The following is a 56,336-nucleotide window of genomic DNA, read 5'->3' on the forward strand; positions in this document are numbered from 1 at the left end:
TATCAGTCCGTACTCACAAGCACCCACACGAATTGCTTGATTCGATTTGTTAAAGAGCGTTTGGTTAAGAGCTTTTCGTCTCAACCGAGGCGCGCATTCTACGCTTTCCTCTGAGCCTGTCAAGCGTTTATTTTGAAGTTTTTCGCGAGAAACTCGTTTAGCTTCAAACACTTGGCTCGCTGCGATCACTCGCAGCGGGAGGCGAATCATACAGCGTTTAGAAGCGCTGTCAACCACCAATTCAACCGCTTGCGATCAATTGATCGTAGCCCTTTCAGCATCACCTTAACTACTTAACTCTTTGAATTTCAAGGAGTTTGTCGTTCCGATGTCGCTGGAAGTGGGGCGCATTATAAGGGGATTCGAAAGGGCGTCAACCTTTAATTTCAAGAATCCCAAATATCGCTAAAAGCAAAGCGGGGAGGCCTGACGGCCTCCCCGCTTTACAGGAAAACCGACTACCACTAAACCACACCAGCACCGCGCAGACGCTGCACCTCGCCAGCATCAAGGCCCAACACCTCCTCCAGCACGAGCTCAGTATGCTCGCCCAGCAGCGGGGGCGCCCGACGATACTCCACCGGCGTTTCCGACAGCCGTATCGGGCTTGCCACCTGCGGCACGCTACCCGCCAACGGGTGCGCAATGTTCACCGCCAACCCACGCGCCAGCACCTGAGGGTCCTGGAACATCTGCGCCAGATCATTGATAGGCCCACACGGTACCCCAGCAGCTTCCAGCCGGCTCACCCACTCAGCCGTGGTCTTGAATACCGTAGCCTGACGAATCAATGGAATCAGCTCAGCCCGGTTGGCCACCCGCAGCTTATTAGTAACGAAGCGCGGATCGTCTGCCCATTGCGGCTGCCCAGCCACCTCGGCGAACTTGCGGAACTGGCTGTCATTACCCACGGTAAGAATGAAGTCGCCATCGGCAGTCGGGAAATCCTGGTACGGCACTATATTAGGGTGCGCGTTACCCAGCCGACGGGGAGGGGTGCCCGTAGTCAGGTAGTTCATTGCCTGGTTCGCCAGGCACGCCACCTGAACATCGAGCAGCGCCATGTCGATATGCTGGCCGACCCCGGCCTGATCCCGGTGGGCCAGGGCGGCGAGCATGGCAACCGTGGAGTACAACCCAGTCAGAATATCCGTAAGCGCCACACCCACCTTGACCGGCCCTGCGCCTTCCTCGCCCTCCGGGCGACCGGTCAGGCTCATCAGCCCACCCAACCCCTGGATCATGAAGTCATATCCAGCGCGCTTGGCGTATGGCCCGGTCTGGCCGAAACCGGTAATGGAGCAGTAGATAAGCTGCGGGTTGACCGCCTTCAGGCTCTGGTAGTCCAGGCCATAGGCAGCCAGCCCACCTACTTTGAAGTTCTCGATGACGATATCGCACTTCGCCGCCAGCTCCCGCACCAGGCGTTGCCCCTCGGGCTGGGTAAAGTCGATGGTCACCGAGCGCTTGTTGCGGTTGGCAGACAGGTAGTAGGCCGCCTCACTGGTGTTCTCACCTTCGGCGTCCCTGAGGAAGGGTGGCCCCCATGAACGGGTATCGTCGCCACTGCCGGGGCGCTCGACCTTGATCACGTCAGCGCCAAGGTCAGCGAGGATCTGGCCAGACCACGGGCCGGCCAACACGCGCGAAAGGTCTAGCACCCGCAGATGTGATAGCGCGCCCATGGGCTGCTCCTTATCAATAGAAGGCCTGGATACCCGTTTGCGCACGCCCCAGGATCAATGCATGCACGTCATGGGTACCTTCATAGGTGTTGACCACCTCCAGGTTGACCAAGTGACGGGCCACACCGAACTCGTCGGAGATACCGTTGCCGCCCAGCATGTCACGCGCCATGCGGGCGATATCCAGGGCCTTGCCGCAGGAGTTGCGCTTCATGATCGAAGTGATCTCCACCGCAGCCGTACCTTCGTCCTTCATGCGCCCCAGGCGCAGGCAACCCTGCAGAGCCAGAGTGATTTCCGTCTGCATGTCGGCCAATTTCTTCTGGATCAGCTGGTTGGCAGCCAGTGGGCGACCGAACTGCTGACGGTCCAGGGTGTACTGGCGAGCGGTGTGCCAGCAGGCTTCAGCGGCACCCAGCGCACCCCAGGAAATACCATAGCGAGCCGAGTTCAGGCAGGTAAACGGGCCCTTGAGGCCACGCACGTCAGGGAAGATGTTCTCTTCCGGCACGAACACATTGTCCATGACAATTTCGCCAGTGATCGAGGCGCGCAGGCCGACCTTGCCATGAATCGCCGGGGCGCTGAGGCCTTGCCAGCCTTTCTCCAGCACGAAGCCACGAATATCGCCCGCATCATCCTTGGCCCAGACCACGAAGACGTCGGCGATGGGGCTGTTGGTGATCCACATCTTGCTGCCAGTCAGGCGATAGCCTCCATCGACCTTCCTGGCCCGGGTAATCATCGACCCCGGGTCGGAGCCATGGTTTGGCTCAGTCAGGCCGAAGCAACCGATCCACTCGCCACTGGCCAGTTTGGGCAGGTACTTCTGTTTTTGTGCTTCGGTGCCAAACTCGTTGATTGGCACCATCACCAGCGACGACTGCACACTCATCATCGAGCGGTAACCCGAGTCGATACGCTCCACTTCGCGGGCAATCAGGCCATAGCACACATAGTTCAGACCACTGCCGCCGTACTGCTCGGGAATGGTTGCACCCAGCAGGCCGATTTCACCCATCTCGCGGAAGATCGCCGGGTCGGTCTGCTCATGACGGAAGGCCTCCAGCACACGCGGGTCCAGCTTGTCCTGGGCGAACTGATAAGCGCTGTCACGCACCATGCGCTCTTCTTCAGTGAGCTGCTGATCCAGCAGCAGCGGGTCGATCCAGTTGAAGCTTGCTTTACCGGCCATGAGCGAAATCCTCGAAATAGGGGGCAGTTTCTTGTGCCTTTGAGCCTAGGCCTGATCGGCCGCCGGGACAAACGAGGATTGCGCACCAATTAGTGATAATTTGTCACTTCGTAAATCGGCAAAACGCCATATTGACAGCCTTACAAGTGAGGTTGACGTACATGCGCCGCAAGATCCCCAGTACCGCCGCCCTGGTTTGCTTCGAGGCGGCGGCCCGCAACGAAAGCTTTACCAAGGCCGCCCAGGAACTTGCCCTGACCCAGGGTGCCGTCTGTCGGCAGATCGGTGGGCTGGAGGCCTTTCTAAATGTGGAACTGTTCCGCCGCTCGCGCCGTGGCGTGAAGTTGACCGAAGCCGGCCTGTCCTACAGCCGCCAAGTGGCCGCCCAACTGGATGCCGTAGAGCGCGATACCCTGTCGGTGATGCGCCAGCAGGGCGCCAATGTGATCGAATTGGCTGTGGTGCCGACGTTTGGCACGCAATGGCTGCTACCACGGCTGAAGGACTTCCAGCAGCGCCACCCGGAGGTCACGGTCAACCTCACCAACCGCACCCGGCCATTCCTGTTTGCCGACACCACATTCGATGCCGCCATCTATTTTGGCGATGCCGACTGGTCAGGGACCCAGTCGCACCGGTTGATGGGGGAAAACCCGGTACCGGTGTGCAGCCCGGCGCTGCTGGGCGGGCAGGGCATGCTCGAGGCACGCCACATCGCGCAACTTCCCCTGTTGCAGCAAAGCACGCGCCCCTATGCCTGGCGGCAATGGTTCGGCAGCGTGAGCATGAATGTGGAGCGCGACATGACAGGCCCCCGCTATGAACTATTCTCGATGCTCGCCCAGGCGGCCATGCACGAAATGGGCATTGCCCTGATACCGCCGTTCCTGATTCAACGCGAATTGGAGGAGGGTAGGCTGGTGGTCGCTAACAGGCATGCCCTGAGCAGCGACAAGGCCTACTATTTGATGATTCCCGAGCGCAAAGTGGAGTCGGCTTCGCTACGCGCGTTTCGCGACTGGCTTGTGACCCAGGCCCAGGCATACACAGCCAAGGCAAAGACAAGTGCGACAAATTGACCCTGTAGTCAATTATTTTAAACACCTACAGATATATGTATTTGTCGCATATGTGAAAACTGTATTGCAAGCATGAAAATACCCTTTAACCCTGCTTAACACGCGGCTTTGCGGGTTATTTTGCGACACTCACCCACTCGTAAGCGAAGTAACCGCAATTTTTTTGATTTTTTCTCCTAATCTGCCAATAGCCCATGTTTGACGGGCTGCAGCCTTATCGCTGCGACAAGCGGTCACAGGGTGACTTGTAGTTTTAACTTCGTTTCGCTCCAGAACCGGTTGAAGGCCTCAGGGTTCGTCTGCAAAATGCTTCGCCCGCCCGGGATCCGGCGGGTTGGCGCTCCACAGCCGCCCCAGCGCACCATCCGAAGTGTGCTGGCTTTTACAAAGACAAAAGGTCACCGCAGGAGAAATAGTCGTGCACATTGGTGTTCCTCTCGAGACGCAGACCGGTGAGACAAGGGTCGCTGCGACCCCCGAAACCATCAAGAAACTGATTGGCCAGGGCCATCAGGTCACCGTCCAACGGGGGGCAGGGCTCAATGCCGCCATTCCGGACAGTGCCTATGAGGCCGTGGGTGCTTCCCTGGGGAGCGCAGCCGATGCCTACGGCGCCCAGTTGGTACTCAAAGTGGTCGCTCCCAACGACCAGGAACTGACACTGATCAACAGTGGCAGCCTCCTGGTGGGCATGCTCAACCCCTTCAACAGTGAACTGATCGGCAAGATGGCCGAGCGCGGCATCACCGCCTTCGCCCTGGAGGCCGCACCGCGCACCTCGCGGGCGCAGAGCCTGGACGTGCTGTCGTCGCAAGCCAACATCGCCGGTTACAAAGCCGTGTTGCTGGCAGCCCATCACTACCCACGCTTCATGCCTATGTTGATGACCGCCGCCGGCACCGTTAAGGCGGCACGCGTGTTGATCCTGGGCGCAGGCGTTGCCGGCCTGCAGGCCATCGCCACGGCCAAGCGCCTGGGTGCGGTGATCGAAGCCTCCGACGTACGCCCAGCCGTGAAGGAGCAGATCGAGTCGCTGGGCGCCAAGTTCATCGACGTGCCCTACGAGACCGATGAGGAACGCGAGTGCGCCGAAGGCGTAGGCGGCTATGCCCGCCCCATGCCGGCCAGCTGGATGCAACGCCAGGCCCAGGCCGTGCACGAACGCGCCAAGCAGGCCGATATCGTCATCACCACCGCACTGATCCCCGGCCGCAAGGCACCTACCTTGCTCAGCGCCGAAACCGTTGCGCAAATGAAACCCGGCTCGGTGGTCATCGACCTCGCTGCAGCGCAGGGCGGCAACTGCCCGCTGACCGTCGCTGACCAGGTGGTGCAGGAAAACGGCGTGACCATCGTCGGCCCGACCAACCTGCCGGCGCAGGTGGGTGCCGACGCCTCGGCGCTGTACGCACGCAACCTGCTGGACTTCATGAAGCTGCTGTTCGACAAGGACGGCGCGCTGGTCATCAACCTCGAAGACGACATCGTCGCGGCCTGCCTGATGTGCCGTGATGGTCAGGTCGTCCGCAAGAACGGCTAAGGAGCACGACAATGGAAGACATGCTGATTTCCCACGGCATCTACAACCTGATCATTTTCGTGCTGGCCATCTATGTGGGCTACCACGTGGTGTGGAACGTCACCCCGGCGCTGCACACCCCGCTGATGGCGGTTACCAACGCCATTTCGGCGATCGTCATCGTCGGTGCCATGCTGGCTGCCGCACTGACCGTGACCCCAGCTGGCAAGTTGATGGGCACCCTTGCCGTGGCCCTGGCTGCGGTCAACGTGTTCGGTGGCTTCCTGGTCACCCGACGCATGCTTGAGATGTTCAAGAAGAAAGCCAAGAACGAGGGGCAGAAGTAAGCATGAGCATGAATCTGGTAACACTTCTGTACCTGGTCGCATCGATCTGCTTCATCCAGGCGCTCAAGGGCCTGTCGCACCCGACCACCTCGCGGCGCGGCAACCTGTTCGGCATGATCGGCATGGGGATCGCCATCCTCACCACGGTCGGCCTCATTTATAAGCTCGGGGCTGAACTCGCCACCGCCGGCATCGGCTACGTCATCGTCGGCCTGCTGGTCGGCGGCACCGCCGGTTCGATCATGGCCAAGCGCGTCGAGATGACCAAAATGCCGGAGCTGGTCGCTTTCATGCACAGCATGATCGGCCTGGCGGCAGTGTTCATCGCCATCGCCGCCGTGCTGGAGCCGCAGTCGATGGGCATCGTAGCCGCCATCAGCGACCCGATCCCTACCGGTAACCGCCTGGAGCTGTTCCTCGGTGCGGCCATCGGTGCCATCACCTTCTCGGGTTCGGTGATTGCCTTCGGCAAGCTGTCGGGCAAGTACAAGTTCCGCCTGTTCCAAGGCGCACCGGTACAGTTCGCAGGCCAGCACAAGCTGAACCTGATCCTCGGCCTGACCACCATCGCCCTGGGCCTGCTGTTCACCTTCACCGGCCATTACAGTGCCTTCACCCTGATGCTGGTCCTGGCCTTCATCATGGGTGTGCTGATCATTATTCCGATCGGCGGCGCCGACATGCCGGTGGTGGTCTCGATGCTCAACAGCTATTCGGGCTGGGCAGCGGCCGGCATCGGCTTCTCGCTGAACAACTCGATGCTGATCATCGCCGGCTCCCTGGTGGGTTCGTCCGGTGCCATCCTCTCGTACATCATGTGCAAGGCGATGAACCGTTCGTTCTTCAACGTCATCCTCGGCGGCTTCGGGGGCGATACCGACACTGGCGCGGCGCAAGGTTCGCAAGAACAGCGGCCGGTAAAATCCGGTTCGGCTGACGATGCCACCTTCCTGCTCAGCAATGCCGACAGCGTGATCATCGTCCCAGGCTACGGCCTGGCGGTGGCCCGTGCCCAGCACGCGTTGAAGGAACTGACCGAGAAGCTGACCCACAACGGCGTGACCGTGAAGTATGCGATTCACCCAGTGGCGGGCCGCATGCCCGGGCATATGAACGTCCTGCTGGCCGAGGCCGAAGTGCCATACGACCAGGTGTTCGAGATGGAAGACATCAACGCCGAATTCGGCCAGGCCGACGTGGTGCTGGTGCTGGGCGCCAACGATGTGGTCAACCCGGCGGCGAAGAATGACCCCAAGTCGCCCATCGCCGGCATGCCGATTCTCGAAGCGTTCAAGGCCAAGACCATCATCGTCAACAAGCGCTCCATGGCCAGCGGCTATGCTGGCCTGGACAACGAACTGTTCTACCTGGACAAGACCATGATGGTGTTCGGTGACGCCAAGAAGGTCATCGAGGACATGGTCAAAGCGGTGGAGTGACAACGGCCGCTGCAAACCAGCTGATATAAAGGAAGCCCCGGTCAGAATCTGCCGGGGCTTTCCTTTTATTGATCCGGATCAACGGCTCTACTTCAAGGCTTCTCATACGACCATGGTCGTGGGACGGCAATGGGCGAAATCTCTAGACTGCGCTGCAGTAGTTTCAGTAGCCCGAGATAACAATCCATGTACCGTGATCGTATCCGCTTGTCCTCCCTGCACAGCAAGGTAATGAGTGCGGCTGATGCCGCTGGTCTGATCGAGGACGGCATGACCGTCGGTATGAGCGGTTTCACCCGCGCCGGCGAAGCCAAGGCCGTACCGCATGCACTGGCCGAACGTGCCAAGCAGTCGCCACTGAAAATCAGCCTGATGACCGGCGCCAGCCTGGGCAACGACCTGGACAAGCAACTGACCGAGGCCGGCGTGCTGGCTCGCCGCATGCCATTCCAGGTCGACAGCACCCTGCGCAAGGCCATCAACGACGGGCAGGTGATGTTCATCGACCAGCACCTGTCGGAAACCGTCGAGCAATTGCGCAACCAGCAGCTGAAGCTGCCGGACATCGCCGTCATCGAAGCCGTGGCCATCACCGAGCAAGGCCACATCGTGCCAACCACTTCGGTCGGCAACTCGGCCAGCTTCGCGATCTTCGCCAAGCAGGTGATCGTCGAGATCAACCTCTCGCACAACACCAACCTCGAAGGCCTGCACGACATCTATATCCCGACCTACCGCCCGACCCGCACGCCAATCCCGCTGGTCAAGGTCGACGACCGTATCGGCAGCACCGCCATCCCGATCGACCCGGCCAAGATCGTCGGTATCGTCATCAGCGATCAGCCGGACTCGCCGTCCACTGTGCTGCCGCCAGATGATGAAACCCAGGGCATCGCCGACCACCTGATCAACTTCCTCAAGAAAGAAGTGGACGCTGGCCGCATGACCAACAAGCTCGGCCCGCTGCAAGCCGGCATCGGCAGCATCGCCAACGCGGTGATGTGCGGCCTGATCGACTCGCCGTTCGAAGACCTGACCATGTACTCCGAAGTACTGCAGGACTCCACCTTCGACCTGATCGACGCCGGCAAGCTGAGCTTCGCCTCGGGCAGCTCGATCACCTTGTCCACCCGCCGCAATGCCGATGTGTTCGGCAACCTGGAGCGCTACAAGGACAAGCTGGTGCTGCGCCCGCAAGAAATCTCCAACCACCCGGAGGTGGTGCGTCGCCTGGGCATTATCGGTATCAACACCGCACTGGAGTTCGATATCTACGGCAACGTCAACTCCACCCACGTATGCGGCACCCGGATGATGAACGGCATCGGTGGCTCGGGCGACTTCGCCCGTAACGCCCACCTGGCCGTGTTCGTCACCAAGTCGATTGCCAAAGGTGGCGCGATTTCCAGCGTGGTGCCGATGGTCAGCCATGTCGACCACACCGAGCACGATGTGGACATCCTGGTCACCGAGCAAGGCCTGGCCGACCTGCGTGGCCTGGCGCCGCGCGAGCGGGCACGGGCGATCATCGACAACTGTGTGCACCCAGACTACCGCGCTGCGCTGAACGATTACTTCGATCGCGCCTGCCAGCGTGGCGGCCATACCCCGCACATCCTGCGGGAAGCGCTGAGCTGGCACGAAAACCTGGAAGAAACCGGGCGCATGCTGGCTAGCTGATCCACATGAGGGACGGAACGGCGGCCCTGCTTCCGCTGTTCCGGCCTCTTCGCGGGCACGCCCGCTCCCACCGGTATTGTGCAGCTGTAAAACAGCACTTTCCCTGTGGGAGCGGGCGTGCCCGCGAAAGGGCCTTAACAATCAAATCGTTTTGCCCAAACACTTCACCGCAAACACCATAAAAACTGTACTACTGTACCGCTAATTCTGATCGCCTTTACCTAAAAATTCTCTTTTCTTATGCAGAGACGCACCATATCAGTGCGGACCAGTACAGTTACGCCTATTTCGAGTGCAACAGTAGGGTTACACAGTTAACTGAGCCATCGTCTTTCAGTAGAACTGTATCTACTGTTATGGACGACAGAGGAGGATCATTGGCATCAGTTAAATCACTACCTAATCCCGCCATAAGCGGAAGGATGAAGCATCATGGAACGTACCCTCAGTTCCGGTCTGGTTTTTGAAAGCAACGCCCAGCAATCCAACGCCTCGATGCCGCTGCGCGCATTGTCCACCCTGCTGCTGTGGCAGCGCCGTATGGCCAGCCGCCGTCAACTGGCTCGCCTGGACGCCCGCCTGCTGGCCGACGCTGGTATCAGCGAGTCGCAGCGTTACGAAGAGCTGAGCAAGCCTTTCTGGCGCTAAGCTCCCGGCTTGCCGGCTTCGCCGGCACCGCGAATTCCCAAACCCGTTGCAGGTGACTGCAGCGGGTTTTTTATTGCCCGAAAGGCGCGTCGCAGAGCACTCAAGTTCGAAACAAGTACAGTTTTAGATAAACCAAAATGTACCAGAACAGTTTCTAGGTGCAGTACTCGTTAACATCCCAACGCAGCAGCACGTGATACGCTTGGCTTAACCGTCTGCTAGAACCAATTGTTGAAAACGTACCGTGACGAGCCCTGCAAACGTCCGATAGAGCAGAACCAACCTGACCCTACCCAGGAGTCCACGATCATGTCCCGTAAACACCTGCTTGGCGCCGCCCTGTTACTTGGCCTGGCTGGCACTGCCCACGCCACCAGCTTCGTTGTTACCACCGATACGGTAGTACGCGCCGTTGCCGCCTCCACTGACGCCACATCCGACCTTTCCTCGTCGTTCCGCGACGACAAGATCGTGCAGGCGGCCCGGGACGACGCCGCCACGTTCGTCGGCACTCAAGGCGATATTCGCGGTGCCCGCCTGGAAAGCGCCTTTGTGCACATCCGCTCGAACATGCCGGCCTTGCAAGCCAGCGATGCACAGCTGGCCCAGGCCATCCTGGCGCTCTGATACACCCCAAGTAACACAGGTGCGTTGGCTTGAGCCCTCGCACCTGGGGTAGCCTTCGTCGTCCATTTTTCCAGCCGTCAAGAAAGCCCATGCGTTATCTGTTGCCGCTGCTGTTCTCCGTTGCCGGCATGGCCAGCGCCCATGCCATGGATACCACCACGCAAGGCCTGGTCATCTCGGGCTATGCCACCAGCCAAGTCACCACGGCGCCCTTCGATCGCAAGCTGATCAGACAGGCCCGCGACGATGCCGCCGCATTCGTTGCGAGCGACGGCGTAATCCGCGGTGTGCGCCTGGAGGCCGCCCTTGAATCATTGCGCCACAATTGCGCACGGCACACCGTCGGCGACCTGGAACTGGCGCAGGCAATTCTCGTCCAATAACTACATCTGACTCCCTGTATTTTTCGGAGATGCTCCATGCGTAAACCGCTGATTGCCGCTTCCCTCGGCATGCTGCTGCTGGCCGATCTGGCCCACGCACAGACCCTGGTGGCCACCAGCAACATCATCGTGCGTGCCTTTGGCCGTTCGATCGACTTCACTTCGGACACCACCACATCGATCCGCGACTCCAAAGTGGTGCGCGAAGCCCACGACGACGCGGCCAGCTTCGTCGCCAGCAACGGTGACATCCGTGGCGTGCAACTCGAGGCAGCCTTCAACACCCTGCGCGAGCGCGTACCGCAAGCGCGCGACGCCAGCGACCAGGTATTGGCCGAAGCCATCCTGGCACTGTGAAGCGCGTGCGCGCCTGGCTGCTCGGCTGCGCCCTGACGCTGCTCGACACGCCCGCCCTGGCCGACCTGCAGCTTGAGCTGCAGGCGTCCGGCCTCGACCCGCAACAAACACAAGCTTCCCAAGCCCTGCTCGACGAGGCAATGGGCAAGCTGCCCCCGCGCTTCAAGCAACAGCTGGACCGTCGCGTGCGGGTCAGCTGGCGCGCCGACATGCCTGCCGACGCCTATGGCCAGGCATCACTGGTATCCACCCTCGAACTCAACCGCCGTCTGCTGCCCAGCCTTACCGACGGCAGCGCCGCCAGCGAGCGCACCAACCGCCCACACGGCACGGTGCGTGAAGAGCTGCTGGCCACCGTGCTGCACGAGCTCACCCATATCTACGACCGTGCCCGCCTGTGGCCCAGTGCCGAACACGCGCTGATTGCCCGCTGCAAGCGCCAGCAAGGCACGTTGGGCAAGGTCGGCTTGCCTGAAGAATGCCGTGGCCAGGCCGAGCGCCGCTTCACCCTCAGCGACGACCCACGCTTGCTCGACCTGGCCGGCTGGCCGCAATACGTCGGCCGACGTGGCGAACGCGAACAGCACAATGGCCAATTCGTGCGCAGCCCCGACAGCTATGAGTTGAGCAGCCCCAAGGAATACATCGCGGTCAATATGGAGTACTTCCTCCTCGACCCGAGCTACGGCTGCCGGCGACCGGCGCTGAACCAGTACCTGCGCGAGCACTTCGGCTGGGCACCTCAACAGGACACCTGCGCCAAGGGCCTGCCGTTCATCAACGCCGGCAGTGACTTCGCTCGCCAGCCGCTGGGTGAGATCGACCCTGAGCGGGTCTATGAAGTGGACTACCTGCTGGCCGAAGCCAACCAGAACCTGGTCAGCCGCTGGGGCCACAGCATGCTGCGCCTGGTGATCTGCAAGCCCGGCCGCCCGCGCGGGCCAGACTGCCGCCTGGACCTCGACCAGAGCCTGGTGCTGTCGTACCGCGCCTTCGTCAACGATGTGCAGCTGTCCAGCTGGGACGGCCTGGTCGGCAACTACCCATCGCGGCTATTCGTATTGCCGCTGGGCCAGGTGATCGACGAATACACCAAGACCGAACTGCGCAGCCTGGCCTCGGTGCCCTTGAAGCTCAACCGCGAGGAAATCGAGAACCTGGTGCGCCAGGCCGCCGAGATGCACTGGAGCTATGACGGCAACTACTGGTTCCTGTCCAACAACTGTGCGGTGGAGTCGTTGAAACTGCTGCGCAGCGGCACAGCCAACCCGCACATCAACGACCTGGACAGCATCATGCCCAACGGTTTGCTGGCCGTGCTCAAGGGCCGGGGGCTGGCTGACACCAGCGTGCTCGATGACCCGCGCGAGGCGTTACGCCTGGGCTACCGCTTCGATTCTTACCGCGACCGCTACCAGGCCATGTTCGAAGTGCTGAGAAAACAGCTGCCGATCAAGCAAGCCCTGGTTGAAGACTGGTTGGCCCTGGATGCCGAGCAACGCCGCAGCTGGTTCGCCAAGGCTGACCTGCGCACCAGCGCCGCGTTGCTGCTGCTTGAGCAGGCCAGCTTGCGCCGGCAGCTTCTGCTGGCTCAGGACGAGGTCAAGCAGCGCTACTTGAATGCCGCTGCATTGAAAGATGGCAGCATCAACAAGGCCGATGCGACCCTCAAGCAGATGCTTGCCAACAGCGGCTTCCTCAGCCGGCCGGCAGAGTTGCTCGATGCCAAGGGCTACGGGCTGCCACAGCCCGAAGAGCGCAAGCACCTGGAACAGGTGAGCAGCGAGCGGCAGGCACAGCTGTTGCGTTTGAGCACCAGCCTGGACAAAGAGGTGAGGGCGCTGCTGGAGCCTTCGCGGGCCAAGGAAATTGCCGCGGTCGAGGCCAACGTGAAGCAAATCGGCGAGCATCTGCGGGCGCTGCACAAGGCTGCGGGTGGCCTGCAGTTGTAAGTGTTGTCTGTACCGGCCTCTTCGCGGGCAAGCCCGCTCCCACAAGTACCCACAGGCCATGAGGTTTGTGCAATCCCTGTGGGAGCGGGCTTGCCCGCGAAGAGGCCGGTACAGGTCTACATGACCTCGCCTGCCTCCGAAGGCAGATCCTCATCCAGATGCAACCAGGGCAACCGGCTACCTACCCAGATATGCCGGTTGGCCCGCACCCGCTCCGGGTGATCCAGCGTCGCCACCGTCACATCGACCGTTTCCGGGCTATGGGTGGTCACCAATGCCACATGCGCCCCGCACCGCCCACAGAAGTACCGGCTGCAACTGGCCGGAGCCACATAGCAGTTCGGCTGGCCCGTTAGCCACTGGAACCCCGAACGGGGCAGGGTGAGCCAGGTCACCACCAGCCCACCACTGACCCGCCTGCAGATCGAGCAATGGCAATGGGCAATGTCTGTCAGGTCGCCCTCCAGCCGATAACGCAGCGCGCCACAATGGCAGCCCCCTTCGGTCACATTCTGCATCACCTACCTCTCGTCGCCTTTGCTTCAGCGAAAGCTGGCTGAAAGCTTGCCCTCATAGGATAGCGCCCACTACCGGCACAAGACCGGTCAGCCAGGGCACCCGGTAAACACCGCGCCCGGCCCAATCAACAACAACAATGGTGATTCTGATGTATTCCTGTGCCCGCCTTCCTGCAGTCCCCCTCCGCATGCTCCCCGCGCAGCGCCAAACGCGCTGATCCGCCCGAATCGACATTTCCTTTCGTAGCGCCACGCCTGGAGTATTGCCATGCTGACCTTCCTCGGCTTTGCCATGGTCATCACCTTCATGTACCTGATCATGACCAAGCGCCTTTCGGCCTTGATCGCGCTGATCCTGGTACCCATCCTGTTCGCCCTGTTCGGTGGTTTTTCCGCCAAGATCGGCCCGATGATGCTCGAGGGCATCAGCAAGCTCGCGCCAACCGGCGTGATGCTGATGTTCGCCATCCTCTACTTCGCCCTGATGATCGACTCCGGCCTGTTCGACCCGGCCGTGCGCAAAATCCTCAAACTGGTCAAGGGCGACCCACTGAAAGTCTCTGTCGGCACCGCCGTACTAGCCCTGGTGGTTTCGCTCGACGGTGACGGCGCCACCACCTACATGATCTGCTGCGCCGCCATGCTGCCGATGTACAGCCGCCTGGGCATGAGCCCGCGGATCATGGCCGGCCTGATCATCCTCGCCGGCGGGGTGATGAACATGACCCCATGGGGTGGCCCGACCGCCCGCGCCGCCAGCGCCCTGCACGTCGACCCGTCGGACATCTTCGTGCCGATGATTCCGGCCATGCTGTTCGGTGTGCTGGCGATCCTGGCTATCGCCTACCTGTACGGCAAACGTGAGCGTGCTCGCCTGGGCGAACTGCACCTGCCTACCGACGACATCGACCACAGCGAAATCACCGTCTCGCAGTACCCGGACGCACGCCGCCCCAAGCTGCTGTATTTCAACGGTGCACTGACCGCTGCCCTGATGGTCGCTCTGATCGCCGGTGTACTACCGCTGCCGGTGCTGTTCATGATCGCCTTCAGCATCGCCATGATCGTCAACTACCCATGCCTGCAGCAGCAGAAGGACCGCATCGCCGCCCACGCAGGCAGCGTGCTGGCGGTGACCGGGTTGATCTTCGCCGCTGGCATCTTCACCGGCATCTTGTCCGGCACCGGCATGGTCGACGCCATGTCCAAGAGCCTGCTGGCGGTCATCCCCGAAGCATTGGGCCCTTACCTGGCGGTAATCACCGCGATCGTAAGCATGCCGTTCACCTTCTTCATGTCCAACGACGCGTTCTACTACGGCGTACTGCCGGTGCTGGCCGAAGCCGCCAGCCATTACGGCATCACCCCAGTGGAAATGGCCCGTGCGTCGATCGTCGGGCAGCCAGTACACCTGCTCAGCCCGCTGGTACCCTCCACCTACCTGCTGGTGGCCCTGGCCGGTATCGAATTCGGCGATCATCAACGCTTCACGCTCAAGTGGGCAGTGCTGGTGTGCCTGTGCATAATGCTCGCCGCACTGCTGATGGGCATTTTCCCGCTGTTCAGTAGTCTTTAATACACACGTATCACCTACGCGACGCGCCCTCACCGGGGCGCGTCGCCATTACCGCTCGAAGGAAAATACATGGAATGGCTGACCAGCCCGGAAATCTGGGTTGCCTTTTTCACCCTTACCGCGCTTGAGATCGTCCTCGGTATCGACAACATCATCATGATCTCGATCCTGGTCAGCCGCATGCCCAAGCACATGCAGCCACGCACCCGGATCTTCGGCCTGGCCCTGGCCATGGTCACCCGCATCATGCTGTTGCTGTCGATCACCTGGGTCATGCGCCTTACCGCCGACCTGTTCGTGGTGTTCGGCCAAGGCATCTCCGGTCGCGATCTGATCCTGTTCTTCGGTGGCCTGTTCCTGCTGTGGAAAAGCTCGCAAGAGATCTACCATGGCCTGGAAGGCGAAGACGAAAACCCGGATGAGCCCAAAGGCGCGGGCGGCAAGTTCTTCTACACCATCATCCAGATCGCCATCATCGACATCGTGTTCTCGCTGGACTCGGTGATCACCGCGGTGGGCATGGTTTCCCACGTACCGGTAATGATCGCGGCCATCGTCGTGGCCGTGCTGGTAATGATGCTGTGCGCCGGCGCCATCAGCGACTTCATCGACAAGCACCCGTCGCTGAAAATGCTCGCGCTGTCGTTCCTGATCGTGGTCGGTACCGTGCTGATCGCCGAAGCTTTCGACGTGCATGTGCCCAAGGGCTATGTCTACTTTGCCATGGCGTTTTCGCTGGCAGTGGAAGCGATCAACATCCGCATGCGCACCGCACTGGCGCGCAAGGAAGGCAAAGAGCATGAGCCGGTGAAACTGCGCAAGGACATTCCGGGTCAATAAGACCAGGAAGCAGGACAGAAAGGGCCCTTCAGGGCCCTTTTTTCATTTCTGTTCGGTTTCAAACCAGTGCCAGCCATGCGAAGCTGGCAACAGCTGCGCAAAACAACTAAAGCTTTGAGTGAGCACCGAAAATTATTCAAATGCTCACGTTTCTTTTCTTGGCCAACTAGGCCATTGCAACAGGGGGCCTTCGCCATGCTGACCCTGCTCAACCTGCTCTCGGCCGTGACGCTTCTGGTCTGGGGCACCCACATTGTGCGTACCGGCATACTCCGGGTATTCGGCTCGAACCTGCGACGCATCATCAGCCAGAACATGGACAAGCGACCGCTGGCATTCATAGCCGGCATTCTGGTCACGGCCATGGTGCAAAGCAGTAACGCCACGGCCATGCTGGTCACGTCCTTCGTCGGCCAGGGCTTGATGGCCATGACCCCGGCGTTGGCGATCATGTTGGGGGCCGACGTGGGTACCGCGCTGATGGCCCGGGTACTGACCTTCGACCTGTCCTGGCTGTCGCCGCTGCTGATCTTCCTTGGCGTCATTTTCTTCCTTTCGCGCAAGCAGACGCGGGCCGGCCAACTGGGGCGTGTAGGCATCGGGCTTGGCCTGATCATCCTGGCTCTTGAGCTTATCGTGCAGGCAGCTGCACCGATCACCCATGCCCAGGGCGTGAAAGTGCTGTTTGCCTCACTGACCGGCGACATCATGCTCGACGCCTTGGTGGGCGCCTTGTTCGCCATGATTTCCTATTCCAGCCTGGCCGCCGTGCTGCTCACCGCCACCCTGGCCGGCGCCGAAGTGATCAGCCTGCCGGTAGCCATTGGCCTGGTCGTCGGCGCCAACATCGGCAGCGGGCTGCTGGCGTTCATCAGCACCAGCATGCAAAACGCCGCCGGGCGCCGCGTAGCGTTGGGCAGCTTGCTGTACAAACTGATCGGCCTGGTGCTGATCATCCCAGTGCTGCATCCGCTGGTGGAGTGGATGGACTCCCTGAGCTTCAGCCCACAAGAGCTGGTCATCGGCTTTCACCTGCTCTACAACACGCTGCGCTGCCTGATCATGCTGCCCACGGTCAAACCCATGGGCCGGCTGTGCAACATCCTGCTGCCTGAGCGGGAAACCACCAATGGCCAGGTACGCCCGCGCCACCTCGACGCTTCGGCCCTGGAAACCCCCAGCCTGGCCTTGGCCAACGCCGCCCGCGAAACCCTGCGCCTGGGCGACATCGTCGACAGCCTGCTCGAAGCCATGCTCGGTGCCCTGCGTGGTACGCAGACCGCCTTGCCGCAGCAAGTTCGTGCCTTGGGCGAAGACGCCGAAGCCCTGTACAGCGCAATCAAGCTGTACCTGGCGCAGATGTCGCGGGAAGACCTCAGCGAGCAGGACAACCGCCGCTGGGCCGAAATCATCGAGCTGGCGATCAACCTCAAGCTCGCCTGCGACCTGATCGAACGCATGCTGCGCAAGGTCCAGCAGCAGAAAACCAGCCAGCGCCGGGAGTTTTCCCAGGTAGGCCTGGAGGAGCTGACCGGCCTGCAGGAACAACTGCTGGCCAACCTGCGCCTGGGCCTGTCGGTGTTTCTCAGTGCCGATCCAGAAAGCGCCCGCTTGCTGCTGCGGGAAAAACGCCGGTTCCGTGCTCAGGAGCGGCGGCTCGCCCACGCCCATGTCAGCCGCCTGCAGCGCAAGGTCGTGCAAAGTATCGAGACCAGTTCGCTACACTTGGAGCTGATCGCCGACATGAAGCGGTTGAACTCTTTGTTCTGCAGCAGTGCCTATGTGGTACTGGGCGGCTCGGACACCGGTGGGCTGATGCTCGACAGTGTGCCGGATGAAGCCCGCCAGCCGTGATTTCGTCTAGCTAAGGACCCTCGCTCGCCCATGCGTTGCCTGATGTTCGTTTGCCTGCTGATCTGCAGCCTGCCCACCCTCGCCCTCGACCGCTCGCGGGTTGAAGGCTACCTGTTGCTCAATGGTCTGCAGGTCATCCTGAAAGACGGCTATGAGCGGGACCATGTGGCGATTCGCCTGGTGGTCGGGGTGGGCCTGGACGACTTCGATTGCGAGCAGAAAGAACTGCCGCACCTGCTTGAGCACCTGCTGTTCAGCGGCATCGACGAAACCGGCGAGGGCGGGCTCGAAGAACGCTTGCAAGCGCTGGGCGGTGAGTGGAATGCCTATACCAGCAGTGCCGACACCACCTTTGTCATCGAAGCCCCGGCGCGCAACCAGCGCAAGGTCCTCGACCTGCTGCTGGCGGTCATTCGCGACACCCGCATCGACGCCAAGGCGCTGGCCACCGCCAAACGCATCATCGAACGCGAAGACGGCGGCCACTACGGCCACCTGCAACGCTGGCTCGACCGCCAGGACATCGGCCACCCAGCCAGCGACCAGTTGGCCACCGAGCTGGGCCTGAAATGCCCGGAACGCTCCAACCTCGACGACATGACCCTGGAGCAAGTACAGGCCTTGCGTGACCACTGGTACGCGGCCAACAACATGACCCTGATCATGGTCGGTGGCCTCGACCGCCTGCTACCGGCCTATCTGGAACGCACTTTTGGCGAGTTGCCAGCGACCGAACCGGAAGAGCGCCGCAACCTGGAAAGCATCACCCAGCAGGCCGAACAGCGCCGCGACCTGACCCGCGGCTGGCTGGGCGACAGCGTCAAACTGCACTGGCTGTTCATCGAGCCGGTGCTGGACAACGATCACCAAGCCACCCTCGACCTGCTGTCGCGCTACCTCGACTGGGTACTGTACGACCAGTTGCGCCTGCGCAACGGGCTGTCCTACGGCCCGTCTGTGCAACGCGAAAGCTTCGGTGACACCGGCCTGCTCAGCCTCAATGCGGACCTTGAGCGCGATGACATAGACAAGGCGGTCAAGGTGATGCAGGCACTGTTCGACCACCTGCGCAAAGAAGGCCTCGACCCGGATACCTTCGCCCGTATCAAGGACGCCAGCGTCGCCAAGGAAAGCTGGAGCACCCAGGGCAACAGCGCCTTGGCCGACTACTACTGGGGTGCGCTGAACGACTACACCGACGGGCGCTTTGCCAACCCGGTGCGCAAGCTGCGTCAGGTCAGCCTGGCACAGGCCAACGAGGCGCTGAAGGAACTGCTCAAGGAGGAGGGATACCTGCGTATCGAGAAGCCGTTGCTTGGCTATGACGAACTCTACGGATTGGTCGCGCTGGTAGTGGGCCTGATACTGGCGGCCGGGTTGCTGCGCTGGCGGCGGCATGGCCCTGAACGGCCGAGTGGTGCTACACGCCAGCGGTGAATCGGCGGTATCCTTTTGCCAGTACCGGCCCTTTCGCGGGCACGCCCGCTCCCACAGAGACCTCATGGCTACACTGTGGGAGCGGGCGTGCCCGCGAAGAGGCCGGCACAGCCACCTCATCCTTTCTGTTGTAGCCCCCAATGCCCCAAATCCCCCATATCGTCCAGCGCATCATCGAACTGCTCAAACGCTACCCCGGCATCATCGCGCTCGGCGGTTTCCTCTCCGGTATCGGCAGTTTCATCCTGGTCGACCGCCAAGCCGGCCTGGCCAGCTGGGTCGCCATACTCATGCTGGTCAGCTGGGTCTGGCTGATGCTGGAGAACACCCTCACCGGCTTGTTCGCACGCACCTTCAACCGCGAGATCCCGCAGCCGCTGTTGCGCTACGCGACGCAGATGATCCACCAGGAAACGCTGTTCTTCGTGCTGCCGTTCTTCTTCATCACCACCACCTGGAACAGCGGCCAATTGGTCTTCACTGGCTTGCTTGGCGCCGCCGGCCTGATTTCGATCACCGACCCGCTGTACTACAAGTGGCTGGCACCGCGGCGCTGGCTGTTCCTGGCATTGCACACCCTGACGCTGTTCGCCGCCCTGCTGACTGCGCTGCCGATCATCCTGCACCTGACCACCGCGCAAAGCTTCAAGCTGGCCCTGATCGCCGCCATGGCCCTGTCGTTCCCCAGCCTGGCCAGCAGCTTCCCGATCAACACCTGGCGCCGCGCCGTGGCGCTGGTCCTGGTTACCCTGTCGGTCGGTGCCGGCGGCTGGCTGCTGCGCTCCTGGGTGCCACCAGCAACCCTGTGGATGACCGAGGTGGCGGTTAGCACCGAAGTCCTCAACCGCCAGCCGGGCGAATCGCTGGACGAGATTGCCGCCAGCCGTATCCGCAGCAGTGGCCTGTATGCCTACACCGCCATCAACGCGCCACGCGGCCTGAATGAACGGATCTACCATGTGTGGCAAAAGGACGGCCAGGAGGTCGACCGCATAGCCTTGGACATCCACGGCGGGCGCAAGGAAGGCTACCGGGCCTGGACCCACAAACAGAACTTCCCGCCCAACCCGGTGGGCAAGTGGCAGGTAAGGGTGCTGACCGAAGACGGGCAGGTGATCGGCGTGCTGCGCTTCAAAGTGGTCGACGACATGCCGACTGGTGGGTGAACCCCTGCCTTGTGCTGCGAAAGGGCCGCTACAGCAACCCACCTCTTTGGGCGCTTAGGGCCTCTTCGCAGCACAAGGCTGCTCCTACCAATCGATGTTGCTAAAAGAACACACCGAACATAATCACCAAACAGCCCATGCCCGCTGCGCTATGATCAGCCCCTAAGCCTTAGCGCCGAGTCAATTGCATGGAGCCTATGACCACCCCCAGCGCCACCCTGGACACCAGCAGCCAACCGGCCTGCCTGCGTATCAGCGGTGACTGGACCCTGGCGCACTACGCCAGCCTCAAACGCGAAAGCGAGCGCCTGCGCACGCAATATGCCGACGACACCGTCGCCGACCTCAGCCAACTGGGCCGCCTGGACACCGCCGGCGCTTCGCTGCTGGCCGAACTGCTAGGCTCCGAGCGCCTGTCGCGCTGTACCCAGGACCTGCCTGAAGCCAGCCGCGCACTGCTCAAGAACGTCTACTGCTCGGTCCAGGACTACTGTATCCCGGTCAAGGAGCCCGAGCGAAACGTACTGTTGATGCTGCTGGAGCGCATCGGCCGCGCCGTCGGTACGCTGTGGCAAGACTCCATGCAGTTGCTCGGTTTCGTCGGCGTCATCCTCGAGACCTTGCTGCGCCGCGCCCTGCAACCGCACCGCTGGCGCCTCACGCCGGTCGTGGCACATATCGAGCAGACCGGGCTGGATGCCGCACCCATCGTCGCCTTGCTGACTTTCCTGGTGGGCGCGGTGGTGGCCTTCCTCGGCGCCACCGTGCTGGCCGACTTCGGCGCGACCATTTTCACCGTCGACCTGGTGGCGTTCTCGTTCCTGCGCGAGTTCGCCGTGCTGCTGACCGCCATCCTCATGGCCGGCCGCACGGCCAGCGCGTTCACCGCGCAAATCGGCTCGATGAAGGCCAACGAGGAAATCGACGCCATCCGCACCCTGGGCCTCAACCCCATGGAGTTGTTGGTGGTGCCACGGGTACTGGCCCTGCTGATTTCGCTGCCGTTGCTCACCTTTGTCGCGATGATTTGCGGCATCGTCGGCGGCGCGGTGGTCTGCGCCCTGACACTGGACATTTCCCCGGCCATGTTCCTGTCGCTGCTGCAAAGCGACATCGGCGTGCAGCACTTTCTGGTAGGCCTGGCCAAGGCGCCGTTCTTCGCCTTCCTGATCGCCGCCATCGGCTGCCTGGAAGGCTTCAAGGTCAGCGGCAGCGCCGAATCGGTGGGGGCACACACCACCTCGGCGGTGGTGCAGTCGATTTTCGTGGTCATCGTGCTGGATGCGGTGGCCGCGCTGTTCTTCATGGAGATGGGCTGGTGAATAGCCAGGATTGCGTAATCGAAGCTCGCGGCATCTGCAACCGCTTCGGCCGCCAGGTGGTGCATGAGAACCTCGACCTTGACCTGTACCGTGGCGAAATCCTCGCCGTGGTCGGCGGCTCAGGCAGCGGCAAGTCGGTGCTGCTGCGCAGCATCATCGGCTTGCGCCGGCCCAATGAAGGGCAGATCAAAGTGTTCGGCCAGGACCTGGCAGGCCTGCGCGAAGAACAGCGCTCGCTGGTCGAACGGCGCTTTGGCGTGTTGTTCCAGAAAGGCGCGCTGTTCTCTTCGCTAACGGTGACCGAGAACGTGGCTTTGCCGCTGATCGAGCACGCCGGGCTGTCCCGCGCCGACGCCGAGCACCTGGCCGGGGTGAAGCTGGCCCTGGCCGGGTTGCCGATCTCGGCCGCCGACAAGTACCCGGCCTCGTTGTCAGGGGGCATGATCAAGCGCGCAGCGCTAGCCCGCGCCCTGGCCCTGGACCCGGACATCCTGTTCCTCGACGAACCCACCGCCGGCCTGGACCCGATCGGCGCCGCCGCGTTCGACCAGTTGATCCTGACCCTGCGCGATGCCCTGGGCCTGTCGGTGTTCCTCATCACCCACGACCTCGACACCCTGTACACCATCACTGACCGCATCGCGGTGCTGTCGCAGAAAAAAGTCCTGGTGGCCGGCCCACTGGCCGAAGTCGAGCAGACCGACGACGCCTGGATCCAAGAATACTTTCACGGCCCACGCGGGCGCGCAGCCGAGCTGGCTGCCACCCGTGCCGGGCAGGAGCGCTGAGCAATGGAAACCCGAGCCCATCACGTTCTTATCGGCCTGGTCACCGTCCTGGTGGTGACTGGCGCCATGCTGTTCGGCCTGTGGCTGGCCAAGTCCAGTGTCGACGACGCCTTCAAGGACTACGAAGTGGTGTTCAACGAAGCCGTGTCCGGCCTGTCCCGTGGCAGCCCGGTGCAGTACAACGGCATCAAGGTGGGCGACGTGTCCACCCTGCGCCTGGACCCCAAAGACCCACGCCGGGTACTGGCAAGGGTGCGCCTGAGCGGCGACACCCCGGTGAAGGAAGACACCCAGGCCAAGCTGACCCTGGCCGGTGTCACCGGCAACTCGTTCATCCAGCTCAGCGGCGGCACGCCACAAAGCCCCGAGCTCAAAGGCAAGGATGGCAAGCTGCCGGTGATCATCGCCTCGCCGTCGCCCATCTCGCGCCTGCTCAACGACAGCAGCGACCTGGTGACCAACATCAATCTGCTGCTGCACAACGCCAACCAGATGTTCTCCGAGGACAACATCGGCCACCTCAGCAACACCCTGGCCAACCTGGACAAGACCACCGGCGCCTTTGCCGGCCAGCACGGCAGCATCGCCGATGCCATCGAGCAGCTGGCGCAGGTGGGCAAGCAGGCCAGCGCCACCCTGGCCGAAACCCAGGCGCTGATGCGCAATGCCAACGGTCTGCTGGGCACCCAGGGCAAGCAGGCCATCGGTAGCGCCGAGCAGGCCATGCAGTCGCTGGCCGAAAGCACCGCCACCATCAACAGCCTGCTGAAAAACAACAGCGAAGCCATCGGCGACGGTGCCCAGGGCCTGAACCAGCTGACCCCGGCCATTCGCGAGCTGCGTGAAACCCTCAACGCCCTCAAAGGCATTTCCCGGCAACTGGAAGCCGACCCAAGCGGCTACCTGCTCGGTCGCGACAACAACAAGGAGTTCCAGCCATGAAACCGTCGCTGCGCCTGCTGGCCCTGGCGGCCGCACTGAGCCTGGCCAGTGCCTGCTCTATCCTGCCGAAGAGCGAACCCGTCGACCTGTATCGCCTGCCGGTCAACCAGGCCAGCCGCAGCGCGCCGGCGCTGGACTGGTCATTGCGCCTGAACAAGCCACTGGCCAGCGAAGTGCTGGCCGGGCCACGGATTGCCGTGATTCCCCAAGGCAATGTGGTCAGCAGCTACAAAGGCGCGCGTTGGAGCGACGCGGCCCCGGTGCTGCTGCGCAATCGCCTGCTCGATGGTTTCCAGCGTGACGGCCAGGTGCAGCGCCTGAGCGCCGACGACAGCAACCTGCAGGCCGACTACGAGCTGGCTGGCGAGCTGCAGGCATTTCAGAGTGAATACCGCCCAGGCGGGACGGTGGAGGTGGTGATCCGCTACGACGCACGCCTGGTCCAGGGCCGCAACCAACGCATCCTGGCCAGCAAGCGCTTTGAAATCCGCCAACCACTGACCGACAAACAGGTGTCAGCAGTGGTTGCCGGCTTTGGCCAGGCCAGCGACCAGTTGGTGGGGCAAGTGGTGAGCTGGACCATTGCCCAGGCCAACCAGGCTCAAACGAGGGTTCAGGCGAAGAACCAGTAGCAGACGAAGATCGCCGCGATCACCCCGGACAACTCGGCCAACAGCGCACAGCCCACCGCATGGCGCACGCGCTGGATGCCCACGGCACCAAAGTACACGGCCACTACATAGAAGGTGGTTTCGGTACTGCCTTGGATAGTCGCCGCCACCAACGCCGGGAAGCTGTCCACACCGTGGGTCTGCATGGTTTCGATCAGCATCGCCCGTGCAGCACTGCCGGAAAAGGGTTTGACCAGCGCCGTCGGCAAGCCCTCGACGAAGCGTGTGTCCAGGCCCATCCAGTTCACCGCATGACGAATGCCGTCCAAGGCCAGCTCCAGGGCACCTGACGCACGCAGCACGCCCACCGCAACCAGCATCGCCACCAGGTAGGGCAGCAGGTTCTTGGCCACGTCGAAACCTTCCTTGGCACCTTCGACGAAGGTTTCATACACCTTCACCCGCTTCAAGGCCCCCACCACCAGGAACAAGATGATCACGCCAAACAATGTGAGGTTGCCCAGAATCGACGACAGGCTCGCCAGCGCAGCCGCCGACAAGGTACCGAGAAAAGCCATGAAGCCACCCAGCAGCAAGGCGCCGGGAATGAAGTAGGCGAGCACCACCGGGTCCCACAGGCGCAAGCGCTGCATCACGGCCACCGACAGCAGACCGACCAGGGTTGAAACGCTGGTCGCCAGCAGGATCGGCAGGAACACCATGGTCGGGTCTGCCGCGCCTTGCTGGGCCCGGTACATGAAGATGGTCACAGGCAACAGGGTCAGCGATGAGGCGTTGAGCACCAGGAACAGAATCTGCGCATTGCTCGCCGTGGTACTGCTGGGGTTCAGTTCCTGCAACGCGCGCATGGCCTTCAGGCCAATTGGCGTCGCGGCGTTATCCAGGCCCAGGCCGTTGGCGGCAAAGTTCATGGTGATCAGGCCCAGCGCCGGGTGGCCGGGCGGCACTTCCGGCATCAGGCGGGCGAACAGCGGGCCCAGTACCTTGGCCAGCCATTCGACGATACCGGCCTTTTCGGCGATCTTGAGAAAGCCCAGCCACAGGGTCAGCGTGCCGAACAGCAGCACCATCACCTCCACCGACAGCTTGGCCATGGCGAAGATGCTTTCGACCATTGCCGCGAAGATGCCAGCGTTGCCGCCTACCAGCCATTGGGCCAGGGCGGACACCGCCGCCACCAGGAAAAAGCCAAGCCAAAGGCCGTTGAGCATCCGTGTGTTCCCCCTGAAAAATGCCCGAATAATAGCGTACTCCGGCGCTCACTCGATCCTCTGTAGGAGCAGCCTTGTGCTGCGAACAGGCCTGTACAACCCATGCATCTCTACCGGGTGTACCGGCCTGTTCGCAGCACAAGGCTGCTCCTACAACGCAAAAGCCCCGACAAGTCGGGGCTTTTGCTCAAACAGCCATCAGGCTCAGCGCTTGGCGGTTTCGCCAACCACTGCGGCTTCTGGCTTGGCGGCCATCAGCGAGGCGTAGTACTTCTCGCCCTTGGCCGCGTCGTACATACCTTCCCAACGGGCGATGACCAGTGCAGCCAGGGCGTTGCCGACAACGTTCAGCGCTGTACGGGCCATGTCCATGATGCGGTCGACACCGGCGATGAAGGCCAGGCCTTCCAGCGGGATGCCCACGCTGCCCAGGGTGGCCAGCAGGACCACGAACGATACGCCCGGCACGCCAGCGATACCCTTGGAGGTGACCATCAGGGTCAACACCAGCAGCAGCTGCTGGCTCCACGACAGGTCGATGCCATACAGCTGGGCAATGAAGATGGCCGCGATGCTCTGGTACAGGGTCGAACCGTCAAGGTTGAAGGAGTAGCCGGTCGGCACCACGAACGAGCAGATCGACTTCGGCGCGCCGTACTTCTCCATCTTCTCGATTACACGCGGCAGCACGGTTTCCGAGCTGGAGGTGGAGTAGGCAAGGATCAGCTCATCTTTCATGATGCGCATGATCTTGATCACCGAGAAGCCGAACAGGCGAGCGACCAGGCCCAGCACCATGAAGGCGAAGAAGGCGATGGCGAAGTACACCAGCAGCACCAGCTTGGCCAGCGGCAGCAGCGAGCTGAAGCCGAAGTTGGCCACGGTCACGGCGATCAGGGCGAACACGCCGATCGGGGCGTAGTTCATGATCATGTGGGTGACCTTGAACATGGTTTCCGAAACAGCCTGGAAGGTACGCACCAGCGGGTCACGCAGCTCTGCCTGCAGGCTCGACAGGCCCAGGCCGAACATGACCGAGAAGAAGATGATCGGCAGCATTTCGCCACGCATCAGCGCTGCGAAGATGTTCGACGGGATCAGGTTGAGCAGGGTTTCGATGAACGCGTGCTCATGCTGCACTTCTGCCGCAGTCGCCTGGTACTTGGAAATGTCCACGGTACCCAGGGTGCTCATGTCGATGCCGGCGCCCGGGTGGAACAGGTTGGCCAGCACCAAGCCGACGACGATGGCGATGGTGGTCACCACTTCGAAGTAGATGATGGTCTTCAGGCCAATGCTGCCCAGTTTCTTCGCATCGCCAACCCCGGCGATACCCACGATCAGCGACGAAATCACGATCGGGACGACGATCATCTTGATCAGGCGAATGAAGATGTCACCAGCGGGCTGGAGAACGTTGCTGATCCACCAGGCCTTTTCTGCACTGAAGTGATTCAGGAGCGCGCCGATTGCAACACCCAGGACCAGACCGATAACGATCTGCCAGGCGAGGCTCAGTTTTGCCTTCTTCATGTCTTTACCCTTTGTTCTAGTGGTCATGGCACCTGGCGGAAACACACGTAACAGAGCCATTGGCAATGGTTACGAGCAGTAGAGGATTCCGTCCGGCGACGTCATGTAAGGACACCGCAGGCGAGCGACAGGGCGCTCTGGCCAGCGAAAAAGGCGGCAACTATTGCGACGGCAAGGGGCGAAAGCTAATGCCGGAAACGCATACCCCATGCCGTTATCGCATACTATTTTCGACCCAATCGGCAGCTTCGCAAGTGATTGATTTATAACGTTCGGAATCCCGAACAAGACCAAAGCGCCATATTTAGGCAGATTTGGCGGTACGGAAAAGGCATTGAGAATGGCTTGTTCGACAATCCGAATGGCGGAAATACCACTTGTAGAAGCGTCGAGGAGTGCGAAAAAAATTTGATGTACGGTCGAGACAAAATGTGTCTCAGAGGAAAAAACGCGCAAGCAAGCGACGTTTCCTACATGGCTCCTCGGAAGCCAGGCCTGGCAAAGTATCCCTTTGATACCGCCGGCCTGATACTTCCGATTCCGCCTTTCCTGACCCGGTCCATTGCTGGAGGCACTCCCTGTACCCCTAGGCCACTCCGATCCTGCAACAATCAGAACAGCCCGACCCCTTGGTCATGTGCTGCCCCTCCTCGGGGCGGCGCATCATGGAAGGCTGAACTATAGAAAGGTTCAGCTTCCATTACGTGACAGTGGTGACCTTGCATCCGTACCGGCAATGAAAGCTCAGTACCAATTCGGGTCACGCTTGAGCTGCTCCTGCAGCATCGCCTTCATGCCGTCGTCCGGTTCGCCCAGCCAGCGATATTGCGCATGACGGGTGGGCGACTTGTCGCTCGGCAAGCCTTCGGGCACCTCTACGAGCATTCCGTACGCATCGTCCTTGTCCCAGCTGAACGCCACGATCAGGCGTTTGTAGGTGCAGTTGTCCTTGGCCTCGCACAGCGGGCCGACCAAGTACTGGTCACCGTCTTCGGTAACGGCAGACATCTGCTGCTGGGCACTGCCGCTCAAATTGACCACCCAATCGGGCAGGCGTTCCTCGCCTTTGATGGTGTCCTGCCAGGTTTCCCGATACTCCGGGTCCGAGCCGAGCAACTGGTCGACCCGGACCTGGCCGTCATTGGCCGCCATCGCCGCTGCACTGCCACCCAATAACAGGGCGGCAGCCAGGGCTGAACAAAGCTTCCTGCTCATCTTCAACCTCGTCCACGTCCAAAGAAGAAGGAGGCTACGAACAACACCAGGAAGACAATGAACAGGATCTTCGCGATACCCGTCGCAGCGCCCGCGATACCACCGAAGCCCAATACGGCGGCGACAATGGCGATGATGAGGAAAGTGATAGCCCAGCTCAGCATGGTGGTTCTCCTTTCTTTTGCGGAATCGGTCCGGCCGACAGGTCAAAAGACCCAGCGGTCCTGGGGTACGACATTTTCCAGGGTGGCCGGTGAGGCAGTGGCCTGGCCGCCAGGCAGCGGGTCAGCGGCCTTGACCAGGGTATTGGCACGGGTTGCCTGAATCTGCGTCAACAAGGCGGTCTGCGCCGCCACTTGCTCTGCCAGACGCGCGGTCTGCCAGCTGTAATAGAAGAGGCCAGCGGCCAAGGTCAGCAGCAGCGCCATGCCGAGTGTCAGCATCTGGCGCAAGGGCAGTGCGACGATCTGCGAGCGGTTGACGGTTTGGCGGTTCATGCCGGCTCCTCCTGCTGTAATTTTTGTTCAAACCTGAACAGGTAATTGCAGCCTGCATGCCAGCCCTTAAATTTAAATAAAATCCTTTTAAATCAATTAGTTAAACAATACTCAAGCAAGCGGCAAGGACGTATCCTGCACGATGCCGCCTGTGAAGTCGTGCGAAATGCACGATCAGCCTTCGACCTTGGTCGCCACTTTGAGCAAGTCGGCATCCACCCCGCGCACGCCGATGATCTGCCGGGCGATCTCCACCGCGATGGTTTTCTGCTCAGCGCTGACCACCTCACCCGACAGCCTTACCATGCCTGCTTCGCTGGCCACTTTCAGGTTCAAGCCATCGAGATTGCGGCTGAAACGGTAGCTGTTCTGGATCTTGTCGATGATCCAGCTGTCACTCGGCTGCGGCCCAGCGGGTGCGCCTACCGGGGTTTCCCGGGCCTTGGCCATGGCGGCGGTATCGAGGCTGACCAGGTTGTTGACCAGGTGCACGCCATCGGTGGTACGCGCCACCACGCCCGCCAGCTCCTTGGCTTCGGCACTGTCGACCCGCCCGCGCAAGGTCACCACGCCTTCACTGCTCTGTACTTCTATAGGCGCCTTTTCAGTGGTGCGGCTCCACAACAGCCGGGCACGAATCACCGCAGCCAGGGTGGCGTCCTCCAGACGCTGGGCGTAGGCACGCAGTTCCAGCGGGCGCTCTACCAGCTGGGCATTCACCTGCAGCTGGTTTTCCACCTGTTCGATGCCCCGGGTGGCCCGGGCTACATCTTCGGCCAGCTGCCGCTCGACCTCGTTCTCCACCTCACCGGAAAGCCGCGCCTGCTTGCCATCCACTTCAACCGTGATACGGAACGGGTCGAGCATGCGATTGAGTGACAGGGCGGTTTGCAGGGCGCCTTCCAGGCGCGCGTCCTGTACAGGGTCAGCGAACACCGGGGTCAATACTGGCAGCAGGGCCGCTGCCAACAGGGTCTTACGCAGGGGAAAGGGCATGGCAGTGCCTCCTTCTTGGCAAAATCTGAAAATCGTCGCAACCAATGTGCCAGTGCGCGCCTCTAAGCCAATCATTGGAAAAATGCGGCTTGCAGGCATCCTTTGGCCATTGGCTAGCATGCAAAGGACAGAATCCTTCAGAATTGACCATGCAACTTGCCCGATTTTTCCCACACTAAATAAAGATCTATCCCAAAGGAGCGCAGGAAATGGAATCAGCCCAGGACAACCAAGGCCGCATTCTGCTGGTGGATGACGAGTCCGCGATCCTGCGCACCTTCCGCTACTGCCTGGAGGACGAGGGCTACAGCGTGGCCACGGCCAACAGCGCCGCCCAGGCCGAAGCCCTGCTACAGCGCCAGGTGTTCGACCTGTGCTTCCTCGATTTGCGCCTGGGTGAAGACAATGGCCTCGACGTGCTGGCGCAAATGCGTATCCAGGCCCCGTGGATGCGGGTGGTGATCGTAACCGCCCACTCGGCGATCGACACCGCGGTAGATGCCATCCAGGCCGGTGCGGCCGACTACCTGGTCAAGCCATGCAGCCCCGACCAGTTGCGCCTGGCCACCGCCAAGCAACTGGAAGTGCGCCAGCTTTCTGCGCGCCTGGAAGCTCTGGAAGGCGAAATTCGCAAACCCAAGGACGGCCTCGACTCCCACAGCCCGGCCATGATGGCGGTGCTGGAAACCGCCCGCCAGGTAGCCACCACCGACGCCAACATCCTCATCCTTGGTGAGTCCGGTACCGGTAAAGGTGAACTGGCACGGGCCATCCACGGCTGGAGCAAGCGCGCGCGCAAAGCCTGCGTGACCATCAACTGCCCGTCGCTTAACGCCGAGCTGATGGAAAGCGAGCTGTTCGGCCACACCCGCGGCGCTTTCACCGGCGCCAGCGAAAGCACCTTGGGGCGGGTCAGCCAGGCTGACGGCGGCACGCTGTTCCTCGACGAAATCGGCGATTTCCCGCTGACCTTGCAGCCCAAGCTACTGCGTTTCATCCAGGACAAGGAATACGAGCGCGTCGGCGACCCGGTTACCCGGCGTGCCGATGTGCGTATTCTGGCCGCCACCAACCTCAACCTCGAAGAGATGGTGCGCGAAAGCCGCTTCCGCGAGGACCTGCTGTATCGCCTGAACGTCATCACCCTGCACCTGCCGCCCCTGCGCGAGCGCAGTGAAGACATTCTCACCCTGGCCGACCGTTTTCTCGCCCGTTTCGTCAAGGAATACTCCCGCCCCGCACGCGGTTTCAGTGACGAGGCGCGAGCGGCCCTGCTCAACTACCGCTGGCCCGGCAACATTCGCGAACTGCGCAACGTCGTGGAGCGGGCCAGCATCATCTGCCCGCAGGAACGCGTGGAAATCAGCCACCTGGGCATGGGCGAACAACCCGTCGGCAACGCCCCGCGCGTGGGTGCCGCGCTGAGCCTGGATGAACTGGAACGCGCGCATATCGGTGCCGTGCTGGCCGCCAGCGATACCCTCGACCAGGCCGCCAAGACCTTGGGCATCGATGCCTCCACCCTGTACCGCAAGCGCAAGCAGTACAACCTGTGAAGTGGCCGCCCATGAAGCTGCGCACGCGGCTTTTCCTCAGCATCTCGGCGCTGGTTACCGTGTCGTTGCTTGGGCTGCTGCTGGGCCTGGTCAGCGTGCTGCAGATGGCCACAGTGCAACAGCAACTGGTGCGCGATACCACCCATGCCCTGGAAGTAGGGTTGAAACTGCGCCAGAACCTGGGCGAACAGCTGACCCTTATTCTTGATGAAGACACCGCCCCGGAAAACCTGCGGCTATTGCAGGACACTTTCCAGGCCCTGCTCAACCAAGGGCTGGAGCAAGGCGGTGAGCGCACCGGCTTCAGCAAGGCCAGCAGCAACTACCAGGCCTTTCTCCAGGCCTATCGCGACAGCGCCGCACCCGCCCGCAGCATGGGTGTCGATCAGCCGCTGGGGGCCGCGTTCAACCAGGTACGTACCGACCTGATCGATTCCCACAAGCAGGCCTTGGACCTGATCACCCGCAGCGAGGAACACACCCGTGATCGCGCCCTGCTGGTCAGTGGTGTGCTCGGCTTGATGGGCCTGGTGGTGCTGGTACTGGGCTTTATCACTGCTCACAACATCGCCCGGCGTTTTGGCCAGCCGATCGAAGCCTTGGCCAAGGCGGCCGACCAACTGGGCAAAGGCAATTTCAACGTTACCTTGCCGGTCACCCAGGCAACCGAGCTGAACCAGCTGACCCGCCGTTTTGGCCTGATGGCCGATGCCTTGCGCAAGCATCAGGCCACCAACGTCGACGAGCTGCTGGCCGGTCAGCAGCGCTTGCAGGCCGTGCTCGACAGCATCGACGATGGCCTGCTGATCATCGATCGTCAGGGCCGCCTTGAGCACCTCAACCCAGTGGCGCAACGCCAGCTGGGCTGGAACGACAGCCGCGTAGGCAGCAGCCTGGCAGAGGCCCTGCAGCGGCCGGAGCTTGAGCAACAGCTGCGTCAGGTACTGCGCGGAGGCAGCCTCGACCGCCCACCGGACGACCTGAACATGGAGGTGGATGAAGAGTCGCGTCTGCTCACCTACAGCCTGACCCCGGTCAGCCACCCGCAAGGGCCAATTCTCGGCGCGGTGATGGTGCTGCACGATGTGACCGAGCAACGGGCCTTCGAGCGCGTGCGCAGCGAATTCGTGCTGCGCGCCTCCCACGAACTGCGTACCCCGGTGACCGGCATGCACATGGCTTTTGGCTTGTTGCGCGAGCGGGTCAAGTTCCCCCCGGAAGCACGCGAGAACGACCTGCTGGAAACCATCGGCGAAGAAATGCAGCGCCTGACCCAGCTGATCAACGACCTGCTCAACTTCTCCCGTTACCAGAGCGGGCTGCAGAAGCTCCAGCTGGCCCCCTGTGCCCTCGACGAACTGTTGGAGCGTGCGCAACAGCGCTTTGCCGAACAAGCGCTGCACAAACAAATCGAGTTGGTCAAGGAGCTGGAACCGCCACTACCGCGCATCCAGGCCGACGTCGCCCAGCTGGACCGGGTGCTGGACAACCTGCTGCACAACGCCATCCGCCATACCGCCAACGGCGGGCACATCCGCCTGCATGCTCGGCGGCACGCGGAACGGGTGATCATCAGCGTCGAGGACAACGGCGAGGGCATTGCCTATGGGCAGCAAGGGCGCATCTTCGAACCCTTCGTGCAGGTAGGCCGCAAAAAAGGTGGCGCTGGGCTGGGGTTGGCGCTGTGCAAAGAAATCGTGCAACTGCATGGCGGGCGCATGGGCGTGTTTTCCCGGCCGGGGCAGGGGACCCAATTCTATATGGCATTGCCGGTATGACTGTTGTAACGCCACTACACCCGCCGCGGCAGCTGCCCGCGGGTCACCAGCTCGGCAAACTGCCGGGCGTTCAGCGGCCGGGCAAATAGCCAGCCTTGCCCATAATTGACCCCCTCGCTGTTCAGCAGCGCCGCCTGATCCTCGAACTCGATGCCTTCGGCAATCACCCGCAGGTGCAGGTCATGGGCCATGCGGATGATATGCGGGGCCACACCGCTACTGGCGGCATCATGGCCCAGGGCATCGATGAAGGCCTTGTCGATCTTCAGGCAGTCCACGGGCAGGGTCTGCAGGTAGGCCAGGCTGCAATAACCGGTACCGAAATCGTCGATCAGCACCTGATGCCCTACGGCGCGCAACGCTTGCAGGTTGTCGCGCGCCACCACCACATCGATCAGACCGCGCTCGGTCACCTCGAAAGCAATCTGGCTGGGCGCCACGCGATGCAAGGCCAACAAGCGCGCCGCCACCCGGCCAATACGCGGCACCATCACATCGCAGGCCGCCAGGTTTACCGAGATGTACAGCTTGGGGTGCGAGCGCAGCAGCTGCCCTAATTGCTCAAGCACACGTTGCAGGACAAAGTCGGTGATCTGGCGAATCTGCCCGGTATTCTCCGCCAGCGGAATGAACAGGTCCGGGCTGGTCAGCGTGCCATCCGGGCGGCGCCAGCGCACCAGGGCCTCGGCCCCCACGCAGCGCCGGCTGTCGAGTTCGATGATTGGCTGGTAGAGCACCTGCAGCTCCCCACGACGCAAGGCATTCTGCAGCTCCGAACTCATCGAGCGCCGTTGCAGAATCAACTGGAGTACCAACCAACCGATGCAGCAGGCCGCCAGTACGCTACCGGGGAACAACAACCAGAGCATGCCGTTCATCCTCAGCGGCAGGCTGGCCCTCGGCGCAATCAGCACCAGTTGGTAATCCGGCGACTTGGTCGGCATGCGGTAGATCAGCCGGTCGCTGAGCTCCAGCAGCGACTTGTGGCTGGTCGACCAGGCCGAAGGCGGTGGCCAAACCTGTGGCGGGCCGAGCACCGGTATGGCCCGGGCGCCGTTGTCCAGCACCACCACCAGGCTGCCGCCTGGCGGCAGGTCGACCACGTCGGTCAAGTGACCGCGCGAGGTGGACACCAGAAATTTTCCCCGGCCAAGCATCAGTGCCGCCAGGTTCTCGTTCGGCTCGGTGGTGGTGTTGAGCCAGTAGCTGTAGGTAGGGCCTTGGATATCGGGCGCCCGCAAGGGCACGAATGCACGCTCGTCACCGCGGTTGGAGCAGGCCACATCGCCATCCACATAGGCTGCTTCATAGATAAACCGCGAGCTCAGGCCAACCTGCTGCAGGGCTGCCAACATCGCCGGGCTGCATCCGCGCAAGGGCTGGGCCTGCAGCAGGTCGACCCCTTCACGCAACTGGCCGAACACCTGTTCGAGGCGGTCCAGAAAACGCTCGCCCTGAGCGTTCATCTGTTCGCTCTCGCTTTGCTTCATCTGTTGCAGGGCAATGCCTATGCTGGCAGACAGCAGCACCGCGGCGCTGGCCAACGCTGCCAAGGTGGCCAGCATCCAGGGACGGTAAAAAATTTGGCGCAGCATAGAAATGAGAGCTGACATCAATGGCATCCAGTTGATAACTAAGGTATAGCAACTGAATCGAGAATCACCCGCACCGTTTGGCGCCTCGCTGCGGCCTGTACATGCTTTTAGTAGGAGCAGCCTTGTGCTGCGAAGAGGTCGGTACATCCAGTAGAGATGCGTGGGCTTTACCGGCCTCTTCGCAGCACAAGGCTGCTCCTACAAGGAACCGCTTAGCGCATGCGGTTGAGCACCTGCAGCATCGCGGCTGTCTGCGCATCCGGCGTGCCGTCGAAGCGCTGCGGGCGGAAGCGCATCTGGAACGCGGCGATCACATGGCGCGTCGCTACATCCAACACGCCGGTCTGCTCGATCTGATAGCCGAACCGTGCCAATTCCTGCTGGTACCAGCCAACGCTTGGCGGGTTGACGCTGAAGTAGGCCTGCTGCCGTGCAACCGCGTTGGCATCCGGCCATACGCCCAGCCCGGCGTCGGCCAGGCGCTTCCACGGGAACAATGGCCCAGGGTCCAGCTTGCGCAGCGGGGCAATGTCGCTGTGGCCGATGATGTGGCGGGGTTCGATATTGTTGCGCTTGACGATGTCCTTGAGCAGCGCAATCAGCGACTGGACCTGCGCCTCGCTGTAAGGGTGCCAGACGCGGCCGTTCGGGGTGTCGGTAAAGCCTGGGTTGACGATCTCGATACCGATGGACGAAGAATTCAGCCAGGTGCGCCCCTGCCACTGGCTATCACCGGCATGCCAGGCGCGACGGTTTTCATCCACCAGTTGATACACCGTCGCCGGGCCATCGCCAATCAGGTAGTGGCTGCTGACCTCGCCATGGGTAAGCAACGCCAATGAACGCTCCAGCGAAGCATTGGTGTAATGCAGGACAACGAACTGGATGCGGTTGTCCTGATTGGCCGAAGGGTGGCTGCGGTCGATGCGCAGGCCCGTCGAGCAACCGGCGACCGACAGCAGCAAACAGGAAATCAGGGTTTTTTTAAGCGTGGAAAGCACGTCAGTGGCCTCAGCGTATGAGCGCTACAGTATAACGTGCTCCCCACGGCTGCGCCTGCCGTGGGTCAGCGTGGCCGGCTAGCCCTGCTCGACGCGATTGCGCCCGTGCTCCTTGGCCCGGTACAGCGCTGCATCGGCGCGCTTGAGCACCTGGTCGCTGCGCTCGCCAGAACGGAATGCGCCCAGGCCGATGGAGGTGGTGATCACCACCCGCTCACCCTTGAAGTGGAAGGGGCAGGCTTCGACAGTCGCGCGCAGCATCTCGGCCACTTGCGCGGCGGCTGCCGGCGTGGTCTGCGGCAACAACAACACGAACTCCTCGCCGCCAAACCGGGCAATGAAATCACGACCGCGCAAGCGCTTGCGCAGCTGGTCGGCGACAATCTTCAGGACTTTGTCCCCCGCCAGGTGCCCATAGCTGTCATTGATACGCTTGAAATGGTCCAGGTCGAGAATCGCCATCGCCAGGTGGCCACCATTTTCCTGCCAGTCGAGCATTTCGCGCTCGACGCGCTCGCTCCAGGCCGCACGGTTGGGCAGCCCAGTCAGTGGGTCGAGCAGGGCTTTCTGGCGCTGCTCTTCCAGGTGTTCGCGGTAGCCAAGCGCCTCATGCTCCATGCTCGCCACCCGCTCAGACAGGCCTTGCAGGCGACCTGCCAGTTCCTGCTCACGGCGATCACGCTCGTGCTTGTGCTCATCCATGGTCACCAGCAAGCCTTCCAGGCGGTTTTCCAGGATGTGCTTGAGGCTGTCTACATCGGCGGCACCTTGCACGCTGCTCTGCAAGCCATCGACGTGCTCACGCAGTTGGTTATCCAACTCACGAGCCGCACTGCTGTTGTCGGCATGGCCGGCACTAGCTTCGTGCAAATGGCTCTGGAAACCTTCCAAGCGTTCATTGAGCTGCTGCAAATAGGTTTCGAATTCGTGCTGGCCGCTGTCGGTGATCGCCAGCATGAGCACCGCCAGGTCATCCAGCACCGGGATCAACTCGTACCAGTTCAAGCCGCGGGCGACCCGCTCGCGCATTTCCAACGCCTGGGCCTTGTGCCGCTCGGGCAGGCTGAGGTCGTCGAGCAGGCCGATCAGGGTCTGCTCGATATGCGCGGCAACCTGGCTGTAAGGCGGCTCCACCGCGTAGGGCAGGGCATAGGGGCCGTCTTCACCGAAGGTTTCTTCAAGGACCTGTACCGGTTCTGCCTCGGCCAACGGTTCGCTTGCGGCACCTTCCGGCACGGGTGCTTCATCCTGAGGCAACGGCGGCAACGGAGTTGGCGGCATTTCGACCGGTTCGATCAGCGCCGGGCCAGACACCTCCAACTCCGGCTCGGGCGCATCGGTCACCTCGACGGAGGTGGCAGCGGGGACCGGCAGCGGTTGTAGCGCATCGACGTCGTCAGGCTGCGAAGGCTCGGTACTACCCGCAGCCTGGGGTTGAATCTCGGCAGCTGGCAGCGCTACCGGCGCAAGCTCTGGCCCTGCCTGTACGTCGTCCTCGCGGCTGCCGAACAAGCGCTGGAGAAAACCGGGCCGGGCGTCTTCGCCCATCTTGCCCAAGGACGACAGCGCGCGCCCCTGCAAGCCGCTCAACTCGCCCAGCAGCGGCGGCAGCTCGCGTGACTGGGCAACCCCGCCGTCGAGTTTCTTCGCCAGTTTTTTCAATGGCCGCGAGATGTCGCTGGACAGCGGCAAGCCTTGCAATTGACCAACGAGTGCGGTCAGCGCATCGCTGACCTGGTTCATGCGGGTTTCGCGACGCTGTTCGGAGTCCAGCACCGCTTTTTCAAGGCGCGGGATCAACCCGGCGAGGCCGGCATCCATATTGTCGCTGCGGATCACCTCGCGCATTTCCTTCATGCACTCGTCGACGATCTTGTCACTGCCTTCTGCAGCCAGCGTGCTGCGCACCAGGCCGCGACGCAGCAAGTCGAGACGGGCGTCCCAACGGCGTTCGAGCTTTTCTTGCTGCTCGATGCTTTTCAGGTATTTTTCTTTCCAGCGCTCAGCGTCTTCAGTCATGCCCGGGCCCGCAAACGGTGATGGCAATTAGCTCAAAACCGGCAGCGTATCCACAGTCAATGCATCAGGCAATCGAATCTCGACAGCAACGGGAAGGTGGTCGGAAATTGGCTGTGCCAGCACCTCGACCCGCTCCAGCGTTAGGCTTGGGCTGAGCAGGATATGGTCCAGGCAACGTTGCGGTCGCCAGCTAGGGAAGGTGGCTTCGACTTGCGGTGCAACCAGGCCCAGGTCGCGCAATGGCGAATGGTCCAGCAGGTCGGTGGCATGGGTGTTCATGTCGCCCATCAGCACCTGGTGTCGGTAGCCGCCAATCAGCTCGCGGATGTAGCCCAGCTGCAGGGCACGGGTCTTGGCCCCCAATGCCAGGTGCATCATCACCACGATCAGCGCATCGTCGCCTTCACCGAACCGTACCAGAATCGCACCACGCCCGGCCGGGCCAGGCAAGGGGTGGTCTTCGAGCAGTTGCGGCTTCAGGCGGCTGAGCACGCCATTGCTGTGCTGGGCGAAACGCCCGAGGTTGCGGTTGAGCTGCTGGTACCAATAGGGGAAGGCACCCAGGTGGGCCAGGTGTTCGACCTGGTTGACGTAGCCCGAACGCAGGCTGCCGCCATCGGCTTCCTGCAGGGCCACCAGATCGAAGTCGCCCAGCAGCTTGCCGATCTTCTGCAGGTTGCCGGCACGCCCGTTGTGCGGCAGCAGGTGCTGCCAACTGCGGGTCAGGTAATGCCGGTAGCGCTCGGTGCTGATGCCCACCTGGATGTTGAAACTGAGCAGCCGCAGACGACCATCCTCGGGCAGGCCGGGGGCCTGCAGGTGGTGTTCGTTGACCTGCGGCTGGTGCAGGCCAATGCCACGCGTAGCTCTGAAGCGGGGCATGGGTTACGCCGCTTACTTAGCGGCGCGCTCCTTGTCGATCAGTTGGTCGGCGACGTTCAGCACGCCTTCCGGCCCGCCGGCGGTACCCAGGTCGAAGCGGTACTTGCCGTTGACCACCATGCTCGGTACGCCGGTGATTTCATACTTCTTCGCCAGTTCCTTGGCCTGGTTGACCTGGCCCTTGATGGCGAACGAATCGAAGGTGGCGAGGAACTTGTCCTTGTTCACGCCTTGAGTGGCGAGGAAGTCGGCCATATCGTTCTTGTCGGTCAGACGCTTGTGCTGGTTCTGGATGGCATCGAACACCGCCGCGTGCACCTTGTGCTCGACGCCCATGGCTTCGAGGGTCAGGAACATCTGGCCGTGTGCATCCCACGGGCCACCGAACATGGCCGGTACGCGCTTGAAGTTGACGTCCTTGGGCAGCTTTTCGACCCACGGGTTGATGACCGGTTCGAAGTGGTAGCAGTGAGGGCAGCCGTACCAGAACAGCTCGACCACTTCGATCTTGCCAGGCACGGAAACCTGAACAGGGTTGCTCAGCTGGATGTATTCCTTACCGGCAACAGGCTCGGCGGCCTGGACGGCAGTCATACCGAATACGCTGGCGGCGACCAGCGCAGCGCTGAGAATCAGTTTACGCATGCTTTACTCCTGAGCAGTCATGGGTCGCCACGACGCGACCTGCACTGAGACAGGCCGGGAAGGGCTCGAGTTCTGTAGTGTAACGGCTGCGGACTGAAAAAAGGGCGGCCCGGCCGCCCTTTCATCATTGGCCTACAACATTAACCGAAAGTTAATGCAGGCCCTGGATGTAGCTGGCCAACGCTTCGATGTCGTGGTTGCTCAGCTTGCCGGCGATGGTGCGCATGGTCATGGCGTCGCCATCGTTGGTGCGGTTGCCTTCGCGGAAGTCAGTCAGCTGCTTGGTCACGTACTGCGAGTGCTGCCCGCCCAGGTGAGGGAAGCCGGCCAGGGCGATACCCGCGCCGTTCGGCGAGTGGCAGCCGGTGCAGGCCGGCATGCCCTTTTCCAGGTCGCCGCCATTGAACAGCGCACGGCCCCGCTCGACCAGTTTGGGATCAGCGGCACCCACGCTGCCTTTCTGGCTGGAGAAGTAAGCAGCGATGTCAGCCAGATCCTGGTCGCTGAACGCGGTCAGCATGCCGGTCATCTCCAGCACGGTACGCTTGCCCGACTTGATATCGTGCAGTTGCTTTTCGAGGTAGCGCTGGCCTTGGCCGGCCAGTTTCGGGAAGTTCGGCGCCAGGCTGTTGCCGTCGGGGTTGTGGCAGGCGCCACAAACGGCCGTCTTGGCCTGGCCAGCGGCGGCATCGCCTTTGATAGGTTGCGCAGCAGTGGCCGCACCTGCGACACCCAGGGTCAACAGCAGACTCACGACTAGTTTGTTCATCAGCTAATCCAACACGGCTAAGGGTGAAATGTTATGTATCGGGACTGCCGCTCATCCAAAGGATGACCAAACGGTAGTCCTCGGCACTGCAGTCCATGCACAATCCACGCGGCGGCATAGCCTTGAAACCCTGGGTCACGTGCTTCACCAGTACCTCCATGCCTTGCGCCAGCCTTGGCTCCCATGCTGCCCGGTCACCGCGTCTGGGTGCCTGTGGCAACTGCCCGGTGTGACAGGCCGCACACGTGCGGTTGTACAACACCTCGGGATCCTGTGTAGCCTGTGCGCTGAAAACCGGCAGGAACATACCGACAGCAAGCAGCCATTTCGCCATGCGGAACGACCTTCAGGGTTGGGGGCCGCGCTGCGTTCTGTTGCGCGAGCTATTGTTCGACACCCCATGCCCGTTCTCCTTCGCTGGGAGAATGAGCACACAAAAACTGGGGCATTATATACTTCCGCCATCCAAACGGAAACGACACCGCTTGCCAGGCTCGGGCCTTCAGAGTCAGGCAACACCCACATCGGATATCCCATGCAAGTCAAGAACCCCATCCTCGGCCTCTGCCAGAAAGCCAAATTCGCCCTCAGCGCAGCCAAGGTCGAACAATGTCCGGACGACCAGGGTTACGAGGTGGCTTTCGCCGGTCGTTCAAACGCCGGCAAATCCAGCGCCCTCAACACCCTGACTCATGCCAGCTTGGCGCGTACCTCGAAAACGCCCGGGCGCACCCAGCTGCTGAATTTCTTCAGTCTGGACGATGAACGGCGTTTGGTCGACCTGCCGGGCTACGGTTATGCAAAAGTCCCGATTCCGCTCAAGCAGCACTGGCAAAAACACCTGGAGGCCTACCTGGGCAGCCGCGAGTGCCTGCGTGGTGTGATCCTGATGATGGACGTGCGCCACCCGATGACCGACTTCGACAAGATGATGCTCGACTGGGCCAAGGCCAGCAGCATGCCGATGCACATCCTGTTGACCAAGGCCGACAAACTGACCCATGGCGCAGGCAAGAACACCCTGCTGAAAGTGCAGTCGGAAATTCGCAAGGGTTGGGGCGATGGCGTGACCATCCAGCTGTTCTCGGCACCCAAGCGCCTGGGCGTGGAAGACGCCTACCGGGTGCTGGCGGACTGGATGGAGCTGGAAGACAAGCCAGTAGCCTGAAGGCCTGCACAGATCCCTGTAGGAGCAGCCTTGTGCTGCGAAGAGGCCATGACAGGCGGTAGAAATCTATTGCCCATACGGGCCTTTTCGCAGCACAAGGCTGCTCCTACAGGGAAGGGCCGCAGCGTCTGCCAGGTCAAATTCCGGGCAAAAAAAACCCCGGACTTCGTATGGGGAGGGGGAAGTTCGGGGTCCAAGTCCGGACCGCTAGGGCGGGGTCCAGATATCTGCCAACACTTAACACAACATAGGAGCATCGAAGGGCTTCACCAGCCATTCAGTTACTCTGAGTTCCGCTTCACCGGTTTAGTTCCAAAGCCCTCAAAACTAATTGCGATAGTTTCATGAAATTTCAGCACCAATGGCACTGAGCGGTGCCAGGATCCGCGTCACTACGTCGCAGATCCTACACAGCTTTCCCCGCTCAATCAGTGAGCTTCGTCCCAATTCGCGCCAATTCCTGCCTCCACCAGCAGCGGTACATCCAGCTGCGCAGCCTGGCTCATGTGCTGGCGAATTTCATCTTTCACCTGCTGAACCAGGTCTTCACGCACTTCAAGTACCAGTTCGTCGTGCACCTGCAGGATCACCCGGGCATCCAGCCCGCTCTCGGTCAGCCAGTTGTCCACATTGACCATGGCCCGCTTGATGATGTCGGCCGCCGTACCCTGCATCGGTGCGTTGATCGCCGTGCGCTCGGCACCTTTGCGCAGGGCCGGGTTCTTGGCGTTGATGTCCGGCAGGTACAGGCGGCGGCCGAACAGGGTTTCGACAAAGCCTTGCTCGGCGGCCTGGGCGCGGGTGCGCTCCATGTAGGCCAGCACGCCTGGGTAGCGGGCGAAGTAGCGGTCGATGTAATCCTGCGACTGCTTGCGGTCGACACCGATCTGCTTGGCCAAACCAAAGGCGCTCATGCCGTAAATCAGGCCGAAGTTGATGGCCTTGGCCTTGCGTCGCTGGTCGGTGGTGACGTCTTGCAGGGCCACACCGAACACTTCCGCCGCCGTGGCGCGGTGCACGTCGAGGTCGTTGCGGAAGGCGTGCAGCAAACCTTCGTCCTTGGCCAAGTGGGCCATGATGCGCAGTTCGATCTGCGAGTAGTCCGCCGCCAGCAGCTGGTAACCTGGGCTGGCGATGAACGCCTGACGGATGCGCCGGCCTTCGGCGGTACGGATCGGGATGTTCTGCAGGTTCGGGTCGCTCGAAGACAGCCGGCCAGTGGCCGCCACCGCCTGCTGGTAAGAGGTATGGATACGCCCGGTGCGGGGGTTGATCTGCCCGGGTAGCTTGTCGGTGTAGGTGCTCTTGAGCTTGCTCAGGCTGCGGTACTGCATGAGCACTTCGGGCAGCGGGTAGCCTTGCTCGGCCAGCTCGTCGAGCACGGCTTCGGCGGTAGATGGCTGGCCCTTGGCGGTCTTGCTCAGCACTGGCATGCCCAGCTTGTCGTAAAGGATCGCGCCCAGCTGCTTGGGCGAGCCGAGGTTGAATTCCTCACCGGCCAGCTCGTAGGCACGTTGCTCCAGCTCGGCCATCTTCACGCCCAGTTCACCGCTTTGTACCTGCAGCAGTGCGGCATCGACCAACGCCCCCTGGCGCTCGATCTTGGCCAGTACCGGTACCAGCGGCATCTCGATGTCCATCAGCACCGGCTGCACGCTCGGCGTCTGCGCCAGGCGTGCCTGCAGCGCGTGGTGCAGGCGCAGGGTGATGTCGGCGTCTTCGGCGGCGTAGGGGCCGGCCTTGTCGAGGTTGATCTGGTTGAAGGTAAGTTGCTTGGCACCCTTGCCAGCGATGTCCTCGAAGGCGATGGTGGTGTGATCGAGGTACTTTTGCGCCAGGCTGTCCATGTCATGCCGGGTCGCCGTGGAGTTCAGCACATACGACTCGAGCATGGTGTCGTAGGCCACGCCACGCATGTCGATGGCCGGCGCGCCATTGGCGAGGATGTTGATGTCGTACTTGGCGTTCTGCCCGACTTTGGCCTTGGCCGGGTCTTCCAGCAGCGGCTTGAGCGCCAACAGCACGGCTTCGCGGTCCAGCTGGGCCGGCGCGCCTTCGTAATCGTGGGCCAGCGGCACATAGGCCGCCTCGTGCGGCTCGACAGCGAACGACAGGCCTACCAACTGCGCCTGCTGGGCATCCAGGCCGGTGGTCTCGGTGTCGAAGGCGAACAGCGGTGCCTGGCGCAGTTTCTCCAGCCAGGCGTCAAAACGGGCCTGGTCGAGAATGGTTTCATACTTGGGCTCGACCTTGGCCGCCGGCTCCGCGACCGGCGCAATGTCAGCACCGGCCTTGGCCGCATCGCGCTGCACATCGGCCACCCAGCTCTTGAACTCCATCTCGGTATACAGCGCCAACAGCGCATCGCGATCGGGCTCGCCGCACACCAGCGCCTCGACCTCGACATCCAGCGGTACGTCGACCTTGATGGTAGCCAGCTCATAGGACAGGAACGCCGCGTCGCGGTGCTCCTCCAGCTTGGCTGGCAGGGTCTTGGCACCGCGAATGGCCAGCGTGGGTACTTTGTCCAGGTTGGCGTACAAGTCGCTGAGGCCGCCACCGATGCCGGTCAACAACCCCACCGCGGTTTTTTCGCCCACGCCCGGCACGCCGGGAATGTTGTCGACCTTGTCACCCATCAGGGCCAGGAAGTCGATGATATGTTCCGGGCCGACGCCAAATTTCTCATGCACGCCAGCCACGTCCAGCACACTACCGATCATGGTGTTGACCAAGGTAATGTGCCCGTCCACCAGTTGCGCCATGTCCTTGTCACCGGTCGAGATGATCACCGGGCGGCCCAGGGCGGAGCTGCTGCGCGCCAAGGTACCGATCACGTCGTCAGCCTCGACACCCTCCACACACAGCAGCGGGTAGCCCAGCGCCCTGACGCTGGCGTGCAGCGGCTCGATCTGCACCCGCAGGTCGTCTGGCATGCTGGGGCGGTTGGCCTTGTACTCGGCGAACATCGCATCGCGGAACGTGCCGCCCTTGGCGTCGAACACCACGGCGAACAGGCTGTCGGGGTATTGCTTGCGCAGGCTCTTGAGCATGTTCAGCACACCCTTCACCGCACCGGTCGGCATGCCCTTGGACGTGGTCAGCGGCGGCAGCGCGTGAAAGGCGCGGTACAGGTAGGAGGAACCGTCCACCAGGACGAGGGGCGCTTGGCTCATGAGCAGAATCAACCTTTTCGACGGGTCCGGCGCTAGAATAGCCAGAATCATTGACGACAAAGGGACTAGGTTATCATGCGTACACTCAATCGCCTGTTACTGCTCGGCCTGTTGGCAACCATGCCTGTCGTTACCCTGGCGGCGGACGACGCCCCCTCGGCCGATCCCGAGGTGACCATTCGCACGGAAGGCGACAAAACCATCCAGGAATACCGCCAGAACGGCTTCCTGTATGCGATCAAGATCACGCCGAAAAACGGCAAGCCTTATTTTCTGGTGCGCGCTGATGGCACTGATGCCAATTTCATTCGATCCGACCAGCCGGACATGCTGATTCCGTCCTGGAAGATCTTCGAGTGGTAATCTGACGCGCACCGTTCACATCAACCCGGCACTTCCCGGCGGAAGTGCCCGTATGGGCATTTTTTCATCATGTCAGTCTTCACCCCCGTGACCCGGCCTGAGCTGGAAACCTTTCTGGCGCCGTACCAGCTGGGCCGTCTGCTCGACTTCCAGGGCATTGCCGCCGGCACCGAGAACAGCAATTTCTTCGTCAGCCTCGAACAGGGGGAGTTCGTCCTGACGCTGATCGAGCGTGGGCCAAGCGAGGACATGCCGTTCTTCATCGAGCTGCTCGATACCTTGCACGCTGCCGACATGCCAGTGCCCTACGCCATTCGTGACCGCGACGGCAACGGCCTGCGCGAGCTGTGCGGCAAACCTGCATTGCTGCAGCCTCGGCTGTCGGGCAAGCACATCAAGGCGCCGAACAACCAGCACTGCGCCCAGGTCGGCGAGCTGCTGGCGCACATTCACCTGGCCACCCGTGAACACATCATCGAGCGTCGCACCGACCGTGGCCTGGACTGGATGCTGGCCTCGGGTGCCGAACTGCTGCCGCGCCTGACTGCCGAGCAAGCCGCACTGCTGCAACCGGCACTGGATGAAATCAGCGCGCACAAGGCGCAGATCCTGGCCTTGCCACGGGCCAACCTGCATGCCGACCTGTTCCGCGACAACGTGATGTTCGAAGGCACCCGCCTGACCGGTGTGATCGACTTCTACAACGCCTGTTCCGGGCCGATGCTGTATGACATCGCCATCACCGTGAACGACTGGTGCCTGGATGAGCAGGGTGCGGTGGATGTACCGCGTGCACAGGCGCTGCTGGCGGCCTATGCGGCGCTGCGGCCATTCACGGCGGCCGAGGCCGAGCTGTGGCCGGAAATGTTGCGGGTAGGCTGCGTGCGGTTCTGGCTGTCACGCCTGATTGCAGCCGAGTCGTTTGCCGGGATGGATGTGATGATCCACGACCCGAGCGAGTTCGAAGTGCGTTTGGCGCAGCGCCAGCAGGTGGCTTTGCACCTGCCGTTCGCCCTCTAGTTCCTCTTCTGCCCCTTCGCGAGCAAGCTCGCTCCTACAGGTCAGCGGTGTCCCTGTAGGAGCGAGCTTGCTCGCGAAAAGGCCGGCACAGGCTTACAGCTGTTCCAGGCACCCAGCCAGGTCACCGCCCAGCTTCTCCAGCAAGCGCTCATACCCTTTGCCATCCACTGGGTCGGTACCCCCCAGCGCATCCAGCTCGGCCAGGCGCACCGGCAACCCGGCGGTCAGGGTCTCGGCCAAGCGCGGGCGCAGCGGCGGCTCGCTGAACACACAGGTTTTACCCACTTCCTGCAGGCGCTTGCGCATCGCCGCCACATGCTGCGCCCCAGGCTGCACTTCGGACGCCACGCTGAACACGCCAGTGTGCTTCAAGCCGTACTCGGCCTCGAAGTAGTCGAACGCTTCGTGGAACACGAAGTAGGGCTTGTCGGCAATACCGGCCACCCGCACCTTGATACGCGCATCCAGCGCATCCAGGCGCTCGCCGAAAGCTTTCAGGTTGCTCTGGTAGCGGGCAGCGTTGGCCGGATCGACCTGTGCAAGATCAGCCGCCATTTTCGCCGCAATCACCCGCGCATTGACCGACGATAGCCACAGGTGAGCATCCAGGCTCCCTGGTCGGTGATCATGGTCATGGTCGTCGTGGTCTGCTTCCTCATGGGAGTGGCTGTCCTCGCCAAAATGGCGCAGCTTCATGCCCGTCAGCGACTGCACGGCCACGGTGGCCTTGCTGCGGCCAGCCAGCACGCGCGGCAGGAAGTTCTCCATGTCCGGGCCGATCCAGTACAGCAGGTCGGCATCGCCCACCCGCCGCACATCCGACGGGCGCAGGGCGTAATGGTGCGGCGAAGCGCCCGGTGGCAGCAAGACGTCAGGGCTGCCAACGCCATCCTGCACGGCGGCGGCAATCTGCTGCAGGGGTTTGATACTGGTAAGCACGCGCACGTCGGCCTGGGCGGAAAATGCGATGAAAGCGACAAACAGAGCTAGGAATCGGGACACGGTGGATACTCGAGTCGTCAGAAACAGGTAACATAATAACGTCTCCATCCAGAACCGTCGCTGCCCATGTCCATCACGCCGCTGGCCAACCGTCCTCACGATCACTCCCATTGCGTACACAGCGCACTGGCTGAAGCCGACGCCTTGTGCACCCGCCAGGGCCTGCGCCTGACCGCGCTGCGCCGCCGAGTGCTGGAGCTGGTATGGCAAAGCCACAAGCCGCTGGGCGCCTACGACATCCTCGCCGTGCTGAGCGAGCAGGATGGCCGTCGCGCCGCGCCGCCCACGGTGTACCGCGCACTGGACTTCCTGCTGGAAAACGGCCTGGTGCACCGCATCGCCTCGCTCAACGCCTTCATCGGCTGCAGCCACCCCGAGCATGTGCACCAGGGCCAATTCCTGATCTGCCGCGCCTGCCATGTGGCCATAGAGCTGGAGCAAAGCAGCATCAGCGAGGCCATCATCGACAGCGCCAAAGGCGTGGGCTTCACCGTCGAGACCCAGACCGTGGAAGTGGTCGGCCTGTGCGGCAACTGCCGGAGCGCAGCATGAGCGACGCGCTGATCCGCCTGGAGCAGGTCGGCGTCACCTTTGGCGGCGAGGCAGTGCTCGACAGCATCGACCTGTCGGTCGCCCCAGGCCAGATCGTCACCCTGATCGGCCCCAACGGGGCGGGCAAGACCACCTTGGTGCGCGCCGTGCTCGGGCTGCTCAAGCCACACCGCGGCAAGGTATGGCGCAAGCCCAAGCTGCGCATTGGCTACATGCCGCAAAAGATTCAGGTCGATGCCACGCTGCCGTTGTCGGTGCTGCGCTTCTTGCGCCTGGTGCCCGGCGTAGACCGCGCGGCAGCCTTGTCGGCGCTGCAGGAAGTGGGCGCCGAACAGGTCATCGACAGCCCCATCCAGACCATTTCCGGTGGCGAGATGCAACGCGTCCTGCTGGCCCGCGCGCTGCTGCGCGAGCCCCAGTTGCTGGTGCTCGACGAACCGGTGCAAGGGGTGGACGTGGTCGGCCAGACCGAGCTGTACAACCTCATCACCCGCCTGCGCGACCGCCACGGCTGCGGCGTGCTGATGGTGTCCCACGACCTGCACCTGGTCATGAGCGCCACCGATCAGGTGGTGTGCCTGAACCGCCACGTGTGCTGTTCGGGCCACCCCGAACAAGTCAGCGGCGACCCGGCGTTCGTCGAGCTGTTCGGCCAGACCGCACCTAGCCTGGCCATCTACCACCACCATCACGACCACAGCCACGACCTGCACGGCTCGGTGGTCGCCCCTGGCACCCATGTTCACGGAGAGCACTGCAAGCATGGCTGATTTTCTTCTTTACGCCTTGCTTGCCGGCTTGTCCCTGGCAGTGGTTGCCGGCCCGCTGGGCTCCTTCGTGGTATGGCGGCGCATGGCCTACTTTGGCGACACCCTGTCCCATGCCGCCTTGCTCGGTGTGGCCCTGGGCTTTGCCCTGGACGTCAGCCCGGCGCTGGCGGTCACCGTGGGCTGTCTGTTGCTGGCGATTCTGCTGGTGACCTTGCAGCAACGCCAGCCGCTGGCCTCCGACACCCTGCTCGGCATCCTCGCCCCCAGCACCTTGTCGCTGGGCCTGGTGGTGCTGAGCTTCATGCATGACGTACGCATCGACCTGATGGCCTACCTGTTCGGTGACCTGCTGGCCATCAGCACCACCGACCTGGCCTGGATCCTCGGCGGCAGTGCGCTGGTCCTGCTGCTGCTCGCCGCACTGTGGCGGCCACTGCTGGCGGTTACCGTGCACGAAGAGCTGGCCATGGTCGAAGGCCTGCCCGTGGCCGGCCTGCGCCTGGCGCTGATGCTGCTGATTGCGGTGGTGATTGCCGTTGCCATGAAAATCGTGGGTGTGTTGCTGATCACCTCGCTGCTGATCATCCCCGCGGCTGCGGCACAGCGTCACGCCCGCTCGCCAGAGCAGATGGCCCTGGGCGCCAGCTTGCTGGGCGTCACCGCTGTCTGCGGCGGCCTGGCCATGTCCTGGTTCAAGGACACCCCCGCCGGCCCGTCGATCGTGGTCTGCGCGGCAGTGCTATTCTTGCTGAGCCTGGCCCTGCCAAAACGCTGAGAAGCAGGGCGTGTGCAGGCACGCCTTGCAACCTTTTGCCGGGTAAAGGGTCTGTAAGACCTGTTTTCGAGCGTGCGCACCTGGGTGTAGACTTGCTCGCTTTTTGCGCAAATAGAGAGTCGCAGGAATGAAGCCGTTCGCCTCCCGTTATCTGCTTGTTGCCGCGTTTTCCCTGTTCCTGGCTGCCTGCTCCAGCGCGCCGGTCGAACAGGCCACCGCACCTGCCCAAGCCGATGCCTGGCAGCAGTTGCAACAGAACATCGCCAGTAACGAGCTGGCCACCGCCGAAGACCAGCTTGCAACCCTGCAAGCCCAGTCGCCGGATGACCCACGCCTGGAGCAATACCAGCGCCAGCTGGCCGAAGCCTACCTGCAGCGCAGCCAGATCGTCCTGCAGAAGGGCGATGTGAACGCGGCCGCTACCGCCTTGGCCCGCGCCCGTGCACTGATGCCGCAAGCCCCGGCAGTGACCGGTGGCGATCCTCTGAGCCAGGCACGCAAGGCCGAGCTGGACAAGGCGGAGGCAGCCTTGAAAGCCGCTGAAGCCAAACCCAAGGCACGTATCATCGACCCGACAGCGCCAAGCACGGTGGTGGCCTTGAAGACCACTGACAGCCGCGCCATGCGCCGCCAGCTAGATGACATCGCCGCCGATGTGGTGAGCTATGACTGCGAAGTGGTGTTCCAGGTGCCGCGTACCGACGATGCGCCTTGGCTGAAGACGTTGCTGGAGAAGCGGGTGCGCAAGATCGACAGCAACTTCGATCTCAAGCAGAAGCATGAAATTCAGCGCTCACTGCCGGCACAAGTGGTATTGGTCCCTCACCAACAGTGAACTGCGGCAAACACACGCCCTTGTAGGAGCAGCCTTGTGCTGCGAAGAGGCCGGTACTACCACAGAAATGCTTCTGTCATACCGGCCTCTTCGCAGCACAAGGCTGCTCCTACAGGGATCACACAAGGCCTAGCCTCGCCTCGATCAGGCTGGGATAGCCTGCGCAGCCGCCTCCCGCTCCCACACTCGATGCCCCTCAACCGCTTTGACAAAGGCCTCTACGGCCTTCTGGTCATCCCCCTGTTGCAAGCCCTTGTCTTGCGTGAGCCCAAGGCGCTTCATCAGGTCTTGGGTCAGCACCATCGCCTTCAGGTGCTTGTAGCCTTCCAACAGGAAGTGCTTGGCCAGCCCGCTAGCCGCCAAAGCGTCCGTCGAGGCCTTGCCTGCGGGCACGACAATCCCGTCGAACATGATCGACGGCATCCCCTCCATCGACGCATCCACCGGCAGTTGTTTGCCATCCGCAGCCTTTACCGGCGCCGACGTCGGGCCTAGCAACATCAGCCGTGCACTGTGCGCCTCCAGTGCCTTGACCAACTTGTCGACGCTCGCAGCCTCCACGCCATCGGCCAGCAACAGCGCGATCTTGCGCCCCTTGATACCTAGATCACCAGGATGGTTCATCTGGCTCAACGCCTTGGATTGCGCGGGTTTGCTGCCTTTCACTTTGACCGTCCCCCGCTTGGGTGCCGATAACCCAAGGCCTTGCGCTACCGCCGCCGCCAGTTCCAAATCGATATTCGCCAGAATCTCATTCACCACACGCTCACGAATCGCTTCACGCTCCACCTTGCCCAATTCGAAGCTGTAGGCCTTGATGATGTGCTGCTGCTCGGTCGGGCTCATGCTCTGGAAGAACAGCCGCGCCTGGGAGAAGTGATCGCCGAACGACTCGCTACGCTGGCGGATCTTGTGCGCATCGATGCGCTCCTGATAACTCTCGAAGCCACCGTCCTGCGCCGCAGGGGGTGTTTCCTTCGGCCAGCCACCGTCGATGGAGTTGGGCTCGTATGAAGCCCGGCCCTTGTCGATGGTCATGCGGTGCATGGCATCGCGCTGGCTGTTGTGGTTTGGCGCCAGCGGGCGGTTGATCGGGATTTCATGGAAGTTCGGCCCGCCCAACCGACTGATCTGGGTATCGGTGTACGAGAACAGCCGCCCCTGCAGTAGCGGGTCGTTGGTAAAGTCGATTCCCGGCACGATATGCCCTGGGCAGAAGGCCACCTGCTCGGTTTCGGCGAAGAAGTTGTCCGGGTTGCGGTTGAGCACCATCTTGCCCAGCAGCGTCACCGGTACCAGCTCTTCGGGGATAAGCTTGGTCGGGTCGAGCAGGTCGAAGTCGAACTTGTGTTCGTCCGCCTCGGGCACGATCTGCACACCCAGCTCCCACTCCGGGTAATCACCCGACTCGATAGCGTCCCACAGGTCGCGGCGGTGGTAGTCAGTGTCCTTGCCGGCCAGTTTCTGCGCTTCGTCCCACAGCACCGAGTGCACACCCTGGCGCGGCTTCCAGTGGAACTTGACGAAACTGGCCACACCCTCGGCGTTGATCAGGCGGAAAGTGTGCACGCCAAAGCCTTCCATCATGCGCAGGCTGCGCGGGATGGCGCGGTCGGACATGGCCCAGATCACCATGTGCGCCGACTCCGGCACCAACGAAACGAAGTCCCAGAACGTGTCGTGGGCCGAACCACCGGTGGGCATTTCGTTGTGCGGTTCAGGTTTCACGGCATGCACGAAGTCCGGGAACTTGATGGCATCCTGGATGAAGAACACCGGCATGTTGTTGCCAACCAGGTCGAAATTGCCTTCATCGGTGTAGAACTTGACGGCGAAACCGCGCACATCCCGCACTGTATCACCCGACCCACGCGGCCCCTGTACCGTTGAAAAGCGCACGAACACCGGGGTGATCTTTTCCGGGTCCTGCAGGAAACCAGCCTTGGTCAATTCGGCGTGGCAGCCGTAGCTCTGGAAGTAGCCGTGCGCCCCGGTACCCCGGGCATGCACGATGCGCTCTGGGATGCGTTCATGGTCGAAGTGTGTGATCTTCTCGCGCATGATGAAATCTTCGAGCAGCGACGGCCCACGAATACCCGCCTTGAGGCTGTTCTGGTTATCGGCGATCTTCACCCCTTGGTTGGTGCGCAAAGCCTGCCCCGTGGCATCGCTGCGCAAAGCCTCCAGGCTTTGCAACTTGGCATTGGTGTTGGCCCGATCAGGGGTCTGGGTGCCGGCGGCCTCACTGTGCTTGGGCGCGTCCGTTTTCTTGCTGGGCATGGTCGGCTCTCCTCGTCAGTCTTCAGGCGTGCCCGTGTCGGGCTTGTTCAACTAGTGACTGGAAGGCTTCGCCGAGCGTTCAATCAGGATTACCGGTTGTCGCGATATACCCGATGGATTGGTGCATTACGAAATAAATGCTAAGAACAGCTATGGGAAAAGGCTAAAATGCGCGACCCCAGCTAACCGCTGACCCAAATTTCAATGCGCCCCACAAGGTTCGCTACGTGATCGAGTTCCAACAGGTACATAAAACCTACCGCGTTGCCGGTAGGGAAATCCCCGCACTGAATCCGACCAGCCTGACCATCGAAGATGGCCAGGTGTTCGGCCTGATCGGCCATTCCGGCGCCGGCAAAAGCACCATGCTGCGCCTGATCAACCGCCTGGAGGAGCCCTCCGGCGGCAAGATCATCGTCGACGGCGAAGACGTCACCGCCTTCAACGCCAGCCAGCTGCGCGGCTTCCGCCAGCAGGTCGGGATGATTTTCCAGCACTTCAACCTGCTGGCCTCCAAGACCGTCGCCGACAACGTCGCCCTGCCGCTGACCCTGGCCGGCGAGCTGTCGCGCAGCGAAATCGACAAGCGCGTCACCGAGCTGCTGGCCCGCGTGGGCCTGTCGGACCACGCCAAGAAGTACCCGGCGCAGCTGTCCGGCGGCCAGAAGCAGCGCGTCGGCATCGCCCGCGCCCTGTCCACCAACCCTAAGATCCTGCTGTGCGACGAGGCCACCAGTGCCCTCGACCCGCAAACCACGGCCTCGGTCCTGCAACTGCTGGCCGAGATCAACCGTGAACTGAAGCTGACCATCGTGCTGATCACTCACGAGATGGACGTGATCCGCCGGGTTTGCGACTGCGTGGCGGTAATGGACGCCGGCCAGATCGTCGAGCAAGGCTCGGTGGCCGAAGTGTTCCTGCACCCGCAGCACCCCACCACCAAGCGTTTCGTCCAGGAAGACGAGCAGGTCGACGAAGGCGAGCAGCGCGACGACTTCGCGCACGTGCCAGGCCGCATCGTGCGCCTCACCTTCCAAGGCGACGCCACCTACGCGCCGCTGCTGGGCACCGTGGCCCGCGAAACCGGCGTGGACTACAGCATCCTCGCCGGGCGTATCGACCGCATCAAGGATATCCCCTATGGCCAGCTCACCCTCGCCCTGATCGGCGGAGACATGGAAGCGGCGTTCGCCCGCTTCAAGGCAGCTGACGTACATATGGAGGTACTGCGTTGATGGACGCCCTGAATTTCTTCGCCAACGTCGACTGGGCCGAAATCTGGCTGGCCACCATCGACACCATGATCATGCTGTTCGGCTCGCTGTTCTTCACCGTGCTGCTGGGCCTGCCGCTGGGCGTGCTGCTGTTCCTCTGCGGGCCGAAGCAGATGTTCGAACAAAAGGGCGTGTATGCGCTGCTGTCGCTGGTGGTCAATATCCTGCGTTCGCTGCCGTTCATCATCCTGCTGATCGTGATGATCCCGTTCACCGTGCTCATCACCGGCACCTCGCTGGGCGTTGCCGGCGCCATCCCGCCACTGGTGGTGGGTGCCACGCCGTTCTTCGCGCGCTTGGTTGAAACCGCCCTGCGTGAAGTGGACCGCGGCATCATCGAAGCCACGCAATCGATGGGCGCCACCACCCGCCAGATCATCACCAACGCCCTGCTGCCAGAGGCCCGCCCGGGCATCTTCGCGGCCATTACCGTCACCGCCATCACCCTGGTTTCGTACACCGCCATGGCCGGTGTGGTGGGTGCCGGTGGCCTCGGCGACCTGGCTATCCGCTTCGGCTACCAGCGTTTCCAGACCGATGTGATGGTAGTGACCGTGGTACTGCTGCTGGTACTGGTTCAAGTCCTGCAGAGCGTGGGCGACAAACTGGTCGTGCATTTTTCCCGTAAGTAACCCCAATGGGGTCGGCCCGGCCGACCCGTTCGGGGGCCGTCGCGGCCCTCACAAGGAGTGATCAATGAAGAAGCTGCTTGCTGTCGCTGCCGCTGTCGCGGCCTTCTCGGCCCACGCCGATACCCTGACCGTTGCCGCCACCCCGGTGCCGCACGCCGAGATCCTCAACTTCGTCAAACCGCAGTTGGCCAAACAAGGCGTGGAGTTGAAGGTCAAGGAATTCACCGACTACATCCAGCCGAACGTGCAGGTTGCCGAAAAGCGCCTGGACGCCAACTTCTTCCAGCACCAGCCGTACCTGGATGAGTTCAACAAGGCCAAGGGCACCAACCTGGTGAGCGTGGCCGGCGTGCACATCGAGCCGCTGGGCGTGTATTCGACCAAGATCAAGAAGCTCGACGAGCTGTCCTCCGGCGCCACCGTGGTCATCCCCAACGATGCCACCAACGGCGGCCGCGCCTTGCTGCTGCTGGACAAGGCCGGTGTGATCAAGCTCAAGGACAACAAGAACATCCTGTCGACCGTGAAGGATGTTGCCGAGAACCCGAAAAGCATCAAATTCCGTGAGCTGGAAGCAGCCACCATCCCGCGCGTGCTGACCCAGGTCGATGCCGCCCTGATCAACACCAACTACGCGCTGGAAGCCAAGCTGAACCCGGAAAAAGACGCGCTGGCCATCGAAGGCAGCGACTCGCCTTACGTGAACATCCTGGTTGCCCGCCCGGACAACAAGGACTCGGAAGACATGAAGAAACTGGCGGCCGCACTGCACTCGCCCGAGGTGAAGCAGTTCATCGTCGAGAAGTACAAAGGCGCTGTGGTTCCGGCGTTCTGATCCGACACCCCTGGGGCCGCTTTGCGGCCCATTCCGGCCGGTCCGGCCGGAATGGCCTGCGCAGCAGGCCCATCAATCTCAATCGCGCTTCACAAGCCCAGGCAACTGCGCCACCAGCTTCTGGTTGTTGAACGGCGCACGAATGAACCCACGCTGACGCCCATCCGGCCCAACGACGGCCAGGTTGCCGCTGTGATCCACGGTATACCCCGGCTTGCTGGTATCCGCCGGAATGAATGGAATGCTCAAGGCATTGGCCAGCTTCTGGGTATCCTCGATCGACCCCGCCACCCCGACAAAATCCTTGTCGAAATAGCCCAGGTACTGCTTCAGCTGGTTCGGCGTGTCGCGGTTCGGGTCCACACTCACCAACACCACCTGCAGCCGGTCGACGGCTTCCTTGGGCAGCTCGCTTTTCACCTGGCGCAGCTGGGCCAGGGTGGTCGGGCAGATGTCCGGGCAGTAGGTATAGCCAAAGAACAGCAGCGACCATTTGCCCTTCATGTCATCCAGCCGCACCGGCTGGCCGTCCTGGTTGGTCATGGTCACGTCGGCCACGGTGCGGCTCTGCGGCAGCAGGATGATGCCGGCGTCGATCAGCTCGGTGGGGTTGGGCTGGTCGCGGCCGTTAAGCACCTTGTTGACGGTCAGGCCCAGGATCAACGCGACCAGGGCAACGAGGATGAAGACGGTTTTCTGGGTTCGGGTCATAGGTTCAGCAACAGGTAGTGGTCAAGGAGCAACGCGATGAACAGCGCGAACAGGTAGACGATAGAGTACTTGAAGGTACCGATCGCCGCGTGCGGCCGGCTGCCACGGTACAACACCCAGGCCCATTGCAGGAAGCGCAGCCCCAAGACCAAGGCGCAGGCCAGGTACAGCGGGCCGCTCATGTGGATGGCGTAGGGCAGCAGGCTCACCGCCAGCAATATCAGGGTGTACAGCAGGATATGCAGCTTGGTGTAGCGCTCGCCGTGGGTCACCGGCAACATCGGGATATCGGCCTTGGCGTACTCCTCCTTGCGGTGGATGGCCAGCGCCCAGAAGTGCGGCGGGGTCCAGGCGAAGATGGTCAGCACCAGCAGCAAGGGTTCGGCGCTGACATGGCCGCTTACCGCCACCCAACCAAGCAATGGCGGGGCGGCGCCGGCCAGGCCGCCGATGACGATGTTCTGTGGCGTGGCGCGCTTGAGAAAGCCGGTGTAGAGCACCGCATAGCCCAGTAGCGAGGCCAGGGTAAGCCAGGCGGTGAGGGTGTTGGTGAATACCAGCAGCAGGGCCATGCCCAGCAGCGCCAACGCCAGCGCGAACAGCAACGCCGGCAGCGGCTCGACCCGGCCCTGGGCCAGCGGCCGTTTGTGGGTACGCGCCATCAGGGCATCGATGCGCCGGTCCACCACATGGTTGACCGCCGCCGCGCCACTGGCGCACAAGCCAATCCCCAGGTTGCCGAACAGCAATACGCTCCAGCTCACGCCCGCGCGAGTCGCGAGGAACATGCCCGCCAGCGAGGTGATCAGCATCAGCACCACCACCTTGGGCTTGGTCAGCTCCAGGTAATCGCGCCAGCTGGCCCGCCGTGCATTCAGAAGCGTCGCCACGAGTCGTTCCTCATGCGATGGGAAATGCCCACGCCAGCCACCGGCCGCAAACGCCAGCCATGGCCGACACCCACGCGCACCTTGTCGACCACGCGAATGCGGTAGTTCACCAGCACCATGCTCAGCAGCAGCATTGCCCCGCCGGCATTGTGCGCAACGGCCACCGCCAGCGGCAGCTGGAACAGCACGTTGCTGATGCCCAGCCCAACTTGCAGGGCCAGCGCCAGCAGCACCAGCCGCGCCAGGCCGGGTAGACCGCAACGCTGCAGCTTCCAGCTGAGCATCAACAGCACGCAGGTCACCAGCAACGCACCCAGCCGGTGGCTGACGTGAATGGCCGTGCGCGCATCACTGTCCAGCTGCCCACCCA

The 56,336-nt window shown here is 62.2% G+C and carries 53 protein-coding genes (1 of these 53 running past the window's edge); 31 read left to right on the top strand and 22 right to left on the bottom strand.

Going from position 1 to position 56,336, the window contains the following annotated elements; genetic code table 11:
* Positions 1-464: 464 nt before the first annotated feature.
* Both ACNFBR_RS17410 and ACNFBR_RS17415 read right to left on the bottom strand, forming a co-directional pair.
* A complete protein-coding gene (locus ACNFBR_RS17410) occupies positions 465-1,685 on the bottom strand; it encodes a CaiB/BaiF CoA transferase family protein (protein ID WP_416736064.1) in 1,221 nt (406 codons plus the stop codon).
* Between the two features lie 13 nt (positions 1,686-1,698).
* Positions 1,699-2,880, bottom strand: coding sequence for an acyl-CoA dehydrogenase (locus tag ACNFBR_RS17415; RefSeq protein WP_416736065.1), 1,182 nt, complete (start codon positions 2,878-2,880; stop codon positions 1,699-1,701).
* 161 nt (positions 2,881-3,041) lie between these two features.
* On the opposite strand from ACNFBR_RS17415, the gene ACNFBR_RS17420 reads away from it, so the two are divergent.
* The 10 genes from ACNFBR_RS17420 (at position 3,042) to ACNFBR_RS17465 (ending at position 12,911) form a co-directional block, all read left to right on the top strand.
* Positions 3,042-3,959: a LysR family transcriptional regulator gene (locus ACNFBR_RS17420; protein WP_416736066.1), complete on the top strand. Its 918-nt coding sequence runs from the start codon at positions 3,042-3,044 to the stop codon at positions 3,957-3,959.
* Between the two features lie 418 nt (positions 3,960-4,377).
* A complete protein-coding gene (locus ACNFBR_RS17425) occupies positions 4,378-5,499 on the top strand; it encodes a Re/Si-specific NAD(P)(+) transhydrogenase subunit alpha (protein WP_416736067.1) in 1,122 nt (373 codons plus the stop codon).
* Positions 5,500-5,510: 11 nt separating this feature from the next.
* On the top strand, positions 5,511-5,825 hold the full coding sequence (locus tag ACNFBR_RS17430; RefSeq protein ID WP_016484308.1) for an NAD(P) transhydrogenase subunit alpha: 315 nt from the start codon (positions 5,511-5,513) through the stop codon (positions 5,823-5,825).
* 2 nt (positions 5,826-5,827) lie between these two features.
* Positions 5,828-7,264, top strand: coding sequence for an NAD(P)(+) transhydrogenase (Re/Si-specific) subunit beta (locus ACNFBR_RS17435; protein ID WP_416736068.1), 1,437 nt, complete (start codon positions 5,828-5,830; stop codon positions 7,262-7,264).
* Positions 7,265-7,450: 186 nt separating this feature from the next.
* Positions 7,451-8,944, top strand: coding sequence for an acetyl-CoA hydrolase/transferase family protein (locus tag ACNFBR_RS17440; RefSeq protein WP_416736069.1), 1,494 nt, complete (start codon positions 7,451-7,453; stop codon positions 8,942-8,944).
* A 432-nt stretch (positions 8,945-9,376) separates the two neighbouring features.
* Positions 9,377-9,592 carry a DUF1127 domain-containing protein gene (locus ACNFBR_RS17445; protein WP_201204204.1) on the top strand — a complete coding sequence of 72 codons (216 nt, stop codon included), beginning with the start codon at positions 9,377-9,379 and terminating at the stop codon, positions 9,590-9,592.
* Positions 9,593-9,901: 309 nt separating this feature from the next.
* Positions 9,902-10,219, top strand: coding sequence for a DUF2388 domain-containing protein (locus ACNFBR_RS17450; RefSeq protein WP_012269956.1), 318 nt, complete (start codon positions 9,902-9,904; stop codon positions 10,217-10,219).
* Positions 10,220-10,308: 89 nt separating this feature from the next.
* A complete protein-coding gene (locus ACNFBR_RS17455) occupies positions 10,309-10,602 on the top strand; it encodes a DUF2388 domain-containing protein (protein ID WP_416736070.1) in 294 nt (97 codons plus the stop codon).
* 36 nt (positions 10,603-10,638) lie between these two features.
* The gene (locus ACNFBR_RS17460) at positions 10,639-10,959 is read left to right on the top strand and encodes a DUF2388 domain-containing protein (protein WP_416736071.1); all 321 of its coding nucleotides are present in this window, start codon (positions 10,639-10,641) and stop codon (positions 10,957-10,959) included.
* Positions 10,956-12,911 (top strand): DUF4105 domain-containing protein, encoded by a 1,956-nt coding sequence (locus tag ACNFBR_RS17465; protein WP_416736072.1) that lies wholly within the window; start codon positions 10,956-10,958, stop codon positions 12,909-12,911. Before ACNFBR_RS17460 ends, ACNFBR_RS17465 begins: the two co-directional genes overlap by 4 nt.
* 116 nt (positions 12,912-13,027) lie before the next feature.
* On the opposite strand, the gene ACNFBR_RS17470 is transcribed toward ACNFBR_RS17465, so the two are convergent.
* Positions 13,028-13,429 (bottom strand): GFA family protein, encoded by a 402-nt coding sequence (locus ACNFBR_RS17470; RefSeq protein WP_416736073.1) that lies wholly within the window; start codon positions 13,427-13,429, stop codon positions 13,028-13,030.
* Positions 13,430-13,697: 268 nt separating this feature from the next.
* On the opposite strand from ACNFBR_RS17470, the gene ACNFBR_RS17475 reads away from it, so the two are divergent.
* The 9 genes from ACNFBR_RS17475 to ACNFBR_RS17515 all read left to right on the top strand — a co-directional run bounded on the left by ACNFBR_RS17475 (position 13,698) and on the right by ACNFBR_RS17515 (position 23,986).
* Positions 13,698-15,005: a CitMHS family transporter gene (locus ACNFBR_RS17475; RefSeq protein ID WP_416736074.1), complete on the top strand. Its 1,308-nt coding sequence runs from the start codon at positions 13,698-13,700 to the stop codon at positions 15,003-15,005.
* A gap of 69 nt (positions 15,006-15,074) precedes the next feature.
* A complete protein-coding gene (locus ACNFBR_RS17480; RefSeq protein WP_416736075.1) occupies positions 15,075-15,845 on the top strand; it encodes a TerC family protein in 771 nt (256 codons plus the stop codon).
* Between the two features lie 195 nt (positions 15,846-16,040).
* Positions 16,041-17,699, top strand: a complete 1,659-nt coding sequence (locus tag ACNFBR_RS17485; RefSeq protein ID WP_416736076.1) for a Na/Pi cotransporter family protein — start codon at positions 16,041-16,043, stop codon at positions 17,697-17,699.
* A gap of 30 nt (positions 17,700-17,729) precedes the next feature.
* On the top strand, positions 17,730-19,136 hold the full coding sequence (locus ACNFBR_RS17490; RefSeq protein ID WP_416736077.1) for a M16 family metallopeptidase: 1,407 nt from the start codon (positions 17,730-17,732) through the stop codon (positions 19,134-19,136).
* 140 nt (positions 19,137-19,276) lie between these two features.
* Complete coding sequence (locus ACNFBR_RS17495; protein ID WP_416736078.1) at positions 19,277-20,302, top strand: DUF5924 family protein; 1,026 nt, start codon at positions 19,277-19,279, stop codon at positions 20,300-20,302.
* A 188-nt stretch (positions 20,303-20,490) separates the two neighbouring features.
* Entirely contained in the window at positions 20,491-21,624 is a 1,134-nt protein-coding gene (locus tag ACNFBR_RS17500; RefSeq protein WP_416736079.1) for an ABC transporter permease, read from the top strand.
* On the top strand, positions 21,621-22,412 hold the full coding sequence (locus tag ACNFBR_RS17505; RefSeq protein ID WP_416736080.1) for an ABC transporter ATP-binding protein: 792 nt from the start codon (positions 21,621-21,623) through the stop codon (positions 22,410-22,412). The genes ACNFBR_RS17500 and ACNFBR_RS17505 overlap by 4 nt, the downstream gene beginning before the upstream one ends.
* Positions 22,413-22,415: 3 nt before the next feature.
* Complete coding sequence (locus tag ACNFBR_RS17510; protein ID WP_416736081.1) at positions 22,416-23,354, top strand: MlaD family protein; 939 nt, start codon at positions 22,416-22,418, stop codon at positions 23,352-23,354.
* Entirely contained in the window at positions 23,351-23,986 is a 636-nt protein-coding gene (locus ACNFBR_RS17515) for an ABC-type transport auxiliary lipoprotein family protein (RefSeq protein ID WP_416736082.1), read from the top strand. The genes ACNFBR_RS17510 and ACNFBR_RS17515 overlap by 4 nt, the downstream gene beginning before the upstream one ends.
* Here the strand turns inward: ACNFBR_RS17515 and ACNFBR_RS17520 are convergent.
* The 6 genes from ACNFBR_RS17520 to ACNFBR_RS17545 form a co-directional block, all read right to left on the bottom strand.
* Complete coding sequence (locus tag ACNFBR_RS17520; protein ID WP_416736083.1) at positions 23,968-25,197, bottom strand: nucleoside recognition domain-containing protein; 1,230 nt, start codon at positions 25,195-25,197, stop codon at positions 23,968-23,970. The two genes, ACNFBR_RS17515 and ACNFBR_RS17520, sit on opposite strands and share 19 nt — an antisense overlap.
* Before the next feature lie 204 nt (positions 25,198-25,401).
* A complete protein-coding gene (gene gltP, locus ACNFBR_RS17525) occupies positions 25,402-26,730 on the bottom strand; it encodes a glutamate/aspartate:proton symporter GltP (protein ID WP_416736084.1) in 1,329 nt (442 codons plus the stop codon).
* Between the two features lie 744 nt (positions 26,731-27,474).
* Positions 27,475-27,945, bottom strand: coding sequence for an inhibitor of vertebrate lysozyme family protein (locus tag ACNFBR_RS17530; protein ID WP_416736085.1), 471 nt, complete (start codon positions 27,943-27,945; stop codon positions 27,475-27,477).
* A 2-nt stretch (positions 27,946-27,947) separates the two neighbouring features.
* Entirely contained in the window at positions 27,948-28,109 is a 162-nt protein-coding gene (locus ACNFBR_RS17535; RefSeq protein WP_003252966.1) for a DUF1328 domain-containing protein, read from the bottom strand.
* Positions 28,110-28,151: 42 nt separating this feature from the next.
* Positions 28,152-28,442, bottom strand: coding sequence for a hypothetical protein (locus tag ACNFBR_RS17540; protein WP_416736086.1), 291 nt, complete (start codon positions 28,440-28,442; stop codon positions 28,152-28,154).
* A 174-nt stretch (positions 28,443-28,616) separates the two neighbouring features.
* Positions 28,617-29,438, bottom strand: coding sequence for a BON domain-containing protein (locus tag ACNFBR_RS17545; protein WP_416736087.1), 822 nt, complete (start codon positions 29,436-29,438; stop codon positions 28,617-28,619).
* A gap of 209 nt (positions 29,439-29,647) precedes the next feature.
* On the opposite strand from ACNFBR_RS17545, the gene algB reads away from it, so the two are divergent.
* Both algB and ACNFBR_RS17555 read left to right on the top strand, forming a co-directional pair.
* On the top strand, positions 29,648-30,994 hold the full coding sequence (gene algB / locus ACNFBR_RS17550; RefSeq protein WP_416736088.1) for a sigma-54-dependent response regulator transcription factor AlgB: 1,347 nt from the start codon (positions 29,648-29,650) through the stop codon (positions 30,992-30,994).
* A gap of 11 nt (positions 30,995-31,005) precedes the next feature.
* Positions 31,006-32,772, top strand: a complete 1,767-nt coding sequence (locus ACNFBR_RS17555) for a KinB sensor domain-containing domain (RefSeq protein ID WP_416736089.1) — start codon at positions 31,006-31,008, stop codon at positions 32,770-32,772.
* 14 nt (positions 32,773-32,786) lie between these two features.
* On the opposite strand, the gene ACNFBR_RS17560 is transcribed toward ACNFBR_RS17555, so the two are convergent.
* From ACNFBR_RS17560 to ACNFBR_RS17590, 7 genes are all read right to left on the bottom strand, one after another.
* On the bottom strand, positions 32,787-34,385 hold the full coding sequence (locus ACNFBR_RS17560; RefSeq protein ID WP_416736090.1) for an EAL domain-containing protein: 1,599 nt from the start codon (positions 34,383-34,385) through the stop codon (positions 32,787-32,789).
* 194 nt (positions 34,386-34,579) lie between these two features.
* Positions 34,580-35,368 carry an N-acetylmuramoyl-L-alanine amidase gene (locus ACNFBR_RS17565; protein WP_416736091.1) on the bottom strand — a complete coding sequence of 263 codons (789 nt, stop codon included), beginning with the start codon at positions 35,366-35,368 and terminating at the stop codon, positions 34,580-34,582.
* A 78-nt stretch (positions 35,369-35,446) separates the two neighbouring features.
* Positions 35,447-37,387: a diguanylate cyclase gene (locus tag ACNFBR_RS17570; RefSeq protein ID WP_416736092.1), complete on the bottom strand. Its 1,941-nt coding sequence runs from the start codon at positions 37,385-37,387 to the stop codon at positions 35,447-35,449.
* Between the two features lie 27 nt (positions 37,388-37,414).
* Positions 37,415-38,269 carry an endonuclease/exonuclease/phosphatase family protein gene (locus tag ACNFBR_RS17575; protein WP_416736093.1) on the bottom strand — a complete coding sequence of 285 codons (855 nt, stop codon included), beginning with the start codon at positions 38,267-38,269 and terminating at the stop codon, positions 37,415-37,417.
* Positions 38,270-38,281: 12 nt separating this feature from the next.
* Positions 38,282-38,914: a thiol:disulfide interchange protein DsbA gene (gene dsbA, locus ACNFBR_RS17580; RefSeq protein WP_416736094.1), complete on the bottom strand. Its 633-nt coding sequence runs from the start codon at positions 38,912-38,914 to the stop codon at positions 38,282-38,284.
* Positions 38,915-39,065: 151 nt separating this feature from the next.
* Entirely contained in the window at positions 39,066-39,683 is a 618-nt protein-coding gene (locus ACNFBR_RS17585; protein ID WP_416736095.1) for a c-type cytochrome, read from the bottom strand.
* A gap of 31 nt (positions 39,684-39,714) precedes the next feature.
* Entirely contained in the window at positions 39,715-40,017 is a 303-nt protein-coding gene (locus ACNFBR_RS17590) for a c-type cytochrome (protein WP_016712845.1), read from the bottom strand.
* 201 nt (positions 40,018-40,218) lie between these two features.
* On the opposite strand from ACNFBR_RS17590, the gene yihA reads away from it, so the two are divergent.
* Positions 40,219-40,851, top strand: a complete 633-nt coding sequence (gene yihA, locus ACNFBR_RS17595) for a ribosome biogenesis GTP-binding protein YihA/YsxC (RefSeq protein ID WP_019099202.1) — start codon at positions 40,219-40,221, stop codon at positions 40,849-40,851.
* Between the two features lie 428 nt (positions 40,852-41,279).
* Here the strand turns inward: yihA and polA are convergent, their stop codons facing one another.
* Complete coding sequence (gene polA / locus ACNFBR_RS17600; RefSeq protein ID WP_416736096.1) at positions 41,280-44,027, bottom strand: DNA polymerase I; 2,748 nt, start codon at positions 44,025-44,027, stop codon at positions 41,280-41,282.
* A 75-nt stretch (positions 44,028-44,102) separates the two neighbouring features.
* Here polA and ACNFBR_RS17605 point away from each other — a divergent pair, with 75 nt between their 5' ends.
* Together ACNFBR_RS17605 and ACNFBR_RS17610 are read left to right on the top strand one after the other, a co-directional pair.
* Positions 44,103-44,390 (top strand): DUF2782 domain-containing protein, encoded by a 288-nt coding sequence (locus tag ACNFBR_RS17605; protein ID WP_010951520.1) that lies wholly within the window; start codon positions 44,103-44,105, stop codon positions 44,388-44,390.
* A 69-nt stretch (positions 44,391-44,459) separates the two neighbouring features.
* Positions 44,460-45,410 carry a homoserine kinase gene (locus ACNFBR_RS17610; protein WP_416736097.1) on the top strand — a complete coding sequence of 317 codons (951 nt, stop codon included), beginning with the start codon at positions 44,460-44,462 and terminating at the stop codon, positions 45,408-45,410.
* Positions 45,411-45,503: 93 nt separating this feature from the next.
* Here ACNFBR_RS17610 and ACNFBR_RS17615 read toward each other — a convergent pair whose 3' ends face one another.
* Positions 45,504-46,460 carry a zinc ABC transporter substrate-binding protein gene (locus ACNFBR_RS17615; protein ID WP_416736098.1) on the bottom strand — a complete coding sequence of 319 codons (957 nt, stop codon included), beginning with the start codon at positions 46,458-46,460 and terminating at the stop codon, positions 45,504-45,506.
* An 18-nt stretch (positions 46,461-46,478) separates the two neighbouring features.
* On the opposite strand from ACNFBR_RS17615, the gene zur reads away from it, so the two are divergent.
* The 4 genes from zur (at position 46,479) to ACNFBR_RS17635 (ending at position 49,344) form a co-directional block, all read left to right on the top strand.
* Entirely contained in the window at positions 46,479-46,964 is a 486-nt protein-coding gene (zur, locus tag ACNFBR_RS17620; protein WP_416736099.1) for a zinc uptake transcriptional repressor Zur, read from the top strand.
* On the top strand, positions 46,961-47,734 hold the full coding sequence (gene znuC / locus ACNFBR_RS17625; protein ID WP_012269923.1) for a zinc ABC transporter ATP-binding protein ZnuC: 774 nt from the start codon (positions 46,961-46,963) through the stop codon (positions 47,732-47,734). Before zur ends, znuC begins: the two co-directional genes overlap by 4 nt.
* A complete protein-coding gene (znuB, locus tag ACNFBR_RS17630; RefSeq protein ID WP_416736100.1) occupies positions 47,727-48,509 on the top strand; it encodes a zinc ABC transporter permease subunit ZnuB in 783 nt (260 codons plus the stop codon). The genes znuC and znuB overlap by 8 nt, the downstream gene beginning before the upstream one ends.
* Before the next feature lie 127 nt (positions 48,510-48,636).
* Entirely contained in the window at positions 48,637-49,344 is a 708-nt protein-coding gene (locus tag ACNFBR_RS17635) for a PA5502 family lipoprotein (RefSeq protein ID WP_416736101.1), read from the top strand.
* Between the two features lie 144 nt (positions 49,345-49,488).
* Here ACNFBR_RS17635 and katE read toward each other — a convergent pair whose 3' ends face one another.
* Positions 49,489-51,624, bottom strand: a complete 2,136-nt coding sequence (gene katE, locus ACNFBR_RS17640; protein WP_416736102.1) for a catalase HPII — start codon at positions 51,622-51,624, stop codon at positions 49,489-49,491.
* Positions 51,625-51,851: 227 nt separating this feature from the next.
* On the opposite strand from katE, the gene ACNFBR_RS17645 reads away from it, so the two are divergent.
* From ACNFBR_RS17645 to ACNFBR_RS17655, 3 genes are all read left to right on the top strand, one after another.
* Positions 51,852-52,859, top strand: coding sequence for a methionine ABC transporter ATP-binding protein (locus tag ACNFBR_RS17645; protein ID WP_416736103.1), 1,008 nt, complete (start codon positions 51,852-51,854; stop codon positions 52,857-52,859).
* The gene (locus ACNFBR_RS17650) at positions 52,859-53,530 is read left to right on the top strand and encodes a methionine ABC transporter permease (protein WP_416736104.1); all 672 of its coding nucleotides are present in this window, start codon (positions 52,859-52,861) and stop codon (positions 53,528-53,530) included. The genes ACNFBR_RS17645 and ACNFBR_RS17650 overlap by 1 nt, the downstream gene beginning before the upstream one ends.
* Before the next feature lie 64 nt (positions 53,531-53,594).
* Positions 53,595-54,365 carry a MetQ/NlpA family ABC transporter substrate-binding protein gene (locus ACNFBR_RS17655; RefSeq protein WP_416736105.1) on the top strand — a complete coding sequence of 257 codons (771 nt, stop codon included), beginning with the start codon at positions 53,595-53,597 and terminating at the stop codon, positions 54,363-54,365.
* Positions 54,366-54,443: 78 nt separating this feature from the next.
* Here the strand turns inward: ACNFBR_RS17655 and ACNFBR_RS17660 are convergent, their stop codons facing one another.
* The 3 genes in view from ACNFBR_RS17660 to ACNFBR_RS17670 are tightly spaced (each overlapping or abutting the next) and all read right to left on the bottom strand, a layout consistent with a single transcriptional unit that may run on beyond the window.
* Positions 54,444-55,076 (bottom strand): SCO family protein, encoded by a 633-nt coding sequence (locus ACNFBR_RS17660; RefSeq protein WP_416736106.1) that lies wholly within the window; start codon positions 55,074-55,076, stop codon positions 54,444-54,446.
* Positions 55,073-55,966: a heme o synthase gene (cyoE, locus tag ACNFBR_RS17665; protein ID WP_416736107.1), complete on the bottom strand. Its 894-nt coding sequence runs from the start codon at positions 55,964-55,966 to the stop codon at positions 55,073-55,075. Before cyoE ends, ACNFBR_RS17660 begins: the two co-directional genes overlap by 4 nt.
* On the bottom strand, positions 55,951-56,336 hold the 3' portion of the coding sequence (locus tag ACNFBR_RS17670; RefSeq protein WP_416736108.1) for a COX15/CtaA family protein. 694 nt of this gene lie beyond the right edge of the window; only the last 386 of its 1,080 coding nucleotides appear in the window; the start codon falls outside the window, past its right edge — the gene reads right to left on this strand; its stop codon occupies positions 55,951-55,953. Before ACNFBR_RS17670 ends, cyoE begins: the two co-directional genes overlap by 16 nt.

Source organism: Pseudomonas sp. NY11955 (assembly GCF_048068035.1).
Classification (GTDB): domain Bacteria; phylum Pseudomonadota; class Gammaproteobacteria; order Pseudomonadales; family Pseudomonadaceae; genus Aquipseudomonas.

Excerpts from the sequence above, each read along its gene's own strand:
- ACNFBR_RS17410 (WP_416736064.1), bottom strand. The coding sequence starts at position 1,685 with ATGGGCGCGCTATCACATCTGCGGGTGCTAGACCTTTCGCGCGTGTTG.
- ACNFBR_RS17415 (WP_416736065.1), bottom strand. The coding sequence starts at position 2,880 with ATGGCCGGTAAAGCAAGCTTCAACTGGATCGACCCGCTGCTGCTGGAT.
- ACNFBR_RS17420 (WP_416736066.1), top strand. The coding sequence starts at position 3,042 with ATGCGCCGCAAGATCCCCAGTACCGCCGCCCTGGTTTGCTTCGAGGCG.
- ACNFBR_RS17430 (WP_016484308.1), top strand. The coding sequence starts at position 5,511 with ATGGAAGACATGCTGATTTCCCACGGCATCTACAACCTGATCATTTTC.
- ACNFBR_RS17435 (WP_416736068.1), top strand. The coding sequence starts at position 5,828 with ATGAGCATGAATCTGGTAACACTTCTGTACCTGGTCGCATCGATCTGC.
- ACNFBR_RS17440 (WP_416736069.1), top strand. The coding sequence starts at position 7,451 with ATGTACCGTGATCGTATCCGCTTGTCCTCCCTGCACAGCAAGGTAATG.
- ACNFBR_RS17445 (WP_201204204.1), top strand. The coding sequence starts at position 9,377 with ATGGAACGTACCCTCAGTTCCGGTCTGGTTTTTGAAAGCAACGCCCAG.
- ACNFBR_RS17450 (WP_012269956.1), top strand. The coding sequence starts at position 9,902 with ATGTCCCGTAAACACCTGCTTGGCGCCGCCCTGTTACTTGGCCTGGCT.
- ACNFBR_RS17455 (WP_416736070.1), top strand. The coding sequence starts at position 10,309 with ATGCGTTATCTGTTGCCGCTGCTGTTCTCCGTTGCCGGCATGGCCAGC.
- ACNFBR_RS17460 (WP_416736071.1), top strand. The coding sequence starts at position 10,639 with ATGCGTAAACCGCTGATTGCCGCTTCCCTCGGCATGCTGCTGCTGGCC.
- ACNFBR_RS17470 (WP_416736073.1), bottom strand. The coding sequence starts at position 13,429 with ATGCAGAATGTGACCGAAGGGGGCTGCCATTGTGGCGCGCTGCGTTAT.
- ACNFBR_RS17475 (WP_416736074.1), top strand. The coding sequence starts at position 13,698 with ATGCTGACCTTCCTCGGCTTTGCCATGGTCATCACCTTCATGTACCTG.
- ACNFBR_RS17480 (WP_416736075.1), top strand. The coding sequence starts at position 15,075 with ATGGAATGGCTGACCAGCCCGGAAATCTGGGTTGCCTTTTTCACCCTT.
- ACNFBR_RS17485 (WP_416736076.1), top strand. The coding sequence starts at position 16,041 with ATGCTGACCCTGCTCAACCTGCTCTCGGCCGTGACGCTTCTGGTCTGG.
- ACNFBR_RS17490 (WP_416736077.1), top strand. The coding sequence starts at position 17,730 with ATGCGTTGCCTGATGTTCGTTTGCCTGCTGATCTGCAGCCTGCCCACC.
- ACNFBR_RS17495 (WP_416736078.1), top strand. The coding sequence starts at position 19,277 with ATGCCCCAAATCCCCCATATCGTCCAGCGCATCATCGAACTGCTCAAA.
- ACNFBR_RS17500 (WP_416736079.1), top strand. The coding sequence starts at position 20,491 with ATGGAGCCTATGACCACCCCCAGCGCCACCCTGGACACCAGCAGCCAA.
- ACNFBR_RS17510 (WP_416736081.1), top strand. The coding sequence starts at position 22,416 with ATGGAAACCCGAGCCCATCACGTTCTTATCGGCCTGGTCACCGTCCTG.
- ACNFBR_RS17515 (WP_416736082.1), top strand. The coding sequence starts at position 23,351 with ATGAAACCGTCGCTGCGCCTGCTGGCCCTGGCGGCCGCACTGAGCCTG.
- ACNFBR_RS17520 (WP_416736083.1), bottom strand. The coding sequence starts at position 25,197 with ATGCTCAACGGCCTTTGGCTTGGCTTTTTCCTGGTGGCGGCGGTGTCC.
- gltP (WP_416736084.1), bottom strand. The coding sequence starts at position 26,730 with ATGAAGAAGGCAAAACTGAGCCTCGCCTGGCAGATCGTTATCGGTCTG.
- ACNFBR_RS17530 (WP_416736085.1), bottom strand. The coding sequence starts at position 27,945 with ATGAGCAGGAAGCTTTGTTCAGCCCTGGCTGCCGCCCTGTTATTGGGT.
- ACNFBR_RS17535 (WP_003252966.1), bottom strand. The coding sequence starts at position 28,109 with ATGCTGAGCTGGGCTATCACTTTCCTCATCATCGCCATTGTCGCCGCC.
- ACNFBR_RS17540 (WP_416736086.1), bottom strand. The coding sequence starts at position 28,442 with ATGAACCGCCAAACCGTCAACCGCTCGCAGATCGTCGCACTGCCCTTG.
- ACNFBR_RS17545 (WP_416736087.1), bottom strand. The coding sequence starts at position 29,438 with ATGCCCTTTCCCCTGCGTAAGACCCTGTTGGCAGCGGCCCTGCTGCCA.
- algB (WP_416736088.1), top strand. The coding sequence starts at position 29,648 with ATGGAATCAGCCCAGGACAACCAAGGCCGCATTCTGCTGGTGGATGAC.
- ACNFBR_RS17555 (WP_416736089.1), top strand. The coding sequence starts at position 31,006 with ATGAAGCTGCGCACGCGGCTTTTCCTCAGCATCTCGGCGCTGGTTACC.
- ACNFBR_RS17560 (WP_416736090.1), bottom strand. The coding sequence starts at position 34,385 with ATGTCAGCTCTCATTTCTATGCTGCGCCAAATTTTTTACCGTCCCTGG.
- ACNFBR_RS17570 (WP_416736092.1), bottom strand. The coding sequence starts at position 37,387 with ATGACTGAAGACGCTGAGCGCTGGAAAGAAAAATACCTGAAAAGCATC.
- ACNFBR_RS17575 (WP_416736093.1), bottom strand. The coding sequence starts at position 38,269 with ATGCCCCGCTTCAGAGCTACGCGTGGCATTGGCCTGCACCAGCCGCAG.
- dsbA (WP_416736094.1), bottom strand. The coding sequence starts at position 38,914 with ATGCGTAAACTGATTCTCAGCGCTGCGCTGGTCGCCGCCAGCGTATTC.
- ACNFBR_RS17585 (WP_416736095.1), bottom strand. The coding sequence starts at position 39,683 with ATGAACAAACTAGTCGTGAGTCTGCTGTTGACCCTGGGTGTCGCAGGT.
- ACNFBR_RS17590 (WP_016712845.1), bottom strand. The coding sequence starts at position 40,017 with ATGGCGAAATGGCTGCTTGCTGTCGGTATGTTCCTGCCGGTTTTCAGC.
- yihA (WP_019099202.1), top strand. The coding sequence starts at position 40,219 with ATGCAAGTCAAGAACCCCATCCTCGGCCTCTGCCAGAAAGCCAAATTC.
- polA (WP_416736096.1), bottom strand. The coding sequence starts at position 44,027 with ATGAGCCAAGCGCCCCTCGTCCTGGTGGACGGTTCCTCCTACCTGTAC.
- ACNFBR_RS17605 (WP_010951520.1), top strand. The coding sequence starts at position 44,103 with ATGCGTACACTCAATCGCCTGTTACTGCTCGGCCTGTTGGCAACCATG.
- ACNFBR_RS17610 (WP_416736097.1), top strand. The coding sequence starts at position 44,460 with ATGTCAGTCTTCACCCCCGTGACCCGGCCTGAGCTGGAAACCTTTCTG.
- ACNFBR_RS17615 (WP_416736098.1), bottom strand. The coding sequence starts at position 46,460 with ATGGAGACGTTATTATGTTACCTGTTTCTGACGACTCGAGTATCCACC.
- zur (WP_416736099.1), top strand. The coding sequence starts at position 46,479 with ATGTCCATCACGCCGCTGGCCAACCGTCCTCACGATCACTCCCATTGC.
- znuC (WP_012269923.1), top strand. The coding sequence starts at position 46,961 with ATGAGCGACGCGCTGATCCGCCTGGAGCAGGTCGGCGTCACCTTTGGC.
- znuB (WP_416736100.1), top strand. The coding sequence starts at position 47,727 with ATGGCTGATTTTCTTCTTTACGCCTTGCTTGCCGGCTTGTCCCTGGCA.
- ACNFBR_RS17635 (WP_416736101.1), top strand. The coding sequence starts at position 48,637 with ATGAAGCCGTTCGCCTCCCGTTATCTGCTTGTTGCCGCGTTTTCCCTG.
- katE (WP_416736102.1), bottom strand. The coding sequence starts at position 51,624 with ATGCCCAGCAAGAAAACGGACGCGCCCAAGCACAGTGAGGCCGCCGGC.
- ACNFBR_RS17650 (WP_416736104.1), top strand. The coding sequence starts at position 52,859 with ATGGACGCCCTGAATTTCTTCGCCAACGTCGACTGGGCCGAAATCTGG.
- ACNFBR_RS17655 (WP_416736105.1), top strand. The coding sequence starts at position 53,595 with ATGAAGAAGCTGCTTGCTGTCGCTGCCGCTGTCGCGGCCTTCTCGGCC.
- ACNFBR_RS17660 (WP_416736106.1), bottom strand. The coding sequence starts at position 55,076 with ATGACCCGAACCCAGAAAACCGTCTTCATCCTCGTTGCCCTGGTCGCG.